The organism is Kitasatospora sp. NRRL B-11411 (genome assembly GCF_000721345.1).
Classification (GTDB): domain Bacteria; phylum Actinomycetota; class Actinomycetes; order Streptomycetales; family Streptomycetaceae; genus Kitasatospora; species Kitasatospora cineracea.
This window is the reverse complement of record NZ_JOGH01000005.1, coordinates 57,672-115,342: the sequence shown is the minus strand read 5'-3', so window position 1 is coordinate 115,342 and position 57,671 is coordinate 57,672. Positions and strand designations below refer to the sequence as shown.

Sequence of the window (57,671 nt, the reverse complement as noted above, 5' to 3'; positions counted from 1 at the left end):
AGGGCCTGGGCGATCTCGGGGTCGTCCTCGACGAGTTCCGGCGCCGGGCCGGGGCCGTGCACGCCGATCGGCGGGATGGCGACGGCGATCACCGCGTCGGTGTGCGGGTCGGCGAGCGCGGTGTCCAGGGCGACCCGGAAGTTCTCGCCGGTGGCGCCGGTGGTCAGGTCGACGGGGGTGCGGGGGCGCAGTCCGGCGCTCAGGCAGGTGTCGTAGGTGAGCAGGCCGAGCGAGTCGGAGTTGCCGACCACGGCGACCTTGTTGCCGCGGGGCAGCGGCTGTCCGGCGAGCAGTTCGCCGGTGTCGAAGAGCTCGGTGATGGTGTCCACCCGGATCACCCCGGCCTGCTGGAACAGGGCGTCCACGGTGCTGTCGCGCAGCCGGGTCGCGGCGGGCTGGACGGCGTGGCCGGGCGGCAGGCTGCCGGTGTGCCGGGCGCCCTTGAGCACCACCACGGGCTTGCCGGCGGCCAGTCGGCGGGCGATCCGGGTGAACTTGCGCGGGTTGCCGAAGGACTCGAAGTAGAGCAGCACCACCTCGGTGGCGGCGTCCTCCTCCCAGTACTGCAGCAGGTCGTTGCCGGAGACGTCGGCGCGGTTGCCGACCGAGGCGAACGAGGAGATGCCCATGCCGCGGCGGTGGGCGGCCTCCAGCAGGGCCACGCCGATCGCGCCGGACTGGCAGAACACGCCGAACGGCCCGCGGTCGGGCAGCGCGGGGGCCAGCGAGGCGTTCAGCCGGTGCTCGGGGTCGGTGTTGACCAGGCCGAACGCGTTCGGGCCGATCACCCGCATGCCGGCCGCCCGGGCCTGCCGCACCAGGGCCCGCTGCCGGTCCCGCCCGTCCGGGCCGGTCTCGGCGTACCCGGCGCTGACCACCACCAGGCCCTGCACGCCGTGCGCCCCGCACTCGGCGACCGCGCCGGGGACGGCGGGCTCGGGCACCGCGATCACCGCGAGGTCGACCGGACCGGGGACGTCCAGCACCGAGCGGTGCGTCGGCACGCCCTCCAGCACGGTGCCGGGCTCGGCGCCCCGGTTGACGGCGTACACCGGGCCGTCGAAGCCGGAGCGGACGTCGCGCAGCAGCGCCCGGCCGACCGACTGCGGGTTGCGCGAGACGCCGATCACCGCGATCGAACGGGGCGTCAGCAGCCGCTGCACGGAACGGGCTTCGGCCCGGTGCTCGCGGGCCCGCATCACGGCGAGCGAGGCGGCGGTCGGCTCCAGGTCGAACTCCAGGTGCACCACGCCGTCGGCGAAGCTGCGCCGCTGGGTGTAGCCGGCGTCGGTGAAGACCTTCACCATCTTGCGGTTCTCCGGCAGCACCTCGGCGGTGAACCGGCGGATGCCGCGCTCCTGGGCGACCGCCGCGATGTGCTCCAGCAGCGCGGAGGCGATGCCCCGGCCCTGGTGGGCGTCCTGGACCAGGAAGGCGACCTCGGCGTCGGTGCCGGTGGTGGACGGCATGCCGTCCTTGTCGGTCCGGTCGTAGCGGACGGTGGCGACGAAGCTGTCCCGCACCACCAGTGCCAGGCCGACCCGGTTCACGTAGTCGTGCCGGGTGAAGCGGCGGACGTCCTTGTCGGACAGGTGCGGGTACGGGGCGAAGAACCGGAAGTACTTCGACTGGTCCGAGACCTGCTCGTAGAACTCGACCAGCCGCTCGGCGTCGTCCGCGGTGATCGGGCGGATCCGGGCCGTCCCGCCGTCGCGCAGCAGGACGTCCGCCTCCCAGTGCTGGGGGTACCCGTTGTCGACCGGTGCGCGCTCGTGCTCCACGCCCGCCAGCGTAGTCGTCGGCGAGCCTGATGGCGCCCGGCCTGCCGGGCACGGCACGCTGGGCCTGCCGCCCCGCGGTTCCGCGGTTCTGCGGTCCGGTGGCCCGCGGTTCCGCGGTTCCGCCGTCCCGTACCGACGGGCCCGCCGTGTCCGGGCGTGCAACACTGGTCTAGACAACCCTGCACCACCCTGCACCACGTGAAAGGCACCTCTCATGGCTGAGCGCCGCGTCACCATCGGTTGGGCCGAGGGCCTGCACGCCCGTCCCGCCTCCATCTTCGTCAAGGCCGTCACCTCCACCGGCGTCCCGATGACCATCGCCAAGGAGGGCGGCAGCCCCGTCAACGCCGGCTCCATGCTCGGCCTGCTCGCCCTCGGCGCGGCCGGCGGCGACACCGTCGTGCTGGCCGCCGACGCGGACGGCGCCGACGCCGCCCTCGACCGCGTCGCCAAGCTGGTCCAGGAGGGCCTGGACGAGCTGCCCGCCGCGTAACGGCCCGGCGTTCAGGGGCGCGGGGAGCCCGGCGCTGCCGGCGGTGCGCGGCCGGGGCGCGCACCGGCTTCCGGTTCGGTTCCCCCGCACCCGGCCGCACGGACCCGCCGCTCCCCGAGCCCCTGGCGGCGCCCCCGCCCCCTCCTCTTCAGCTCTCGGCGAGCGCCCAGCCCTCCGCCTCGCGGCGGGCTCCCGGCAGCAGCAGGGGGACGGCGAGCAGCAGGGCCGCGCCCGCGAAGTAGGGGGCCCGGGGGCCCCACTGGTGGGCGAGGAGCCCGGCGAGGGCGGCGCCCGCCGCACCCGCGGCGCTGAAGACGAGCTGGTAGGCCATCGAGATCCGGCCCAACAGGCGGGACGGGACCTGGGACTGGCGGAGGGTCAGCCCGCCGATCGCCCAGGCGAAGTCGGTGGCGCCGTAGCCGGCGACGGCGAGGGCGGAGACCGCGGGGGTGGGGGCGAGCGCCATGAGCAGGGCGCAGACCCCCGAGCCGAGGACGCCCGCGACCATGGTGGCGCGGGCGCCCCAGCGGTGCAGCAGCCGCGGGGTGAGGGCGCTGCCGAGCAGGCCGCCGACGGCGAACACGGCGACCAGCAGGGCGAACCCGGTCGGGCCGAGGTGCTGGGCGCGGCCCGCGTAGAGGACCAGGACGGCGATCAGCCCGGAGGCGACCGCACCGGTGAGGCCGCGGGCGAGGCAGAGCCGGAACAGGACGGGGCGGTCGCGCAGCCAGCGCAGCGCCTCCGCGACCTGCTGCCCCAGTGGGGCCCGGGCGGGGAGCGGCCCCGCTCCGCCGGGACGGAAGTCGCCGCGCAGCAGGAGCACCAGGGCGGCCGCGACGGCGAAGGAGAGGCTGTCGACGGCGAGCGGGAGGACCGCGGCCAGCCCGAACAGGACCGCGCCGAGCGGGGTGCCGAGCAGGGTGTCGGCGATCAGGGCCCCGGCCTGCAAGCGGGAGTTGGCCCGGGCGCGCCCGGCGGGCGGGACGAGGGTGGGGACCATGCCCGACCAGCCCGCGCCGTAGACGACGTCCCCGGCGCCGAGCAGCAGGGCCGCCAGCACCAGCCAGCCGATCCGGACGGCGTCCGCGGCCACCGCGACGGCCAGGGCGCCGACCACGAGGGTGCGGGCGGCGTCCGACCAGAGGAGCATCCGGCGGCGGTCGGTCCGGTCGGCCCAGGCCCCGGCGGGGAGGGCGAGCAGCAGCGAGGGCAGCTGTCCGGCCAGCGCGACCAGGGCGATCAGTCGCGCGTCGTCGGTGAGCCCGACGGCGAGCAGCGGGAGGGCGACGAAGCGCATGCCGTCGCCGAGGCTGGATATGGTGACGGACGCCCAGAGGGTGGGAAAGCCGCGCAATAACATGAACGAGAATATCGTTCATGTTCTTGTGGCGCGTCAAGGGCCCTGCCCGCCCGGCGCCGTACGAGGAGAGTGAGCCAGCCGTGTCCCCCCTGGTCCGCGAGCCGCAGCAGCAGCGCAGCCGCGAGAAGTTCGCCCGCATCCTGGCCACCACGGCCCGGCTGCTGGAGACCGTGCCGTTCGAGCAGCTCAGCACCAAGCAGATCGCGGCCGAGGCCGGGATGTCGGTCGGGGCGCTGTACCGGTTCTTCCCGGACAAGGAGGCGGTGCTGGAGACGCTGGAGCACAGCTGGATGGAGGGCGACCTGCGGCTGCTGGAGGCCGCCACCGCCCCGGAGGCGGTGGCGGCCTGCGGGGCGTCCTCCGAGCGCTTCCTGGCCGGGGTGGTCGAGGCGTACGCGAACCGGCTGCGGGCGCTGCCCGGCTACCGGCAGTCGTGGTTCCACAGCCCGAAGATCCCCTCGCTGGTGGACCTGAGCGACGAGGTGGACGCGCTGATCGCCGCCCGGGTGCACCAGGTGCTGGTCGCCTCGTTCGGCCTGGCCGACACCGCCGGGACCCGCCGCCGGGCGGGCCTGGCGGTGACCGTGGGCATCCAGCTGCTCAGCGTGGCGTTCCGCGAGGACCCGGACGGCGATCCGGAGGTCCTCGCGGACGCGGCGCTGATGATGGACCGGTACTTCTTCGCCCCGGAGCGCGACCCGCGAGGGAGTTGACGGGGCGTCAGCCCTTCACGCAGATCACCTGCTTGAGGTGCGCCACCACCTCGACCAAGTCCCGCTGCTGCTCGATCACCTTCTCGATCGACTTGTACGCGCCGGGGATCTCGTCGACCACGCCGGAGTCCTTGCGGCACTCGACGCCCGCCGTCTGCGCGACCAGGTCCGCCGTGGTGAAGCGCTTCTTGGCGGCGTTCCGGCTCATCTTCCGGCCGGCGCCGTGCGAGGCCGAGTTGAACGAGGCGGTGTTCCCCAGGCCCTTCACGATGTACGAACCGGTGCCCATCGAGCCCGGGATGATCCCGTACTCGCCGGAGCCGGCCCGGATCGCGCCCTTGCGGGTGACCAGCAGGTCGACGCCGTCGTAGCGCTCCTCGGCCACGTAGTTGTGGTGGCAGGAGATCATCTCGCCGAACGTCGGCTTGGCCTTGGGCAGTTCGCGGCGGACCGCGCCCTGGAACAGGGCCATCATCAGCGCCCGGTTGTGCTTGGCGTACTCCTGCGCCCAGAAGAGGTCCGACCGGTAGGCGGCCATCTGCGGGGTGTCGGCGATGAAGACCGCGAGGTCACGGTCGATCAGGCCCTGGTTGTGCGGCAGCGCCTGGGCGATCGACATGTGGTGCTCGGCGAGCTCCTTGCCGATGTTGCGCGACCCGGAGTGCAGCATCAGCCAGACCGCGCCGTCGTCGTCCAGGCAGAGCTCGATGAAGTGGTTCCCGCCGCCGAGGGTGGCCATCTGCTGGGCGGCCCGCTCGCGCCGCCAGCGCACCTCGGGGGCGATGCCGTCGAAGCGCTGCCAGAAGTCGGCCCAGCCGGCGGTGGACTGCCCGTGCAGCTTGCCCGGGTCGACCGGGTCGCCGTGCAGGCCGCGGCCGACCGGGATGGCCTGCTCGATCCGGTGCCGCAGGTGCGACAGGTCGTCGGGGAGGTCCTTCGCGGTCAGCGAGGACTTCACGGCCGTCATCCCGCAGCCGATGTCGACGCCGACCGCGGCCGGGCAGACCGCGCCCTTCATCGCGATGACGGAGCCGACCGTCGCCCCCTTGCCCAGGTGGACGTCCGGCATCACGGCGAGGCCGTGCAGCCAGGGCAGCGTGCTGATGTTGCGCAGTTGCTCCATGGCCTGGCCCTCGACGGTGGCCGGGTCGGTCCACATCCGGATCGGGACGCGGACGCCGGGTACCTCGGTGTACGACATGGGGGTTCGACCTCCTGGGTCGGATGGGTTCATGGTGCCGCACGGAAGGGCCCGGTGCGGCGGCGGGGAAGATCGGGGGCGGCCCGGTGCTCCGGGGCCGCGGGCAGCGGACGGGCGCTGCGCGGGGAACTGCTCAGGCGGTGCGGAGGGAGCAACGGAAGGGCAGCCTCGGGGAGCGTCGTCGTGGCTCGACCCGCATGGTGACCGCCTCCTTCCGCACTGTGTCCGACCGCGCGGCTGTCGCCCGGTCGGGGATATCTACCCACGCCGCGCCGAGAGGGCGCAAGGCATTAAAAACGGGCGGGAAAGCCGAGGGCCCGGCGGGGCTGACGCCCCGTCGGACCCCCGTGCGCGGACGGCTAGTTGGCGAGGACCGTGACGTCCCCGATGCCGAGCGCCTTGACCGGCTCGGCGATCACCGAGGCGTCGCCGACCAGCACGGTGACCAGCCGGTCCGGCGGGAACGCGGCGACCACGGCGCGGGTGGCGGCCGCGGTGTCCAGCTCGGCCAGCTTCCGGTAGAAGTCCGCCTGGTAGGTGTCCGGCAGGTACTGCTCGACCTGGTCGGCCAGGGTCGCGGCGACCGAGCCGGCCGTCTCGAACTTCAGCGGGGCGACGCCGACCAGGAACTGCACGGCCTCCTCCCGCTCGGCGTCGGTCAGGCCCTCGGCGGCCAGCGTCCGCAGGATGGTCCAGGTGTCCTGCAGCGCGGGCGCGGTGGACTCGGTGTCCACCGAGCCGCTGATCGCCAGCAGCCCGCGGCCGGTGCCGTCGGCGGACGAGCGCAGCGCCTGGGCGAACGCCCGCACGCCGTAGGTGTAGCCCTTCTCCTCGCGCAGCACGCGGTCCAGCCGGGAGGTGAGGGTGCCGCCGAGGCAGTAGGTGCCGAGCACCTGCGCGGCCCACACCGGGTCGTGCCGGTCCGGGCCGATCCGGCCGATCAGCAGCTGGGTCTGGACCGAGCCGGGCCGGTCGACGATGACCACCCGCCCGGTGTCGTCGCCCGCCACCGGGCCGTGCACGGCCGGCTCCCGGGCCTCCGCGGTCCACCGGCCCAGGGTGGACTCCAGCAACCCGGCCAGCTCGACGCCGGTGAGGTCGCCGACCACCACGGCGGTGGCGGTGGACGGGCGCAGGTGGGCGTCGTAGAACGCCTTGACCGCGTCCCGGTCGATCCGCTTGACGGTGTCGGCGCTGCCGGACCGCGGCCGGGACAGCCGGTCGGCGGCCGGGAACAGCTCGGCGTACAGCGCCTTGGCGGCGCGCCGGGCCGGGTTGGCCTGCTCGTGGACGATCTCGTCGAGGCGGTTGGCGACCAGCCGCTCGATCTCGTCGGCGGGCAGCGCGGGGGCGCGCAGCGCGTCGCCGAGCAGGGTCAGGCCGCGCTCCAGCCGGGAGGCCGGGACCTCCAGCGAGACCCGGATCGCCGGGTGGTCGGCGTGCGCGTCCAGGGTGGCGCCGGCCCGCTCCAGCTCGCCCGCGAACTCCTCGGCGCTGAGCGTGTCGGTGCCCTCGGACAGTGCCCGGGACAGGATCGAGGCGACGCCGTCCAGGCCCTCCGGCTCGGCGGCCAGCGGCGCGTCCAGCACCACGTCCACGGCGACCAGTTGCTGGCCGGGGCGGTGGGAGTGCAGCACCGTCAGCCCGTTGGCCAGGGTGAGCCGCTCGGGTGCCGGGAACGCCCACGGGGTGGGGGTGCCGGGCTGCGGCTGCGGGTGGAACTCCATCGCGGGGGTGTAGTCGCTCACGCCGCCGCCTCCTCGTCGCTGTCGTTGCTGTCGTCGGCGTCGCCGCCGGTCGGCTCGTACACCAGCACGGCCCGGTTGTCGGGGCGCAGCCGGGCGGCGGCGACCGCCCGGACCTCCTCGGCGGTGACGTCGAGGACCTTCGGCAGGGCGCTGTTGACCAGCTTCGGGTCGCCGAACAGGACGGCGTAGCGGCAGAGTTCGTCGGCCCGGCCGGCCACCGTGGTGAGCCGGTCCAGCCACTCGCGCTCGATCTGCGCCTGGGCCCGTTCGAGTTCCTCGGCGGTGGGGCCCTCGGCGGCGAACCGGGCCAGCTCCTCGTCGACGGCCGCGTCGATCTGCTCCAGGGTGGCCTCGCCGCCCGCCTTGACGTCCAGCCAGCCGAGCGAGGGCGCGCCGGCCAGCCGCAGCAGGCCGAAGCCGGCCGCGACGGCGGTGCGGTCGCGGCGCACCAGCCGGTTGTAGAGGCGGGAGGACTCGCCGCTGCCCAGGATGGTGAGCGCCAGGTCGGCGGCGTCGGCCTCCCGGGTGCCGTCGTGCGGGAGCCGGTAGGCGGCCATCAGGGCGCGGGACGGCACGTCCTCGCGGACCAGCTCGCGCACCTCGGCGCCGAGGGTCTCCGGCAGGGCGCCGTCGCGCGGCGGCTGCTTGCCGTCGTGGGCCGGGATCGAGCCGAAGTACTTCTCCACCCAGGCGATGGTCTGCTCCGGGTCGAGGTCGCCGACGATCGCCAGCACCGCGTTGTTGGGCGCGTAGTAGGTGCGGAAGAACGACCGGGCGTCCTCCAGCGTGGCGGCGTCCAGGTCGGCCATCGAGCCGATCGGGGTGTGGTGGTAGGGGTGGCCGTCGGGGAAGGACAGCGCGGTGAGCTTCTCGAACGCGGTGCCGTAGGGCACGTTGTCGTAGCGCTGGCGGCGCTCGTTCTTCACCACGTCGCGCTGGTTCTCCATGGACGTCTCGTCCAGCGCGGCCAGCAGCGAGCCCATCCGGTCGGCCTCCAGCCAGAGCGCGAGCTCCAGTTGGTGGGCGGGCATGGTCTCGAAGTAGTTGGTGCGCTCGAAGCTGGTGGTGCCGTTGAGCGAGCCGCCGGCGCCCTGGACCAGTTCGAAGTGGCCGTTGTTGGAGACGTTCGCCGAGCCCTGGAACATCAGGTGCTCGAAGAGGTGGGCGAGGCCGGTGCGCCCCTTGACCTCGTGTCGGGAGCCCACGTCGTACCACAGGCACACCGCCGTGACCGGGGTGAGGTGGTCCTCGGAGAGCACCACCCGCAGGCCGTTGGCCAGGCGGTGTTCGGTGATGGCGAGGCCGCTTGCGGGCGCGGGGTTGGCCATGCGGGGTCCTTCCCGTCGTCGGTTCCGGAGTGTTCCGGGCCGGGGGCGTGTGACGTCCCCATTGTGGTGCAACGCCGGGTGCCGCCGTCAGGTGTCCGGGAGCGGGACGCGTTCGCCAGCGGCGGAAGCGGCCCGGGTGACGGGTGCTGTCCCACCGAGGGTCCACAATGGGGGGCGTTCGCGCCCGCGTCCGCCCACCCCCATGTCCCGCATGTACCGCAAGGGAGCCCCGCAGCGATGGCCCGCCGCAGTTCGCCCACCCCGCCGCCCGGTGACTTCGAGGAGCGGATCCTCGACGTCGATGTCGTGGACGAGATGCAGGGCTCGTTCCTGGAGTACGCCTACTCGGTGATCTACTCCCGGGCCCTGCCGGACGCCCGGGACGGCCTCAAGCCGGTGCACCGCCGGATCCTCTACCAGGCCAACGAGATGGGCCTGCGCCCGGAGCGCGGCCACGTCAAGTGCGCGCGCCTGGTCGGCGAGGTGATGGGCCGGCTGCACCCGCACGGCGACGCCTCGATCTACGACGCCGTGGTGCGCCTGGCGCAGCCGTTCTCGATGCGGCTGCCGCTGATCGACGGCCACGGCAACTTCGGCTCGCTCGGCAACGACGACCCGCCGGCCGCGATGCGCTACACCGAGTCGCGGCTGACCGCGGCCTCGATGTCGCTGGTGGAGTCGATCCACGAGGACACCGTCGACTTCGGCCCGAACTACGACGGCTCCGAGCAGGAGCCCCAGGTGCTCCCCTCGGCGTTCCCGAACCTGCTGGTCAACGGCGCCACCGGGATCGCGGTCGGCATGGCCACCAACATGCCGCCGCACAACCTGTCCGAGGTGGTCGCCGCCGCCCGGCACCTGATCAAGCACCCCTCCGCGGACCTCGACGCCCTGATGCGGTTCGTCCCCGGCCCCGACCTGCCCACCGGCGGCCGGATCGTCGGCCTCTCCGGCATCCGGGACGCGTACGAGTCCGGCCGCGGCACCTTCAAGATCCGCGCCACCACCTCGATCGAGAACGTCACCGCCCGCCGCAAGGGCATCGTGGTCACCGAACTGCCGTACTCGGTCGGCCCGGAGAAGGTGATCGGCAAGATCAAGGACCTGGTCAACGCGAAGAAGCTGCAGGGCATCGCCGACGTCAAGGACCTCACCGACCGCGAGCACGGCCTGCGCCTGGTCATCGAGGTGAAGAACGGCTTCGTCCCCGAGGCGCTGCTGGAGCAGCTGTACAAGCTGACGCCGATGGAGGAGACCTTCGGCATCAACAACGTCGCGCTGGTCGACGGGCAGCCGCTGACGCTGGGCCTCAAGGAGCTGCTGGAGGTCTACGTCGACCACCGCTTCACGGTGGTCAAGCGGCGCAGCGACTTCCGCCGCCGCAAGCGCCAGGACCGGCTGCACCTGGTCGAGGGCCTGCTGGTCGCGCTGGTCGACATCGACGAGGTGATCGCGATCATCCGCAGCAGCGACGACGCGGGCCAGGCCAAGGACCGGCTGATGGAGCGCTTCGGCATCTCCGAGATCCAGACCGCGTACATCCTGGACACCCCGCTGCGCCGGCTCACCCGCTTCGACCGGGTCGAGCTGGAGGCCGAGCAGGCCAAGCTGCTCAAGGAGATCGCCGAGCTGACCGAGATCCTGGAGTCCGACACCAAGCTGCGCTCCGTGGTCTCCTCCGAACTCGCGGCCGTCTCCAAGCAGTTCGGCACCGAGCGGCGCACCGTGCTGCTGGAGGCCGGCTCGGTGCCGTCCGCCGCGCTGTCGGTGCCGCTGGAGGTCGCCGACGACCCGTGCCGGGTGCTGCTCTCCTCCACCGGGCTGCTGGCCCGCACCTTCGACCTGGAGCCGGTCGGCGAGCAGGACGCGGCCCGCGCCAGGCACGACGTGCTGGCCTCCGCCGTCCCCGCCACCGCCCGCGGCGACGTCGGCCTGGTCACCACGGCCGGCCGGGTGCTGCGCCTGCCGGTGATCGACCTGCCCGCGCTGCCCCCCGGCACCTCGACGCTGTCCGGCGGCGCGGCGGTCTCCGAGTTCCTCCGGCTGGAGGCCGACGAGCGGCCGATCGCGCTGACCACCCTGGACGAGTCCTCCCCCGGCCTGGCGCTCGGCACCGTGCAGGGCACGGTCAAGCGGGTGGTGCCCGAATGGCCCGCCAACAAGGACGAGTTCGAGGTGATCGCGCTCAAGGACGGCGACGCCGTGGTCGGCGCGGTCGAACTGCGCACCGGCGAGGAGGACCTGGTCTTCATCACCTCCGACGCCCAGCTGCTGCGCTACCCGGCCGGCCAGGTCCGCCCGCAGGGCCGCCCGGCCGGCGGCATGGCCGGCATCAAGCTGGCCGACGGCGCGAAGGTGCTCTCCTTCGCCGCGGTCGACCCGGCGCAGGACGCGGTGGTGCTGTCGGTCGCGGCCGCCTCCGGCACGCTGGCCGGCGAGGAGCAGACCAGCTGGAAGCTCACCCCGTTCGACCAGTACCCGCGCAAGGGCCGGGCCACCGGCGGCGTCCGCTGCCAGCGCTTCCTGCGCGGCGAGGACGGCCTCGCCTTCGCCTGGGCCGGCCCGCTGCCCGCCCTCGGCGCGACCACCACCGGCCGGCCCGTCGCGCTCCCCGAGCGCGACCCGCGCCGCGACGGCTCCGGCACCCCCGTCCCGTCCCCGATCGGCGCGGTCGGCACCCGGATGTGACCCCCGCCCCGGGCCCCGCACGGGGCCCGGGGCCCGCCGTCTCCGCCCCGTCCCTGCCCGGGCGGCGGTTCGCACTAGGGTGGGGCGGGTGAGCACCTGTACGACGCTGTCGCACGAACTGGCCGAGCCGCTGGCCGCCACCGCGGCCACCGCCACTACCTGGCTGCTGATCGAGCAGTCCGGTCCGTGGGGGGCGCGGGCGGTGACCGAGAGCCACCTCGACGCCGGCCTCGGGGCCGCCCTGGAGGCCGCCGCGGACGGCACCGGCGTCCGGATCGCGCTGATCCGCCGCCCGGGCCGGCACGCCGACGGCGACGCCACGGCCCGGCACGAGGTGCTGCTCGCGCACACCTCGCCGGCCGACCCGTGGGTCCGCCGCGGGCACGTCGCCGACCCCGCCGAGCTGCTCGGCCTGGACTTCGCCGCGCTCGGCGCGGGCGACCACGGCTCCTTCGGCGCCCCGCACGTCGGCGGCCCGATCGCCCTGGTGTGCACCAACGGCCGCCGCGACCGCTGCTGCGCGCTGCTCGGCCGCCCGCTGGCCGCCGACCTGGCCGCGGCCGGCCACAGCGAGGTCTGGGAGGTCACCCACCTCGGCGGCCACCGCTTCTCGCCGACCGTGCTGGTGCTGCCGCACGGCTACGCGTACGGGCGGCTGACCGCCGAGTCCGCCAAGGAGGTGCTGGCCGCGACGGCGGCCGGCCACACCGTCCCGGCGCACTCCCGCGGCCGCTCCTACTGGCCGCGTCCGGCCCAGGCCGCCGAGCAGGCGGTCCGCGAGCTGTCCGGCGAGACGGCCGCCGACGCGCTGACCCTGCACCCGTCCCCCGGCGGCTCCCCCTGGACGGTCGAGGTGCGGCACGCCGACGGCCGCCGCTGGCGGGCCACCGTCACCGAGTCCCGCAGCGAGCCGCCGCGCCCGGAGAGCTGCGGCAAGAACCCGGGCACCCCGTCCCGGATGGACGTCGTCGCGCTGGAGGCCCTCTCCGCCTGACCGCGCGCGGAACGGCCGGGGCCGCGGCAGGAGGATCGACTCCCGCCGCGGCCCCGGCCGTTCCGCGGCCGCTAGGCGGCGCCCGCCCCGGTCAGGGCGCGCACCTCCAGTTCGGCGTAGCCGTCCTCGTCCGGCGGCTCCCGGTCCAGGACGGTGCCCAGCCAACCGGCCAGGAAGCCGAGCGGGATGGAGACCAGGCCCGGGTTCTCCAGCGGGAACCAGTGGAAGTCCAGACCGGGCAGCACGGAGGTCTTCGCGCCGGAGACGACCGGCGAGAACAGCACCAGCACCACCGCCGGGACGAGGCCGCCGTACACCGACCAGACCGCGCCGCGGGTGGTGAACCGCTTCCAGAACAGCGAGTACAGCAGGGTCGGCAGGTTGGCCGAGGCGGCCACCGCGAAGGCCAGGCCGACCAGGAAGGCGACGTTCAGCCGCTGCGCGAACAGGCTGAGCACGATGGCGAGTCCGCCGATCACGACGGCGGAGATCCGGGCCGCGATCACCTCCTCGCGCTCGGAGACCTGCCGCTCCTCGGGGCGGCGCCAGGCCCGCGCGTACAGGTCGTGGGCGAAGGCCGCCGAGGAGGCCAGGGTGAGGCCGGCCACCACGGCGAGGATGGTGGCGAAGGCGATCGCGGAGATCACCGCGAACAGCAGCAGGCCCCAGGTGGAGTCCGGCCCGCCGCCGAGGTCGAGGGCGAGCAGCGGGACGGCCGTGTTGCCGGCCGGGTTCGAGGCCCGGACGGCCTTGGCCCCGACCACCGCGCCGGCCCCGAGGCCGAGCACGATCGCCATCAGGTAGAAGCAGCCGATCAGCCCGATCGCCCACATCGTGGAGCGCCGGGCGGCCCGCGCCGTGGGCACGGTGTAGAAGCGGCTGAGGATGTGCGGCAGGCCCGCGGTGCCGAGCACCAGGGCGAGGCCGAGGCTGACGAAGTCGAGCCGGCTGATCGGGCTGGAGCCGTACCGCAGCCCGGGTTCCAGGTACTTGTCGCCGACGCCGCTGTGCTGCGCGGCGGCGTTCATCAGCGCGCCGAAGTCGCCGTGGAAGCGGGCCACCACCAGCACCGTGAGCAGCACCGAGCCGGCCACCAGCAGGAACGCCTTGACGATCTGGATCCAGGTGGTGGCGCGCATCCCGCCGACCGTCACGTAGACGATCATCAGGCCGCCGACCGCGACGATGGTCCAGCCCTTGGCGGCGCCGCTGTCGGTGCCGAGCAGCAGGGCGACCAGGCTGCCCGCGCCGACCATCTGCGCGATCAGGTACATCAGGGTGACGACCATGGACGCCAGTCCGGCCGCGGCGCGCACCGGCCGCTGGCGCATCCGCAGCGCCAGCACGTCGGCCAGGGTGTAGCGGCCGGCGTTGCGGACGAGTTCGGAGACCAGCATCAGCACGACCAGCCAGGCGACCAGGAAGCCGATGCTGTAGAGCACGCCGTCGTAGCCGTACAGCGCGATCAGGCCGGTGACGCCGAGGAAGGACGCGGCGGACAGGTAGTCGCCGGAGAGCGCGAAGCCGTTCTGCAGCGGCGAGAAGTCGCGTCCGCCGGCGTAGAAGTCCTCGGCGGCGTGGCCGCGGCGGCCGACCCAGACGGTGATGGTGAGGGTGACGGCGACGACGACGGCGAACAGGGCCACCGCCAGGCCGTGGCTGGGGTGTGGGGTCATCGCAGTTGGTCCTGGGTGTCCCAGCGCAGTTCGAGGGCTGCTCGGTCGCGCTTGGTGCGGGCGTTGCGGGCGTAGAGCCAGGTCAGCAGGAAGGTCGAGGCGAACTGGCCGAGGCCGAGCAGCCAGGCCAGGTTGAGCGGCCCGGCGACCCGCTCGCGCATCAGCTCCGGCGCGAACGCCTGGGCCGCGACGAACAGCAGGTACCAGGCCAGGAACCCGGCGCTGGCCGGGAAGACGAACGAGCGGTAGCCGCGCCTGATCTCCTGGAACGCGTCGCTGTCCTGGACGCTGCGGTAGACCTCCCGCCCGACCCGTTCCTCCGGCGGGGCCGGTTCCGCGGTCCGCCGCTGCCCCACCACCCGGGGCCGGGAGGCGGCCGCGGCCCACCAGTCGACTCTCTCCTGCTGCGCCACAGCCGACACCTCATCAATTCGGTCACTACGACCGAACCATGATGGAGCGTCACAAACCCCACCACGAAACCCGCGCAGATACGTTCACCCGAACCAGCTACCTGAACGTGGGTTTACGAACCGTCCGAAATTCCATGCTTGAAGGCGTACGCCACGGCCTGGGCCCGGTCCCGCACCGCCGTCTTGGCGAAAAGGTTGTTGATATGTGTTTTCACCGTTGCGGGGCTGACGAACAACCTTCCGGCGATCTCCGCGTTGGACAGACCGGCCGCGATCAGCGCCAGCACCTCGGCCTCCCGCTGGGTCAGCCCGTCCGGCAGCGCCGGGCGCCCGGGCACCGGTGCGGACCCGGCCGCCGGTGCGGGCGGAGCGGCGGCGGGTGCCGGCGGGGCCGCGACGGACGCCGGTGGCGCGGCGGGCCCCGGCCCGCCCGACAGCCGCTCCAGCAGCCGCAGTTGGACCTGCGGGGAGAGCCCGGCCGCGCCCGAGCGGACGTCCGCGACGGCGCGGGCGATCTCCTCCGCGCCGGCGTCCTTGGTGAGGAAGCCGCGCGCGCCGGCCTGCAGCGCGGAGAACAGCGAGTCGTCGTCGGCGTAGGTGGTGAGCACCACCACCTCGGTGCCGGGGTGCTCGGCCCGGATCCGCCGGGTCGCCTCCACCCCGTCGCAGCGCGGCATCCGCAGGTCCATCAGCACCACGTCGGGGGCGTGTTCGGCGACCAGCCGCAGCGCCTCCTCGCCGTCCGGCGCCGAGCCGACCACCGTGATGCCCGGCAGCAGGCCGAGCAGCATCACGATGCCCTCGCGCACCACGGTCTGGTCGTCGGCGACCACCACCCGGATCGGTCCGTCCGTCACGCCGGCACCCGCAGCAGCACGCGCCACCCTCCCTCCTCGGGGCCCGCCAGCAGTTCGCCGCCGAGCAGTTCCGCGCGTTCGCGCATCCCGAGCAGACCGTACCCGTTCCCGCTACCGCCCAGCACCGGGTGGGCCCCGCGCGGGGCACCGGAGTTGCGCACCACCAGCTCCACCTCGTCCTCCCGGTAGCCGAGCCGGACGTCCACCCGGCTGCCGGGCGCGTGCTTGCGGGCGTTGGTGAGCGCCTCCTGGGCGACCCGGCGCACCGCCAGCCCGGCCTCGGCGGGCAGCGGCCGGGGCACCCCGTCGACGGCCAGCCCGGCCCCGGCCCCGGCGGCCAGTTGGGCCACGAACTCGGCGACCGGCGCGAACTCGCCGCGCAGCGCGGACAGCGCCTGCCGGGTCTCGGCCAGCCCGTCCTGCGCCATCCGCCGGGCGGCGACCACCCGTTCGCGGACCTCGGCCCGCTCGGCCCCGGCGTCCAGCATCAGCCGGGCCGCCTCCAGGTGCACCAGCTGCGCGGACAGGCTGTGCGCCAGCACGTCGTGGATCTCCCGGGCGATCCTGGCCCGTTCGGCGAGCGCCGCGCTCTCGGCCTGCGCGACCTGCGCGGCCCGTTCCTGGGCGAGCAGGGCGCGCTGCGCGGAGCGGGCCTGGCCGTCCAGCCGCAGCAGGTAGCCGAGCAGGCCCATGCCGCCCGCGACGGCCATCATGGCCAGCAGCGAGTCGTCCGTGCCGAAGCCGTAACCGGCCAGCGCCGCACCGGCGGTGAGCAGTCCGGCGGCCAGCGGCAGCCGGACCACGGCGAGCACCGCGAGTCCGCACCAGATCACCGAGGCCAGCGTCCTGGCGCCGCCCTCGTCGGCCAGCGCGGCGTACCCCAGCAGCCCGGCGGCGCAGGCCAGCGTGGGCCACAGCCGCTGGGCCCGGCAGAAGTGGTGCCAGCCGGTGAACAGCACGGCGGCGGCGGCGATCCAGCCGATCGGGACCAGCACCAGCCAGCCCCGGTAGTGCAGTTCGCCGAAGGTCCCGAACACCACGGCGCCCAGCATGCAGAGCCGGCCGAAGAAGGAGATCGCCATCCGGGCCCGCGAGTCGCGCTCCCGGATCGGGACGTCCCGGTCGGGCCACCTGGTCCACCGGTCCAGCGTGCTCACCTGCGGGTCCTCTCTCGACGGCTCGACGGCGGTGCCGCCGACCCCCGTTGCGGGGGCCGGCGGCGGGGTGGTGACGGGGTGGTGACGGTCGGTCAGGCGGCCAGGCCGTGCAGCTTGCCGCCGCCCAGCTGCCGGGACCGCCACTGGACGGCCGCCGAGCGGACCAGCAGCAGCAGGCCCAGCGAGAGCAGCAGCACGCTGCTGGACTGGTGGACGTGCAGCGCGGCGCCCACCCCGTACCAGGCGGCCCGGATCAGGATCGCGCCGACCCAGGCGAACACCGTGACGGTGGTGCCCTTGCTCCACAGCGTGCCGTCCGTCTCGCGCCAGATCCGCACCGTCCAGCCCCAGGCGCAGCCCATCCCGGCGGTGGTGAGCATCGAGCCGGCCAGCAGGACGGCGGCGGCGACCCGGTGGTGCGGGTCGATCAGCACCGGGTCGCGCAGCGCGACGGCGGCGAGCACCAGCGGCAGCAGCCAGAAGCGGCGCTCGGTGTCCAGCCGGCGGGCCCGCAGCTGCCGGCCCACCACCAGGACGATCACGGCGGCGGCGATCAGGACGTCGGACAGGGCGGTCATTTCGGGTGCCTCCCGGGCGGGGTGGTTTCGACACCCTGAACGCTACGGACCGCGGGCCCGCCGGTCCTCGGAGCGGGGGTTGATCCACCGCGCGGAGGGCTCTCCACCCTGGGGTGGAGAGCCCTCCGCGGACCGGGGCCGCTCAGGCGTCGATCCGGGACCGGTCCAGGGTGGCCGCCGAGTCGACGATGAACTCCCGCCGCGGCGCGACGTCGTTGCCCATCAGCAGGTCGAAGGTCTTCTCCGCGGAGTCCAGGTCGCCCAGGTTGATCCGGCGCAGGATCCGGAACCGCGGGTCCATGGTGGTCTCGGCCAGCTGGTCGGCGTCCATCTCGCCGAGGCCCTTGTAGCGCTGGATCGGGTCCTTCCAGCGCAGCCCCTTGCCCTGGAACTGCAGCAGCGTGCGCCGCAGTTCGGCGTCGGAGTAGGTGTAGTGGTACTTCTCCTGGCCGCGCTTGGGGTTGGTCAGCTCGATCCGGTGCAGCGGCGGCACCGCGGCGAACACCCGGCCCTGCTCGACCATCGGCCGCATGTAGCGGTGGAACAGCGTCAGCAGCAGGGTGCGGATGTGCGAGCCGTCGACGTCGGCGTCGGCCATGAAGATGACCTTGCCGTAGCGGGCCTGGTCGATGTCGAACGTCCGGCCCGAGCCCGCTCCTATCACCTGGATGATCGAGGCGCACTCGGCGTTCTTGAGCATGTCGCTCACGGACGCCTTCTGGACGTTCAGGATCTTGCCGCGGATCGGCAGCAGCGCCTGGAACTCGGAGTTCCGGGCCAGCTTGGCGGTGCCGAGCGCGGAGTCGCCCTCGACGATGAACAGCTCGCTGCGGTCCACGTCGTCGCTGCGGCAGTCGGCCAGCTTGGCGGGCAGCGAGGAGGTCTCCAGCGCGGTCTTGCGGCGCTGCGCCTCCTTGTGCTGCCGGGCCGCGACCCGGGTCCGGGCGGCCGCGACGACCTTCTCCAGCACCGCCCGGGCCTGCAGCTTCTCGTCCTTCTTGGTGGAGGTCAGAAACGCCTTCAGCTCCTTGGCGACCACCGCGGCGACGATCCGGTTGGCCGCCGAGGTGCCGAGCACCTCCTTGGTCTGCCCCTCGAACTGCGGCTCGGCCAGCCGGACGGTGATGACCGCGGTCAGGCCCTCCTGGGCGTCGTCCTTGGTGATGTCGTCCTCGGCGACCCGCAGCAGCTTGGCGGCCCGCAGCGCCTCGTTGACGGTCTTGGCGAGCTGCCGCTCGAAGCCGGTGACGTGGGTGCCGCCCTTGGGGGTGGAGATGATGTTGACGAAGGAGCGCTGGGTGGTGTCGTAGCCGGCGCCCCAGCGCAGCGCGATGTCCACCCCGAGCTCGCGGGTGACCTCGGTGGGGGTCATGTGCCCGAGCTCGTCGAGCACCGGGACGGTCTCCTTGAAGGTGCCCTCGCCGCGCAGCCGCAGCACGTCGGAGATCGGGCGGTCGGGGGCCAGGAACTCGCAGAACTCGCTGATCCCGCCGTCGTACCGGAAGGTCTCCTCGGCGACCTGCTCGCTCTCGGTGAGCCGCTCGTCGCGCACCACGATGGTCAGGCCGGGGACCAGGAAGGCGGTCTGCCGGGCCCGGCTGTGCAGCGACTCCAGCGAGAGCCGGGCGTCCTTGAGGAAGATCTGCCGGTCCGCCCAGTAGCGGATCCGGGTGCCGGTGCGGGTCTTGGCGAACTTGCCCCGCTTGGTCATCCCGCTGCCGGGCTCGAACTTCGCGTCCGGCCCCTCCCCCGCGTAGGCGCCGGGGGTGCCGCGCCGGAAGCTGATCGCGTGGGTGGTGCCGGAGCGGTCCACCTCGACGTCCAGCCGGGCGGACAGCGCGTTGACCACCGAGGCGCCGACGCCGTGCAGACCGCCGGAGGCCGCGTACGAGCCGCCGCCGAACTTGCCGCCCGCGTGCAGCTTGGTCATCACCACCTCGACGCCGGACAGCCCGGTCTTGGGCTCCACGTCCACCGGGATGCCGCGGCCGTTGTCGCGCACCTCGACCGAGCCGTCCTGGTGCAGCAGCACCTCGATCCGGTCGCAGAAGCCGCCCAGCGCCTCGTCCACCGAGTTGTCGATGATCTCCCACAGGCAGTGCATCAGGCCGCGGCTGTCGGTCGACCCGATGTACATGCCCGGCCGCTTGCGGACCGCCTCCAGGCCCTCCAGGACGAGCAGATGCCGCGCGGTGTAGTCGGACCCGCCCTCACCGGTCACCAGAGAGGACGGGCCGGTCTTTTCTCCACTCACGCTCTGCACTCCTCCATGACGTTGACGGACACCCCCGCATGCTCTCAGCAACTGAGATCCGGGTCGCTGAGGTCCGCGCTCCTTGTACGCGCTGCGCGAACAAGGTTCCCGCCCCGGGGGCGGTTCCCAGCCTGCCATCTCCTGCCGACACCACGGGTCCTGGCGGATCCGGGCGGCCGGGGAGGGCGGCGGAGCTGCTGCGATGCGGTCCAACGGGTTCCGGGACGGGGCTTATGCTCCAACCCAGCGGAGGATTATGCTACGCGGACCTCGCACCCCGGCCCGATCGGGCGTTCGAGGTGATCTGCCGGTCACGGGAATCGGCACGCATGAACCGCCGTTGTCCGGGGCACGTCCTCAACAACAAGACGACGGCAGAATCCTCAAAGAGAAAAGCCACGAGCGGGAACGAATTCGACCTGGTTGGATGTTGATCCTGGTACACAGCTCGTCGAGCTAGAGAAGAGGCGACGTGACTACTGTTCTGACCCCTGCGAGCCCGCTCACCGCGGCAGACCGCTGCGACCGTTGCGGCGCTCAGGCTTACCTGCGCGTCGTCCTCTCCAGCGGCGGAGAGCTGCTGTTCTGCGCCCACCACGGGCGCAAGTTCGAGCCCGAACTCAAGAAGATCGCCGTGGAGATACACGACGAGAGCGACCGCCTCTCCGGCACGTCGGCGACGGCCGAGGAGGGGGAGCGCTGACGCTCCCGCTGCTCCACCGAGCTGCCTGAACGGCCGGGTGGCCCTCCCCCTCGGGGGCGGGCCACCCGGCCGTGGCGTTTCTTTCCGGCCACGGCCCGCGGTGCGGCGTGGCTCACAGCACGTTGTGCACGGCCTCCGAGACCGCCGCGATCCGGGTGTACACCCCGGGGTGGTCGGCCTCCGCGCAGCCCGCGCCCCAGGAGACCAGCCCGGCCAGCCGCCCGCCCACCAGCAGCGGCCCGCCGCTGTCGCCCTGGCAGGCGTCCTTGCCGCCCTGCGCCTCCCCCGCGCACACCATGCTGCGGGCGTCGTACGCGCTGTCCGAGCCGCCCGGGTAGGCGTGGCCGCAGGCCTCGTCCGAGATGACCGGCACGGTGACCTGCCGCAGCGTGTTCGAGTAGCTGCCGTTGCCCCGGGTGTCGCCCCAGCCGAACACGGTGGCCGGGGTGCCCGCCGCGTACGGCTCGGTCTCGCCCGGGTTCACCATCTCCAGCACCGGCCGGCCGTCCTGCGGCTCGGTCAGGGTGAGCACCGCCACGTCCCGGGTGTTCGCGGTGAAGCTGTAGCCCGGGTCGATCCACACCCCGCGCACCGCCACCTCCCGCCCCGCGGTGCCCCGCAGGTCGTCCCGGCCGACGATCACCCGCAGCCCGGGCCGGTCGGTGGGGCGGGCGGTGGTCTCGTCGTAGAAGCAGTGCGCCGCCGTGACCACCTTGGTCGGGCTGATCAGCGCCCCGCCGCAGAACTGCCCGGAGCGGGCCGAGCCGAACTGCTGCCGGCTGGCCAGCGCCACCATCCACGGGTGGTCCCCGGTGCTGGCACCGGTACCGCCGATGATCCGCCGCTGCGCGACGGCCGGCCCGGCCGCGCCCAGCGCGACCAGCGGGGCGGGCAGGGCGGCCAGGGCGACGAGCGCGACCGCCCGGCGGCGGAGCCGAGGCGCGAACGTGTCCAGGATGGGCACCGGTTCTCCAGGGGTTCGGCGGGGTGCGGGGTTCCGCGCACGGAGCGGGGCGCGGTGCGGGCCCGACCGGCGCGCGGACGGGCTGCCGCTCCGTCACGCGACAACCGGCCCAGCGTAGTCATCCGCTCACCCGCCGTGCCCGCACCTCAGCCCGCCGCCACCCCATCGGGCGACCCCCGGACACGCGAACGGGCCCCTCCGCCGGTGGCGGAGGGGCCCGTCCAGGTGACTCGGGCCGACCGGGGTCAGTCCAGGTAGTCGCGCAGCACCTGGGAGCGCGACGGGTGGCGCAGCTTCGACATGGTCTTCGACTCGATCTGGCGGATGCGCTCGCGCGTCACGCCGTAGACCTTGCCGATCTCGTCCAGCGTCTTCGGCTGGCCGTCGGTCAGGCCGAAGCGCATCGAGACCACGCCCGCCTCGCGCTCGGACAGGGTGTCCAGCACGGAGTGCAGCTGCTCCTGGAGCAGGGTGAAGGAGACCGCGTCGGCCGGGACGACCGCCTCGGAGTCCTCGATCAGGTCACCGAACTCGCTGTCGCCGTCCTCGCCGAGCGGGGTGTGCAGCGAGATCGGCTCGCGGCCGTACTTCTGGACCTCGATGACCTTCTCGGGGGTCATGTCGAGTTCCTTGGCCAGCTCCTCCGGGGTGGGCTCGCGGCCCAGGTCCTGGAGCATCTGGCGCTGCACGCGGGCGAGCTTGTTGATGACCTCGACCATGTGCACCGGGATGCGGATGGTGCGGGCCTGGTCGGCCATGGCGCGGGTGATCGCCTGCCGGATCCACCAGGTCGCGTAGGTCGAGAACTTGTAGCCCTTGGTGTAGTCGAACTTCTCGACCGCGCGGATCAGACCGAGGTTGCCCTCCTGGATCAGGTCCAGGAAGAGCATGCCGCGGCCGGTGTAGCGCTTGGCCAGCGAGACCACCAGGCGGAGGTTGGCCTCCAGCAGGTGGTTCTTGGCGCGGCGGCCGTCCTCGGCGATGATCTCCAGCTCGCGCTTGAGCTTCGGGGCGAGCTTGTCGGCCTGGCTCAGCTTGTCCTCGGCGAACAGGCCGGCCTCGATCCGCTTGGCGAGCTCGACCTCCTGCTCGGCGTTGAGCAGCGGGACCTTGCCGATCTGCTTGAGGTAGTCCTTGACCGGGTCGGCGGTGGCGCCGGCGACCGCGACCTGCTGGGCCGGGGCGTCGTCCTCGTCGTCGTCCGAGAGCACGAAGCCCTGGTCGGTCTCCTCCTCGGCCTCGCCCTCCTTGCCGTCGCCGGGCAGGGCCACGTCCTCGAGGAGCTCCTCCTCGCCGACCATGTCCTCGTCGCCCTTGGCTCCGGGCTTGCCGGCCGCGGCGGTCTTCTTGGCAGCGGTCTTCTTGGCGGGGGCGGCCTTCTTGGCCGCCGCCTTCTTCGCCGGGGCGGCGGCCTTCTTGACGGCGGCCTTGGCCTCGGCGACCTCGATGGTCTCGACGACGGTGACCTCGGTGCTGGTCACCGAGGCGGCCACCGACACCGACGGGGCGATGGTCGCCGCGGGGGCGATCCGCACCGGGGGCTTGGTCTGGGCGACCGGCGTGCGGGTGGTGACCGCCTTGGTCGCGGTGCGCTTGGTGGTGCTCTTGGCCGCGACGCTCTTGCGCTTGGCGCCGGCCGGCTCCGCCGCGCTGACCATCAGCTCCACCCCCTCCTCAATCAGCACCTGGTTGAGGCTGCGCATGACGTTCTTCCACTTGGTGACCGGGATCTGGTCCGCCTCGAACGCGTGGCGCACGTCGTCACCGGCGATCTGCCCCTGGGCCTTGCCCCGCTCGATGAGCGCCAGCAGTGCCGCGGACTCGGCGATCTCGGGGGGAAGGGAACGGGATGTGCTGGCCGACACGAACAACCTCTCGGACGATGAGTGGACACGAACCCGCACCGACCGGCCCGACTGCTCGGGCTCGGGCGGGTGGACGGTGACCGGGGTCTGCAGGACGGCAGCAGCGCCGCGGACCATCACAGCCGACTGGCTTGTGGTGATATTCCGGAGCTGCTTCCGCTCCGTACACATCGCTGCCGCCCCTCAAGTGTTACGCATGCCCGTCGTGGCGCCCGTCACACCACCCGAGCGCCGGTGCGGGCAGCCCCCGAGCGGCCTATCCGCGGGGCCGGACCGGGGTCCGCGGGGGCGCTCCGGCGGGCAGCCGGGGTGCGGGCCTGGTCCGGCGGGCGGGTCCGGCGGGTCCGGCGGACGGGCTCCGGTGTGCCGATGGCCCCTCGGCTGCGCGGGTGGGGCAGCAGAAGGGCCATCCGGTCGGAGCGGCGGGCGCGGTCCCGGCCGCTCAGTGCTCGCGCGGCGCGGGGACGGCGTGCTCGACGTCCGGGTGGACGGTGAGCAGCGCGCGGACGGCGGCCTCGGCGGCGGTGCCGTCGCCGGTGCCGAGCGCGTCCACCAGCCGGGCGTGCAGGCTGACCGCCGAGTCGGACGGGCGCTCGCAGGTGGTGCCGGAGCCGCCGGAGACCTGGAGCGCGCCGGCCACGATCCCGGACAGGTGCTCCAGCATCCGGTTCGCGGCCATCTGCAGCACCAGGCCGTGCAGTTCGGCGTCGGCCCGGGAGTAGCTGACCAGGTCGCCCTGGCCGCCGGCCTGGCCCATGATCTCGGTCAGCTCGACCAGCCGGTGCTGGACGTCCTCCCGGCCGTGGCCGGCCGCCAGGCGCGCGGCCAGCGGCTCGATCGCCCAGCGCAGCTCGAACAGCTCGCGGCGCTGCTCGTCGCGCTGCGGGCCGAAGGCGCGCCACTCGATGATGTCGGGGTCCAGCAGGTTCCAGTCGCTCACCGGGCGGACCCGGGTGCCGACGTTCGGCCGGGCCGAGACCAGGCCCTTGGCCTCCAGCACCCGGAGCGACTCGCGCACCACGGTGCGGGAGACCTCGAAGCGCTGGCCGATCTCCTCCGGCACCAGCGGGCGGTCGGCGCCCAGGTCGCCGGAGACGATCATCTGGCCGAGCTGCTGGACCAGCTGGCCGTGCAGGCCGCGGCCGCGGCTGCTGGTGGTCTTCCGACCGACCCGGGCGAGGTCGTTCTCCGCCCCCTCCCAACGGGGTGCGGGCGGGGTCGGGCGGTCGGCGTACGGGAAACGGTCCAACTCGGAGGCGGAGATCGACTCGGCCTGGCGAGCGGCGGTCACGGTGGGGTGCGCAAGGGTACTCACGCCATCCTTTGTCGGCGATCGGCGGATCCGCCTTGAGCATTCTCGTGAAAAGCACACGAAAGGGTGATCGGCCGTGTCTGGATAATTGACTTCTTATCAGTTGGAAATGCGCATACCGGTCATCAGTGGTTGTTTTCCCCCGTGGTTGCTCCCGCCCCGCCTGTCACACCGTCAGGGCGCTTCCCGCTGCCGTTCCCTTGTCGACCGCCGCCGTTTCCCGGGCGGAAGCTCCTGGTCACAGGCTCCGGCGGCGCAGCTGGACCAGCACCGCCGCCAGCACCAGCAGGGCGGCCGGGGCCAGCAGCGCGGCGGCCACCGTGCCGTCCAGCGCTCCGGCGGTCCGGTCGGCGGCGCTGCGGACCCAGTCCAGGCCGTACTGGAAGGGCAGCAACTCCCGTACCCAGATCGGCCAGTTGCGGCCCGTGCGGTGCAGCAGCAGGCCCGCGGTGGGCTCCAGCAGGGCGGGCAGCGCGCCGGTCAGCAGGACGCCGGCCAGGGCGCTGCGCACCAGCGAGGTGATCAGCAGACCGGCCCAGCCGCCGGCCACCGCCAGTGCCGCGTACGCCGCCAGCGGGCGGCCGATCCCGCCCGCCGCGAACGGGCCGGCCGGCAGGTCCGACAGGTCGAGCAGCGTCGACGCGTCCACTCCGGCGGGCAGCGCGAGCCTCACCGCGACGGCGTTCACGCCGAGGACGGCCACCGCCAGCAGGGCCGCCGCCGCGCCCACCACCAGCGACTTCGCCAGCAGCGCGCCCAGCCGGCGCCCCAGGGTCACCCGCGAGGCGGGCAGGCCCGGCCAGCGCGCCTCGTTGCCGTAGGCCAGCGCGCCGAGCACCGCCGCCGCGAGCGCGGTCAGCGGCAGCGGCAGGACCGGCACCACCGCCGCGACCGACCGCACGGCGTCCGGCACCGCCAACTCCCCGGCGGGCAGCCGGGTCGCCGAGAACGCCGCCAACGCCGCGTTCACCAGCAGCGCGCCCGCGACCACCACCCACGTGGAGCGCACCCCGCGCAGCCGACGCACCTCACTCGCCACCAACCGCACGGTCACTCACTCCCGTTCTCGTCGCCGACGGCGCCGCGTCGCGCCGCCCCTTGCGGATCCACCGCGCCCGCACCGCCCGGCCGGACCTCGTCCGCCGACCGCGACCGCTCCGCCGGTTCGGCCCGCCCGGCCGGCCGCAGTTCGGCGGTCGCCGCCGACCAGGGACGCCCCGGGAACGGCCGGACGGGGGCGGCGGGCCGCTGGCCGACTCCCCTGATCCGGGCGGGAGTCAGCAGCTCCGCGTCGGTCGGGTTGGCGGCCAACTGCTCGGTGTCGACCGCGGCGGTGTCGACCGCGGCGGGGCCGGGCTCCGGCTCCACCGCTGCTGGCACCGCCGCTGCCGTTGCTGGTGCCGCTGTCGCTGCCGGTCGGCCGAGCGCGGAGGCGCCGCGGGGCGTCCGCCGGGTCAGGTCGACGGGGAACGCCGGCGGTACTGGTGCGGTTTGGGCGGGGGCGGTCGGCGCGGGCACGGACACCGCCGGGGCCGGCGGCTCCGCCCGGGTGCGGGGCCCGGCCTGGGCCGGGGCCGGGGGATTCGGTGCGAGGGCGGCGGCGGCCCAGCGGCCGGCCTGCAGGCCCCGGTGGTCGAGCGGGCGCTCGGGCTCCGGCCCGGCGGGGCGGCCGACGGTCACGGGGCGCTGCTCGCCGGAACGCTGCTCACCGGGGGCGGCCGCGCCGGGGTGGTCGGCTCCGGGGTGGGCCGCGCCGGGGCCGTCCGCACCGTCCGCGCGGAGGCCGGACGCCCCGGCGGGCTGTGCGGTGCGGCCGGACTGCGACTGCGGTTGCTGCTGCGGGTTCTGACGGGGCGTCCGGATCGACACCTGGCCGGCGCGGCCCGAACTGCCGGGCAGGGCGGCGGGGTAGGAGACCGGGCGCTCCGCCACCCGGTCGGCCAGCTCGTGCAGCAGGATGCCGTTGCGGTAGGCGAGTTCGCCGACCTCGGTGCGGTCGATGCCGCTCACCGCGAGACCGGCGCCGCCGTCCCGCCGGACCTGGCCGCCCTGGGCGACCAGCAGGTCCGCGAGGCGGGCCATCTGCGGGCCCCGGACCAGGACTTCGGGGTGCAGCCTGGTACGGCGGAACTCCACCACCGGCTGGTCGGCGGCCAGCCGGCCCGCGTCCAGGGTGACCACCCGGTCGGCGAGCGCGGCGGCCTCCGCCGGGGAGCGGGTGGTGGTCAGCACGGTGCCGCCCGAGAGCGCGAAGGAGCGCAGGAAGGCGCCGAACCACTCCTCGTTGCTCGGGGACAGGCCCTCGGTGGGGGCGTCCAGCAGCAGCGTCGAGGGGGTTCCGAGCAGGGCGGCGGCCAGCGCGAGGCGGCGGTGCATGCCGGGCGAGAAGGTGCCGATCCGGTGGTCGGCGACGGCGGCAAGCCGGGTCTGCTCCAGCAGGTCGTCGGCCCGGCGCGCGGGAACGCCGACCGCACCGGCCAGCATCCGCAGGTGGGCCCGGGCCCGCTGCCCCGGATGCCCGGCCTCCGGGCGGCCCGTGGCCAGCAGGACCCCGATCTCCCGCTCCGGGCGCCGGATCCGCCGGTACGTCCGGCCGTCGAACAGGGTGAGGCCGTGCCCCCGCTCCAGTTCGACCATCAGCCGGAGCGCGGTCGACTTGCCCGCGCCCTCGTCGCCGAGCAGCGCGGTGACCATCCCGGGACGGGCGTCGAAGGTCAGGTCCAGCACCGCGGGGGGACGCCCCCGCCGGTACGCCTTGGTCAGTCCGGTGATCTGGATCATCGCCGCCCGCTCCCTCGCCTGCCGACGGACCGGGGATGTCCACCTGGCCCGAGCCTGCACAGTAGGGCGCGGAAGCGGGGAAACCGGGCATTCCGGATGGGTCGTGAGCGGTGTTAGCACCGACCTCACCCGTACAGGCGACAGCCCTCCCGCCGCGCTGACGCCTTCCTCACGGACCGTCACCACCCGTCGGCAGCAACGGCCTTGGTGTCGGAACCGGCCGTCCTGCCGCGGTTCCGGCGCGGAGCCAGCGGGCGGCTGGCTCCGGGGTCAGGACTCGGGGCGCAGCATCGGGGGGTTGAGGACGGTGGCGCCGCCCGCGGTGAACAGCTGGGCGGGGCGGCCGCCCTGACGGGTCGTGGTGCCGCCGGAGGGCAGCAGGAAGCCCGGGGTGCCGGTGACCTTGCGGTGGAAGTTGCGCGGGTCGAGCACCACGCCCCAGACCGCCTCGTAGACCCGGCGCAGCTCGCCGACGGTGAACTCCGGGGGGCAGAAGGCGGTGGCCAGCGAGGAGTACTCGATCTTGGAGCGGGCGCGCTCCACCCCGGCCGCCAGGATCTGCCCGTGGTCGAACGCGAGCAGCACGCCGTCGTTGCGCTCCTCGCCGAGCAGTTCGCTCACCGGCGCCCACCGGGCGCTGCTGGCGTCGCCGCCCGCGCGGGGCGACGGCAGGTCCGGGGCGAGGACCAGGTAGGCGACGCTCACCACCCGCATCCGGGGGTCCCGCTGCGGGTGCCCGTAGGTGGCGAGCTGCTCCAGGTGCGCGCCCGCGGGGGCCTGTCCGGCCGGGAGGCTGCCCGGCAGCGACTGCGCCCGCAGCCCGGTCTCCTCCGCCAGTTCGCGGGACGCCGCCTCGGCCAGGCCCTCGTCCAGCCGGACGAAGCCGCCGGGCAGTGCCCAGTAGCCCTGGAACGGTGCCTCGCCGCGCTTCACCAGCAGGGCGCACAGCTCGTGGTCGCGCACCGTCAGCACCACCAGGTCAACCGTGACTGCGAACGGGGGGAAGGCCGACGGGTCATAGCGCGACATGCCGCCGATCTTAGTCGTCTCTCTGACGATAAACACAGACCACGGTGCCTTTCCCCTCTCTCCGGGCCGCCCCGGACCGTCCTTCCCAAGCCGTCCGCCCCGGCGGGGCCGCGTTCAGCCGGCGGCGAGTTGCAGGAACGACGGCGCCTCCTCCACGACCGCGACGCCGATCCGGCTGACCCGGACCGAGAACGGCTCGCCGGCCACCCGCAGGCCGGTCAGTTCCAGTGCGCCCAGCGGGGCGGTGCTCGCCGGGCGGGTGGCCACCCGGCCTGACGGGACGTCGGGGCGGACGCCCGCCAGCGAGAGGACCAGGTGCACGGCGGCGGCCGCGGAGACCCCGGCCGGGCGGCAGGCCGCCGGGTGCGGGACGGGCGGGCAGTCGGCGACCTTCTGCTCGCCGGCGTACATCTCCGGCAGGCGGCCCTCGAAGTGCGCGGACGCCTCCAGCAGGCCCTCCAGCAGTATTTCGGCCTCCCGCTCGAACCCGGCGTCCACCAGGCCGCTCACCGCGAGCGCGGTCTCCTGGACCCGCACCGCACCGCTGCGGTGGCCGAGCGGGTTGAAGCGGGAGGACTTCGCGCTCAGGGTGCGCAGGCCCCAGCCGCAGTCGAGCTCCGGCGTCACCAGGCGCTGGGCGAGCACTCTGGTCTGCTCCCGGTCGAGCAGGCCCTCGTGCAGTTCGCCCTCGGCGGCCAGGCCCAGGTCGAAGAGGTGCACCAGGGTGGAGGCGACGGCGGGCACCGGCCGGTCCGGTGCCAGCAGGGCGGCGGCCGGACGGCCGCCGGACAGGTCGTCGATCCAGAACTGTTCGCGGAACCGTTCCCGCAACTCGGCGGCCCAGGACCGCCACTGTGCCCCGCCGGGCCGGTCGAAGGCGTCGAGCAGGTCGGCGCCCTGGAGGGCCGCCCGGTGGGCCTGGGCCTGGACCTCGCAGCGGGCCGGGCCGGGGCGCGCGGCGCGCTCCTCCGCCGGCCGGCCGAAGTCGGCGACGAACCCGACCGGGCCCTCCGGCCCCTCCACCAGTGCGGACCGCAGCGCGCCGAGGGCCCGCTCCGCCGCGGGCAGCAGTTCGGCGACCTCGGCCCGGGGCATGCCCCAGCGCCAGGCCTCCGCCAGCACCGTGACGAACAGCAGGGTGGCCTCCGTCGCGGTGCAGCTGGCCGGGAGTTCGGGCCCGCCGTGCCGCAGCGGGCCGGGGATCACCCCGTCCATCGTCTGCGCCGCCGGACCGGCCTCGCCTGCGGACGGGTTCGGCCCGCCCGCCGGACCGGTGGCGCTCCCCGGCACCGGACCGGCCGCGCCGGTTCCGGCACTCTCCGGGGCTGACGCCCCGTCACCCGGCGTGGCGTCGGTGGGCCGGGGCGCGGGAGCCGGGGCGGGAGCGGCGGGCGGGGCCGCCTGGTGCTGGCGGCGGGCGACGGCCCGCAGGGTGCCGGCGGCGAGCCGGGTGCCGAGCGGCAGGGTCATCCTGGCGGCCCAGAGCGCGTCGGCGGCGGTGAGGCCGAAGCGCCAGGGTGCGCCCGAGGCGGTGTAGAGGTCGGTGGGGCGGTCCGCGTCGGCGAGCAGCAGGCCGCCCAGCGAATCCAGGGCGCGGGAGACCAGGCGAGCGGCCCGGCGGTCGTCGGCCCGGACCTCGGGCTCGGACCAGGGCAGCGGCACCCCGGGGCCGCGCCCGGTCGGCGGCCGCCCCGTCGACGGGGTCTCCAGTTCGGCGCGGAGCTCGACCGACCAGCGGGCGCCGGGCTGGATCTCCAAGTCCCAGCGCAGCACGCCCGCTCCGGCCAGCACCGCGTGCGGCGAGGGCCGGGCGCTGACGGTCGCCGCCCGGCCCTGGCCGACCCAGCGCAGGCCGGACGACTGGACCTGGCCCGGCAGGTCGGCCGAGCGGCGGCCCGCCGCGATGTCGGTGAGCAGGCCGAGGTCGGTGCCGAGCGCGATCTCCAGCGGGAGCCTGGCCGGCCGGGCGCCCGTATTGCGGACCGTCACGGTCTCCGCGCCGTCGGCGTGCCGCAGCCGCTCGACCGTCAGCGCCGGGTCCGGGTCGAGGTCTCCCGGCACCCGGACCGAGCCGACGAACCGGGCCGCCGCCGCGGACGTCAGGGTGCCCTGGAGCGGGAGCGGCTCCATGCCGCCTAGCCGCAGCTCCATCCGGGCCAGGGTGCGCACCCCGTGCCGGAAGAAGCCGTGCATGCCCTGGCCCCGCAGCTGGCCGTCCGGCCCGGAGGAGGCCATGCCGGGGGCGTTGACGCACAGCACGTCGTGCGCGGCGGAGGGCTGCGGCCGGGGCGGCGCCGCCTGGCCGGGCGGCCGGGCCGGACCGGCCGCGGGCACGCCCGCCACCTGCTCGGACCGGCCCGCGGGCGCCCCGCTCGGCGCCCCCGGCTGATCGGCGCGCGGGCCCGGCCCGCCCCGCCCGGCCGCCGGGTGCCCCGGCCCCTGCCGCGTCACGGTGCCGTACGGCGGGGTGCCGCCCCCGTACGGCGCACCGCCGGCGGGGGTGCCGTACGGCGGTGTGGCGGCCGGGGGCGCGTACGGGTGGGCCGCCGGGTGGGCGGCGCCCGACGGCATGCCGTGCGGCGGCGTGCCGTAAGCGGGGGTGCCGTGGGCCGGAGTGCCGTGGGTCGGAGTGCCGTACGCGGGAACGCCGTACGCGGGAGTGCCGTACGCGGCGGCGCCGTGGGCCGGAACTCCGTGGGCCGGGGTGCCGGGAACCGCCGGGCCCGCTCCGGGCGTTCCTGGAGCAGAGCCGTTGGGCGTGCCGTGGGGAGGCGTGGCCTGACGGGGTGTCGGAGGGCCGACCGGCCGGGCCGGTGGCGCGGCGGCGGCACCGGACGTCGGCGGGTTGACGGGCGGCAGCGGTTGGGGCGCTGCGTGGGGTGGCCTTGAGTCGGTCACCGGGCTCTCCTCCCCCCGACCGGCCGAGGGCTGCGGGCTCGGTCGGCCGCGAGCGTGCTCGATCGCGGACTGTGCTGCTCTGCCGCCGGAACACGCGGCTCCGACTCGGATCTGACCGGACCGCCGGTGCTCCGCCCCGGCCGGGGTGGTGTCCCGGACCGGACGCCAGGGCCGTCCGGGGGCCGGCCGCGCCGGGTCGAACGACGCGTGACCGGTGCCCGACACGGTCGGCCCGGCCGCAGTCGGCCCGGCGGTGCCGGTTCGGGTGGTGACGTTCTGCAGATTGAACGCACCACACCTGCCCCAGGTCACGCCCGTCCGGCGGGCGTCCGGTCGGAGGCGGCCGCGAGCCGTGGGTGGTTCGGCGCTCCGCGACCGGCACCCGGGGCGCCCGCTGTGTCGTGGTGCCGTTCGAGGGTCTCCGCACGTGGCGGCCGCCCCCCGGCGGCTCCTGTCCGCCGTCAGGATACGGTGCGAGGACGGCGACGGACGCACCGGTGACCCCGGCGTTCGGCGCCGCGACCAGCCTGTGACCAGCTCGCACCTAGGAGTTGCATGTCCTCCCGCAGCCGCATCCCCGGAATCGTCACCACCGACCACGTCTTCCGGGTGCCGCTGGACCACGGTGCCCCCGGTGGCGAGTCGATCGAGGTCTACGCCCGCGAGGTGGTGGCCGCCGGACGCGAGCACGACGAGCTGCCGTGGCTGGTGTACCTGCAGGGCGGCCCCGGTGGGAAGGCGAACCGCCCGATGGGCCGGGACGGCTGGCTGGACCGGGCGCTCGACGACTACCGGGTGCTGCTGCTGGACCAGCGCGGCACCGGCCGCTCCACCCCCGCCAACCGGCAGACCCTGACCCGGCGCGGCAACGCCCGGCAACAAGCCGAGTACCTGGCGCACTTCCGGGCCGACTCGATCGTCCGGGACGCCGAGCTGATCCGCCGTCAGCTGCTTGGCGAGGACGGCGAGTGGAGCCTGCTGGGGCAGAGCTTCGGCGGCTTCTGCACCCTGACCTACCTCTCGCTGGCCCCGGAGCACCTGCGCGAGGCCTTCGTCACCGGCGGCCTGGCCGGCCTGCGCCGCTCGGCGGACGAGGTCTACCGCGCGGCCTACCCGCGCGTCGCCCGCAAGAACGCCGGCCACTACGCCCGCTTCCCCCAGGACGTGGCGGCGGTACGGCGAATCGCGGCGCACCTGGTCGAGCGGCCCGCGGCCCTGCCGGGCGGCGGCACGCTGACCGTGCAGGCGTTCCAGGCGCTGGGCATCCTGCTGGGCGGCGGCTCCGGCTCCTACGTCCTGCACTACCTGCTGGAGGAGGCCTGGGTGGAGGGCGCGGACGGACCCGAGCTCTCCGACACCTTCCTGGCCGGGGCGCAGTCGCACCTGTCCTTCGCCCAGAACCCGCTGTACGCCGTCCTGCACGAGTCGATCTACGGGCAGCGCTCGGTCGACGCCGGGGCCACCGACTGGTCGGCGGAACGGGTGCGCAAGGAGTTCCCCGAGTTCGACGCCGAGGCGGCGCTGGCCGGGGACGGGCCGGTGTTGCTGACCGGCGAGATGATCCACCCCTGGATGTTCGAGACCGACCCGGCGCTGCGGCCGCTGCGCGAGACGGCGCAGCTGCTGGCGGAGCGCACCGACTGGCCCGACCTGTACGACCTGCCGCGCCTGGCGTCGAACCAGGTACCGGTGTACGCGGCGGTGTACCACGACGACATGTACGTGGACACGGCGCACTCGCTGGAGACCGCGGACGCGGTGGCCGGCACCCGGGTCTGGATCACCAACGAGTGGGAGCACGACGGTGTGCGGACCAGTGGCCGGACGGTGCTGGACCGGCTGATCCGGATGGCGCGCGGCGAGGTATAGCCGACCGTCCCGCAGCCGCGGGTCGAGGGTTCGCATGTCAGTCTCCGATCGTGTGTCGGCCCCGGCGCGCCCGGACCTGCCGGATGCGGATGCCCGTCGGCACGAACCGGTGGGGGCGCGGACGCCGCCCCGGATCGGGCCGGCAGGCCACTGTCGGGGGCCCGTCGGCGGGGGTGGACGGAGCAGGCGGGTCGGTCGGACGGCCGTCGCCCGGCTCGTCGGCCTCCGCCGGCCCGGGCCCGTCCGGTGCCTCTCCCGGCTCCGGCAGCGGAGCCGGTTCCGCCCTCGGCCCGGGCACGGGGGTGGGGGCGGGCCCAGGTGCAGGGCGCTCCGGAGCGGGGCCGGTTCCGGTGGGCGGCAGGACCGGCCCGGAGTCCGGATCCCGGTGCCCGAAGCCCTCGCCCGGACCGTCCGGGGCGGTTCCTCCGGTGTCGGCACCAGCCGCGGCCGGCGGCGGGGGTGCCGCCGGGCGCGGGGCGGGTGCGTCCCGCAGGCGGGCGGTGCGTTCGCGGCGGACCACCCGGAGCAGGGACTCCGGCGCGATGCCGGAGTTCAGTGATTCGTAGAGGAGTTGGGCCAGGGTGTAGCCGGGGTCCAGCTCCAGTGCCCTGGCCAGCACGATCCGGGCCGTGGCCGAGTCTCCCGCCAGCCAGGACGTCCAGGCCAGCAGGGTCATCGGCGGAGCGGCGAGGTGTTCGAACGGGTCGACGCAGCGTTGGACCAGGAACCGCCACAGCCGCTGGGCGGTGCCGAGCTCGTCCGGTTCGGCGTACTCGGCGGCGCGGTCCCGGCCGAGTTTGTCCTGCATGCCGATCAGCAGCCTGGCGGTCCGCGCAGCGTCCAACTCGCGCGCCCCGGACTGGAATTCGGCCATCGCCTCGGCGATCAGCCCGGCGGTGCGCCCGACCGCCGCGGTCCGGCCGCCGGGGCCGGCCAGTTCGCGGATGAAGGGCGGCCCGGCGTCCTCCAGGGCGCGGCGCTGCACCTCGGAGAGCGGGGGGCCGACCGGGGCCAGCCCGGCCACGATCGCCTTGCGGCTGCCCCGCGGGGCGAGCCCCGCGTAGGTGGCCGCCACGGCGAGCGGGCTGGGGTGGCGGGCCTCCCGGACCGGAGTGCCGCCCGGCGGGCAGCAGTCGGCTCCGGTGCACAGGAAGGACCACCAGCGGCCGGCGGAGACGCACAGCGACTCCTTGACGGCCACCTGCTCGCCGCGGAAGGCCCGGGCGAGCGCGTCGGCCAGCGGGCGGAGCCGCTCCAGCACGGCGTGCCCGCCCTCGGGCGCGCGGGCACCCGGGTCGGGATCCCGGCACAGGTACAGCAGGACTTGGACGGGGCGGCGGTCGCGCTGTTCGGACAGCTCGACCAGGAGCCGGGCGGCCTCCGCGGCGGTCCGCTCCCAGTGGGCCGGGTCGTCCGGGATGTCGATCCGGATCACGCCGCCCTGGTCGAGCCCGCTGCCCTGCAGGCCCACCGCGACGATGCTGTCGTCGGGGAAGAAGCCCAGCAGGTAGGGGAGCATCTCCGCCATGTCGGCGGGGCCGCGCAGCCGGACCGGGAGGTGGCCGGGGCGCGGGGCGGGGGTGGTGGTGCGGTCGTCTGCGGTCATGGCGGAAAGCTTGGACCCGATCGCACCCGGTTGCGGATAATTCGCCCGACCCTGTGGATAAGTCGGGGGGTTCAGCATCTCCTCCCCCGAATGGACCGGATTTCTGGGCGATAACAGCGATTTGACGACCTATCAACCGATGAACGCCACCCTGTCCACAGCCTGTCATTCGCGGTCCGTCCGTGCCGCACGGTATCCATGACCCCATGCAGACGCGCGAGCTCCACCCGACCACCCCCGCCGACCGCGCCGCCGTCCGGGCCGCCGCGGAAGCCGTGCTGCGCGACCTCGCCGGCCCCGGCGCGGCCCTGCGCGAGGACCAGTGGAAGGCCATCGAGGCGCTGGTGGTGGACAGCCGCCGCGCCCTGGTCGTGCAGCGCACCGGCTGGGGCAAGTCCGCCGTCTACTTCATCGCCACGGCGCTGCTGCGCGCCCGCGGCGCCGGACCGACGGTGATCGTCTCCCCGCTGCTCGCCCTGATGCGCAACCAGGTCGACTCGGCCGCCCGGGCCGGCATCCGCGCCCGGACGATCAACTCGGCCAACCCGGAGGAGTGGTCGGAGATCCAGCAGGAGGTCGCCGACGGCCTGGTCGACGTCCTCCTGGTCAGCCCGGAGCGGTTGAACAACCCGGACTTCCGCGACCACGTGCTGCCCAAGCTCGCCGCCTCCACCGGCCTGCTGGTGGTGGACGAGGCGCACTGCATCTCCGACTGGGGCCACGACTTCCGGCCCGACTACCGGCGGCTGCGCACCATGCTGGCCGAGCTCTCCCCCGGCGTCCCGGTGCTGGCGACCACGGCGACCGCGAACGCCCGGGTCACCGCGGACGTCGCGGAGCAGCTCGGCACCGGCGCGGGCGACGAGCAGGCCCTGGTGCTGCGCGGGCCGCTGGACCGGGAGAGCCTCAGCCTGGCGGTGCTGCCGCTGCCCGACCCGGCGCACCGGCTGGCCTGGCTCGCCGACCACCTGCCCGACCTCCCGGGCTCCGGCATCGTGTACACCCTCACGGTGGCCGCCGCCGAGGAGGTCACCGAGTTCCTGCGCGGGCGCGGGTACCAGGTCGCCTCCTACTCGGGGCGGACCGAGGACGCCGAGCGCCGCGAGGCCGAGTCGGCGCTGCTGGCCAACCGGGTCAAGGCGCTGGTCGCCACCTCCGCGCTCGGCATGGGCTTCGACAAGCCGGACCTCGGCTTCGTGGTGCACCTCGGCTCGCCGAGCTCCCCGATCGCCTACTACCAGCAGGTCGGCCGGGCCGGCCGCGGGGTGGACCGGGCCGAGGTGCTGCTGCTCCCCGGCCGGGAGGACGAGGCGATCTGGCGGTACTTCGCCTCGGTCGGCTTCCCCGCCGAGGAGCAGGTCCGCCGCACCCTGGACGCGCTGTCCGAGGCGGGCCGCCCGCTCTCCACCGCCGCCCTGGAGACCTCGGTCGACCTCCGCCGCACCAGGCTGGAGACCATGCTCAAGGTGCTCGACGTGGACGGCGCGGTCCGCCGGGTGCGCGGCGGCTGGGAGGCCACCGGCGAGCCGTGGCAGTACGACGCCGCGCGGTACGCCAAGGTCGCCCGGGCCCGGGAGGCCGAGCAGCAGGCGATGCGGGAGTACGTGGCCACCGAGGGCTGCCGGATGGAGTTCCTGCGCCGCCAGCTCGACGACCCCGAGGCGGCCCCGTGCGGCCGGTGCGACCGCTGCACCCCGCCCCGGCACTCCGCCGAGGTCTCCGCCGGGGCGCTGGACGCGGCCCGGGCCGCCCTCGGCCGCCCCGGCGTCTCCTTCGAGACCCGGCGGATGTGGCCCACCGGCATGGAGTCCCTGGGCATCCCGCTCAAGGGCCGGATCCCCGCCGCCCAGCAGGCCGAGCCGGGGCGCGCCCTGGGCCGGCTGTCCGACATCGGCTGGGGCGGCCGGCTGCGCTCGCTGCTAGACGAACGCTCCCCGGACGGGCCGCTGCCGCGCGAGGTGCTGGACGCGATGGTCGGGGTGGTGGCGGACTGGGCCCGCGGCCCCGGCGGCTGGGCCGGGCCGGCCGGGGCGGACGGCCAGCGGCTCGACCGCCCGGTCGGGGTCGTCGCGCTCGACTCCGCCACCCGCCCCCGGCTGCTCTCCGACCTGGCCGGCGGCCTGGCCTCGATCGGGCGGATGCCACTGCTCGGCCGGGTCGAGTACGCGACCGGGGAACCGCCGCACGGCCCGCGCAGCAACAGCGCCCAGCGGCTGCGCTCGGTCGCCGGGGCGCTCACCCTCTCCCCCGGCCTGGCCGACGCGCTGGCCGCCGCGCCCGGACCGGTCCTGCTGGTCGACGACCTGGTGGATTCGGGCTGGACGCTGACGGTCGCCGCCCGCCTGCTCCGCCAGGCCGGCGCCACCGCGGTGCTCCCGCTCGTCCTCGCCGTCCGGGGGTGAGGCCCCGCCCCGGAAGCACCGGCCCCGTGAGCGCCGACCCCGGAGGTACCAGCCCCGAGGATGCCGACCCTGGCGGTATCCGCCCCTGAGCCACCGTCCTCGGAGCCACCGTCCTCGGAGCCACCGCCCCCTGAGCAGCCGCCCCCGCCATCCGGGCCGCGCGCCAGAAGGCGTACACCGGAACGTTTCAGGCCGTACACCCGGTGCTCACCGGACCGTCAGTCGAATGGCCCTGTGGGGAGCGTGGAACATATCCGGCAGAAGCGCGGTTTTCGGGCCGCGTTCGTCATTTCATCATTGCCGCTCGGAGTGCTCTCGTCCGAGAATTGGAAGGTATCCAGTGCCCGGTCCGTCGGACCCGGCCTTCGGCGTACGCTCGCGCGCTCCAGGGGGCGCGGGCTCGGGAAGGAGGATCGTGATCAACGGCACCGACCGAGGCCCTTCCCGCCACGACAGCCACCGGACCGTCACCCTGCCGGAGTGGGAGAGCTACGGCGTGCCGCTGCTGCGGGCACCCCGGGAGTTCGTCACCGAGCTCCACCGGCGGCACCTCCCGCAGCCGGGAACCACGGTGGTCGCGGTGCTGAACGCCGAGAACCGGGTGGTGGCCTCCGCCTCGTTCGGGGTCAGGCCGCAGTTCGACGACGGGTGGGACCACCGCAACGCGCTGCTCGGCCACCTGCGCCGGGTCACCCCGCACGACCTGAAGCGGTCCCACCCCAGCCGCACCGCCGTGCTGCTGCGCTGCCGCGAGGGCGGCCCGGACTGGACCGAGCAGGACGGCGCTTGGATGTGGGCGCTGCGCGCCGCCGCCGAACTGCACGGACTGCGCTGCGGCCCGTACCTGACGCTCACGCCGGCCGGCTGGCAGTCGCTCGGCGACGGCCGGCGCGGGCGCAACCCGCACTCCGGTTCGTGGGAGCTCGGCCCGGTCCACACCGTCACCGAACTGCCGCCGCGCCTGCCGCGCGGGGTGCCGGCCGCGGCGGCCGAACCGCCGCTCCCCCAGCAGCCCGCGGTCGCCCCGGTCACCTCGCTGAGCGCGATCCGCGCGCTGGAGGGCGTCCACGACGGCCGGAGCGTGCGCCGCACCGCCGCCCGCTGAAGCGGACGGCGCGCACCGGGCGCGGGGAACCCGGACGACGCCGCGGGAAAGCGGACGCGCCCGTCCGACCGGGCCCGCCCGCCGTGCCGGAAGGCACCGCGGACGGGCCCGGCCGGGCGGGCGACAGCGAAGGGACGGGCGTCGGCAGGAGGGGTGCTCAGGCGAACAGCGGGGCGACGGTGTCCGTCTCGCCGCAGACCACCAGGAGCTTCGCGGCCCGCTCCAGCGCCTTGCGCGCCGCAGCGACCACCCGCTCCGAGCGGCCCTCGTTCACCACCAGGACCACCACGTCCCGGCGGAGCGGGCGCGTCGCGGCGGCGTCGGCGTAGAACACGTCGCCGCCGTCGGTGAGCTGCGCCCAGTAGCGCTCCTCACCGAAGCTGAGCTCGTGCTCCTGCCAGGGGTGCGCCTCGCCGACCGTGAGGACCAGCACGTCGCCGGGGCGGCGGCCGGACTCCAGCAGGGCGTCGACGGCCTCGTCGGCACGGTCGATCGCCTCGGCTGCGGCGGCGGGCAGGAGTTGGACGTCCGGTCGGCCGGGGCGCGGCGCGGGGGCGGACTTGGGGCGGGCCGGGGGCCGCGGTCCGGGAACCGGACGGTCGGCACGGGGCGGGGCGGGACGCGGCGGACCGGGGCGGGGGCCCGGGACCGGAGCGGCGACGGCGGTGGAGGAAGGCATACGGGGGGCAGGTGCGTCCGACTTGTGGGGAAGGGGAACGCCGGGGCCCGGGATCGTCTCGTGAATCTCCGGCTCCTCGGGGAAGACAGGCATACCCGGATTCCTATCAAATGCCGGTCGGATGCGCACGGGCACCCCACCACTTGGAAGTCTGGCGCGCCGTACGGGCCCCCGCGGCGACGCTGGGGTGACCGGTGGGTGAATCCTGACGAACCGTCAGGATTCCGGCGGCGCCGACGGTGCCGACGGTGTTCAGGCGGTGCCGGCGGTGTTCAGGCGGTGTTCAGAAGCCCAGGGAGAGTTGCTCGCCGGTGTCGACCGGGACGCGCGAGCGCTTGAGGTGGCTCCAGCGCGGCAGCGCGTCCAGGTAGGACCAGGAGAGCCGGTGGTGCTCGGTGGGGCCGAGTTCCTCCAGGGCGGCGCGGTGCGTGGGCGAGGGGTAGCCGGCGTTCTCCCCGAAGGCGAACTCCGGGTGGTCCGAGCCGAGTTCGGCCATCAGCGCGTCCCGCCGGACCTTCGCCAGCACCGAGGCGGCGGAGACGCAGACGCAGGACTGGTCGCCCTTGATCACGGTGCGGACCTTCCAGGGGCCGCCCAGGTAGTCGTGCTTGCCGTCCAGGATCACCGCGTCGGGCCGCACCGGGAGCGCCTCCAGGGCGCGGACGGCGGCCAGCCGGAGCGCGGCGGTCATGCCGAGGTCGTCGCACTCCCGGGCGGAGGCGGCGCCGATCGCGTGCGCCGTCACCCACTCCGCCAGGACCGGGGCGAGCGCGGTCCGGCGACGCTCGGTGAGCAGTTTGGAGTCGGTCAGCCCCTCGGGCGGGCGGCGCAGTCCGGTGACGGCCGCGCCGACCATGACCGGCCCGGCCCAGGCGCCCCGGCCGACCTCGTCCAGCCCGACCACCAGGCGGGCCCCGGCCTGGTGCAGGGAGCGCTCGACCGCGTGCGTCGGGGGGTCGTAGGGCATCGGTGGTTCCGTTCACTGGAGCAGGGTGGGGCAGCGTGGGGCGGCCGGGAGGGCGTGGACGGCCGCTCCCGGTTCCCCTTCAGCGTACGCCGCCGCCCGTCCGGACCGCCGGGGCGGCCCGGGCCGCGCGACCGCGAGCCGGGCCGCCCCGGCGGCGCCCGCTCGGCGGCCGGGGGGCATGAGGCAACCGGCGTACCGGCAGGGCAGGGTGACGATCCGTCAGGGAGAGGGGCGCCACCCCGCCCGCGGGCTCAGTAGGTGCCGTACAGCGAGTACACCAGGTTGTCCTTCACGGCGGTGCCGAAGGCGGCCGGGAAGGTCCCGAACGGGACGGAGGCGCTGCTGTAGACGCCCGAGCCGGCCGGGCCCGAGCTGTAGTGCATGTTGTTGACGGTGGAGCTGGTGCCGTTGGAGTTGTAGACCAGCCAGTAGGTGGTGTTGGGGGCCAGCGTGTAGGTGATCGGCGCACTGCTCCAGGCGTTGGCGTTCAGCGTGCCGGCCGAGCTGGTGGCCAGCAGGGCGTCGGGCGAGCCGGCGTTGTCGCTGTAGACGGCGATCTGGAACTGGTTGTTGGGTGCCGCGCTGGCCTGCCCGGTGTGCACGTTGAGCGAGGTCAGCGCGATGGCGGTGGCCCCGGTGGTGATCTTGGAGCCGTTGAGGTGGTTGGAGTCGGTGTCGTCGAGCTGGGTGCCGACCGCGTTGTTGCCGATGGTCTGCGGCGGCGCCCCGGCGGTGGTGAAGGCGGCGGTGTAGGCCGCGGCCTGGGTGTTGCCGGCCAGGTCCTTCACGTTGGCGACGCTCAGCGTGTAGCCGGTGCTGAGCGAGAGCGCGGCGGTCGGGGTGAAGGTGACGGTGTTGGTGGCCGCGTCCAGGGCGACGGTGCCGGGCACCGCGGTGGCGCCGGCGGTGGTCTTCAGGGTGACGTTGGTGCCGTTGACGGTGCTCGCCTGGACGGGCTCGCTGAACGAGGCCTTCACCGGGGCGGTGGCCGCGACGCCGGTGGCGCCGTTGGCGGGCACCGAGCCGGTGACGGTCGGCGGGGTGGTGTCCGTGCCGTACGTCGCGGTGTAGGAGCCGACGTTGCCGTCGAAGAAGGCGTAGGCGATGCCGTGGATGGTCTCGATGCGGTAGTTGACGGCGGTGGCGCCCTGCTTGATGCCGGTCAGCGTGCCGACCGAGGAGGTGAGCGGGACCATGGCGCGCAGGCCGTTGGCGCCGCCGGTGATGCTGAAGCTCAGCGCGTTGCTGGTCCAGGCCATGCCGGAGAACGCGGAGCCGTTGCGGGCGTCCAGCCAGTTCAGCAGCTGGCGGCCGGAGACCACCGGGGTGCCGTGCGCCTTGGCCGAGGCGATGACCTGGTCGGAGGCGGTGGAGGCGGCGTAGTCGGTGTGGATGTTGGCGGTCAGGACGGTGTAGTAGCCCTTGGCGTTGTAGGCGTTGTCCAGCAGCGTGTTGACGGTGGAGGGCATGGACTGCCCGGACTCGTCGGTGAGCTGGGTGGTGGCCTGGTACTCGTTGATGGTGCTGCCGTCACTGTCCGCGTACTTCATCGGCAGGCCGGTGCCGTTGAAGTAGCCGGGCCGGTCCTGCACGAAGCTGGCCGGGTAGTAGTAGTAGTCGGTGTCCAGCCGGATGCCGTTGGCGAGCTTGGTCTTGGCCTGGGTCGCCCAGTCGTCCCACTCGACGCAGTGGGTGCGGGTGCTGTCCGGGTTGGGCAGCGAGGGGTACTTGGCCTTCCAGGCGCCGATCTGGGTGGTGTAGATGTTCTGCAGGTCGGCGGGGGTGCCCCAGGGGGTGCAGTTGGTGGTGACGTGCGTGCCGATCTCGAAGCCCTGGTCGGAGTAGGCCTTGGCCTGGGCGTCGGTCATCGGGTCGTCGGTGTAGACGTAGGACGAGGCGCGCACGCACTCCCAGTTGGCGACGTTGCAGCCGGCCGGGCTCTGCGCGACGTAGCCGTCGAAGCGGCCCGTGGTGCCGCCGATGCCGTGGTCGTCGCCGGTCATCACCACGACGGCCTTGACGTCCCGCGGGAAGTACCAGAACTTCGGCAGCGGCTTCTTGGCCGCGTCCATGGTGGTGATCAGGTTGGCGAGCAGGCGCTGCTGCTCGTCGGCGATCGGGATCTGCGCCTTGTCGAGGTTGTTCCAGTTGAGCTGTCCGCCGGTGCCGAAGAACATCTCGCTGGCCTCGATGCCGTCGACGTTGTCGCGCTGCTGGCCGCCCCAGGCGATGTTGCCCTGGCGGGTCTGCACGACGGACTTGGCGAGGTCGAAGGTGAACGCGGCGGCCTGGCCGGCGCCGACGGTGCGCAGCGTGACGGCCGGGTTGGCGGTGGCCACCGCGGTGTCGCTGTACAGGGTGGCGACGGCGGTGGCGCCGTTGAGCGCGTACTTGTCGGCGGTGCCGTGGAAGCCCATGGTGTCGGAGGTCAGTCCGGCGCCGGGCGCCGCGGTGGTGTCGATCTTCAGGTAGCTGTCGGCGAGCGTGTCGGTGCTCGCGGTGAGGCCGAGCAGCCCGGCGAGCTGCTTGTCGGGCCGCATCGCCACCAGCCGTCCGCCGCCGTTCACCCAGGTGCTGAACATGGTGCTCTGGGCGGCCGTCAGCTGGTTCTCCGCCAGCAGCACCACGTCGTACGAGTTGAGGGTGGCGGCGGTGACGGTGCTCAGGTCGGCGGTCTTGTAGTAGTTCAGGCCCTCGGCCTTGAGGATCTCGCCGTAGTACGTGGTGTACGGGTTCGCCGAGTTGGTGACCAGCAGGATCGGGCCCTCGTTGCCGGGGCCGCTGCCGGGGGTGCCGGTGCCGCCGCCGGAGGGCGTGTAGGTGGCGTAGATGGAGTAGTTGAGCGAGCCGGTGGAGACGGCGCCGAAGCTGCTGGGCCAGGTGCCGAAGGCGGCGCCGCCGGTGGAGTAGCCGCTCTGGCCGCCGGTGGAGTAGTTCAGGTTGTTGACCGCGGCGGAGACGCCGTTGGAGTTGTACGCCAGCCAGTACGGCGTGTTCGGGGCGAGCGTCGCGGTGACCGGCAGGGTGTTCCAGGCGTGCGCGGTGAGCGTGCCGGAGGCGGAGGAGCCGAGCAGCGGGCCGGGCTTGCCGGCCACGTCGCCGTAGACCGCGACCTGGTACTGGTCGTTGGGCGTGGCGCCGACGGCGCCGACGTACACGCTGACGCTGTTGACGGTGCCGCCACTGGCACCGGTCACGAAGCGCGAGGTGTTGATGTAGTTGGAGTCTCCGGAGTCGGTGGCGGTGCCGACGGTGTTGTTGCCGAGGACGGCGGTGGTGTCCGCGTGTGCCGCGGGCGCCACCATCAGTCCGCTCGCCGCGAGCAGGCCCACGATCAGCCCGGCGATTCGTTTTCTGATCCTCACGCCAACCCCCCAAGGTCGGATGACCGGATGAACGGCAGAAGTGCCGTCCTCCGTCCTACCGGCTCCGCATCCGCCTCGTCCGCAGAACCCTCACATCACAGCCACGAGTTCCGGCCAACTAGGAGCGGGACGCTCCGCATCCGATCGGTCTGTCTGCACACGTTCAACGGCGGTGGCGGGAGGGGCGCGGGGGACGGGAGGGGCGCGGGGCGGCAGCGGGGCCGCCGAGAGGAACGCCGGAGGGCCCCCGGCGTGCCGGGGGCCCTCCACATGCGTTCAACACTTGTCCGCAATCGGCGGCTCAGCCCTTGACCGACCCCGCCAGCAGGCCGCGGACGAAGTACCGCTGGAGGGCGAAGAACACCGCCAGCGGGACGATCATCGACAGGAAGGCGCCCGCGCTGAGCAGCTCCCAGTGGCTGCTGTCCGACCCGGACAGCTGGGCCAGCCGGGAGGTGATCGGCGCCACGGTCGGGTTGCCGCCGGCGAAGGTGAGCGCCACCAGCAGGTCGTTCCACACCCACAGGAACTGGAAGATGGCGAACGAGGCCAGCGCCGGGGCGCTCAGCGGCAGCACGATCGACCGGAAGATCTTGAAGTGCGAGGCCCCGTCCACCACCGCCGCCTCCATCAGGTCGCGCGGCAGCTGGGCGATGAAGTTGTGCAGCAGGAAGATCGCCAGCGGCAGCGCGAACATGGTGTGCGTCAGCCAGACCGGCAGGTAGCTGTCCTTCAGGCCGAGCGCCGGGATCACCGTCACCGACCCGAGGTGCGCGCCGCCGGAGAACAGCCGCAGCAGCGGGATCAGCGACATCTGCAGCGGCACCACCTGGAGCGCGAAGACCACGAAGAAGAGCGTGTCGCTGCCCTTGAACCGCACCCAGGCCAGCACGTACGCCGCCATCGCGGCCAGCACCAGCGGGAAGATCGTCGCTGGGATGGCGATCGCCACCGAGTTGACCAGGTACGGCATCAGGCCGCCGGAGGTGCCGAACGAGTTCTCGAACAGCACCGAGCGGTAGTTCTCCAGCCCCAGGTCGGGGTGGACGAACGCCTCCCACCAGCCGGAGGAGACCACGTCCTGCTTGGGCCGCAGCGAGGTGACCAGCAGGCCGACGGTCGGGATCGTCCACAGCACCGTGACGGCGACCACCAGGGCGCTGGCCAGCGGGGAGCTGAACGCCCGGCGGACCGCCTTGGCCGGCGGCAGGTCCGGGCGGGCCGCCTTGCCGGGCCGGGGGCCGGCGTCCTTGTCGAGGGTGGGCTCGGCGCTCATCGGGTCGCACGCTCCTTGCGCAGCAGGGCGATGTTGTAGACCACCAGGGGGGCCACCGCGAGGAAGAGGATCACCGCGAGGGCGCTGCCGCGGCCGTAGTTGTACTGCTCGAAGCTCTGCGAGTACATCTCGTTGGCCAGCACCTGGGTGCCGAAGTTGCCGCCGGTCATGGTGCGGACGATGTCGAACGCCTTCAGCGTGATGATCATGATGGTGGTGAGCACCACCACCAGGGTGGTGCGGATCATCGGCACCGTGACGTGCAGGAACAGTCGCACGCCGGTGGCGCCGTCGAGCCGGGCGGCCTCGGTGATCTCGTCCGGGATGGCCTTGATCGCGGCGGACAGCACCACCATGGCGAAGCCGGTCTGCACCCAGACCATGGCCGACATCAGCAGGAAGTTGTTCAGCGGCTGGCTCAGGATCCAGTTCGGCGGATCGTCCCAGCCGACCGCGACGGCGAGTTGACTGAGCAGGCCGACCTGGTTCTGCCCGGTGCCGCGCGACTCGTACAGCAGCTTGAAGATCAGCGAGGCGGCCACCAGCGAGACCGCCATCGGCATGAAGATCAGCGACTTGTAGACCGCCTGGCCGCGCATCCGGTCGACCAGCAGGGCCAGCAGCAGGCCGAGCCCGGTGGCCGCGATCGGGGCGACCACCAGCCAGAGCAGGGTGTTCAGCAGCACGTCGTGGATCTGCGAACTGGTCGCCGCCCAGCCGTAGTTCTTCCCGCCGACGAACTTGGCGGAGTCGGCGTCGTAGAAGCTCAGGTAGACGGTGCGCAGCAGCGGCACCACCAGGCCGATGATCAGCAGCAGGGCCGCCGGGCCGAGCATCAGGGCGACGGCCAGCGGTCGGGAGAAGCGTCCGGTGGCGCGGCCGGCCGCGAAGAACACGGCGAGCAGCACGCCGAGGAAGCCCAGGACGGCGCCCGCGGTGTTGCCGAACTTGATCGCCGCGTCCTGCCACAGCGAGTCGGCGAGGTGGAGCGCCGGCCCGGCGAGCCGGGGATCGGTGGGCATGCGGAGGATCCTTCCTCGGGGCACGGGAAGGGCAGCGCGGGTGGGCCCGCGCTGCCCGTTGGCGTCCGGTTACTGCGGCCAGGCGGCGTCGATGTCGGCGGCCGTCTTCTGGATCGACTGGCCCTCGGCGAACCAGGCGGTCAGCGCCTTCCACTCGGCGCCCGAGCCGACGGCGGCGGGCATCAGGTCGGAGGCGTCGAACCGGAAGGTGGCCGAGGGGTCGGTCAGCGACTCGGCGGAGAGCTTGTCGATCGGGTCGGTGTACAGGCTCTTGTCCACGCCCTGGTTGGCGGAGACCCAGCCCGGGGAGACCTTGACCCGGCTGCCGGCCCACTCGGAGGTGGACAGGTAGTTCTGCACGGCCTGCACCTCGGGCCGGTCGGAGAACGCGGCCAGGAACTCGCCGCCGCCCTCGACCGGGTTGGTGACCTGCGGGTTCACCGCGGGCAGGTGGAAGGCGAAGACGTCGCCGTCCGGCCCGATGCTGGTGCCCTTGGGCCACTGGGCGCGGTAGAAGGACGCCTGCTGGAGCATCGCGCACTTGTTGCTGAGGATCGGGGTGCCGGCGTCCTGGAAGGTGGTGGTGGCGATCGTCTTGACGTCGCCGAAGCCGGCGTTCACCCAGGCCGGGTTCTGCATCCAGTCGGCGACGGTCTTCATCGCGGTGGTGATCTTCTCGTCGGAGAACTTCACCTTGTGGCTGATCCACTGGTCGTAGACGTCGCCGCCGTAGGAGCCGAGGACGACCTCCTCCAGCCAGTCGGTGGCCGGCCAGCCGGTGGCGGTGCCGGAGCCGATGCCGCCGCACCAGGGCTTCGTCTCGCCGCCGGCCCGGGCGATCTTGTCGCTGAGCGCGATCAGGTCCTGCCAGGTCTTCGGGACTTCGTACCCGGCGGCCTTGAACGCCTTGGGCGAGTACCAGACCAGCGACTTCATGTTGGCGCTCATCGGCGCCGCGTAGAAGGTGCCGTTGACCGACCCGTACTCCTTCCAGACCGGCGACCACTTGTTCTCGTTGTCGACGGTCTGCTGCGGCGGCTTGACCACCTTGCCGGACTTCACCATCTGGGCGAGCAGGCCCGGCTGCGGGATGATCGCCAGGTCGGGGGCGTTGCCGCCGGCCACCCGGACCGGGAGCTGGGACTCGAAGTCGTTGGAGCCCTCGTAGACGATCTTGATGCCGGTGCAGTTGCTGAACTCGGCCCAGGACTTCTCGAGCGAGTCCGACTCCGGCGAGAGGATCGAGGCGTACATCGACACCTTGGTGCCGGAGTGGCCCGCGTACGCCTGGTACTTGGCGCAGTCACCGGTCAGCGCGGCGGCGGAACCGCCCCCGCCACCGCCGCCGGAGGAGCTGTTCGAGCAGGCGGCTGTCAGGGCCAGTGCCAGAACGGCCGGTACGGCGAGCAGCCGACGGCGTCCAGTGGTCACGGGGGTGGTCAATGCGGTCCTCCTTGCCAGGGCATGGACATGCCAGCCGTAAGACAGAACAACACTGCGCTGTACCGGAGATGTGGATCTGTACCCAGCGATCGCTGGCTCAAAGACGTTAACCCACCGGTACCCCCGAGCCAAGGAGCGCGTTCGACCTTCATCGGCCAGCGCCCCAGTTGTGACCACCCCGTGTTATGAGGCCTCCCGCAGCCCGCCCACCAGCGACGCCTCGGTCCGCCGCTCCAGTTCGGCCAGGTCGACGCCCTGGTCGCGCAGCACCCGGACGGCCACCCCGCCGCCCTCCCGGAGCAGGCCGAGCAGCAGGTGGCCGGTCTCGATCCGGCGGGCCCGCCGCCCGGTGGCCGCGCGCAGCGTCAGCACCATCGCCCGCCGGCCGCGGTCGGTGAACCGGGGCCCGCCCCACCGGGGGCGGCGGGCCGGGAGCGGGGCGTCCAGCGCGCCCGCGCCGAAGGTGTGCTCGACGGCCGCGCGGACCGCGTCGAGGTCGATGCCGATCGCGGCCAGCGCGGCGGCGTCGCGCTCCGGCTCGGGGCCGCCCAGCGCGCGGAGCACCGCGCGCCGCCCGCCGGCCAGGTCGAGGCCGAAGCCGCCGAGCACCCGGGCGGCCGGGTCCTGCGGCTGGGCGAGCAGGCCGAGCAGCAGGTGCTCGGTGCCCAGGTGGTCGTGGCGCATCCGCCGCGCCTCGGTGCCGGCCAGCGCGACCGCCCGGCGGGCCTCCTCCGCGAACCGTTCGAACATGTCAGTCCCCTCCCCGTCCGGCCGCCCGTCGGGCGTGCTTCTTGTGCACGGCCTGCCGGGTGACCCCCAGGCAGACCGCGATCTCGTGCCAGGACCAGCCCTTGTTCCGGGCGTTGCCGACCTGCAGGTCCTCCAGCCGGTCGGCCAGGTCGCGCAGGGCCCGGACGGCGCGCAGGCCGGTGGCCGGGTCGCCGCTGCTCGCGTCGGCCGCGAGCCGTGTCGTCTCGCTCATGGTGTCAACATAGGTTGACACGCCGGCTCGCGTCAACCATGGTTGACACCCGGGGAGGGTCAGGACGGACGGCGCTCCGCCAGGAACTCAGCGAAGGTGATCCGGCCCGCCGCACGCCCCGGCGCCAGGTTCCCGCCCGCCCGCAGCGCCCTCACCGCCCGGCCCGGCACCGGCGCCCGCAACACCGGCCGCCGCCGGCCCCGGGCCCGCAGGAACTCCGCCGCCAGCGCCTCCACCGCCCGCACCTCCGGCCCGCCGAAGTCGGCCGCCCGCCCCGCCGGAGCCCCCTCGGCCAGCTGCGCCAACCGCTCCGCGACGTCCCGCACGTCCACCGGCTGGAACGCCACCCCGCGCGGCACCACCAGCACCGGGGCCTTCGACAGGCCCTCCAGCACCCGCAGCAGCAGGTCGTGGAACTGGGTGGCCCGCAGCACCGTCCACCCCAGGCCGGACTCCGCCACCAGCCGCTCGCACTCCGCCTTCGTCCGGTAGTAGCCGAGCGGCACCCGGTCCACCCCGACGATCGACACGTACAGCAGGTGCGAGACCCCGGCGCCGCCCGCCGCCTCCACCAGCCGCCGGGTGGCCGCGACGTCCCGCTTCCCGTTGGTGGTCGCGCAGTGCACCACCGTCCCCGCACCGGACAGCGCCGCCTCCAGGCCGCGGCCGGTCACCAGGTCGCCCACCGCCCAGCCGTGCTCCCCCGGCGTGTGCGCCTGCCGGCTCAGCACCCGCACCGGACAGCCCCGCGCCAGCAGCCGGCGCACCACCACGCGCCCCAGGGTCCCCGTCCCGCCCGTCACGAGTATCGGCCGCATCGCGTCACCCCTCTGCTCCGCCACTCCCCCAGCCTGCCCGCCACCGGCGCCACCGGCAGCCCGGCCCGCGCGGCCGGGGGAAGGGCGGCTCAGTACTCGCGGTCCGCGGCCAGCTCCTCCCAGGGCAGCCCGGCCAGCCCCGGCACGCTCTCCACCAGCCCGGACAGCTCCGGGCCCGGCTGGTACCAGGCCACCACCAGCTGCGAGAAGTCGGCGTCCGCCCGGCCGACGACCGGGTGGCTGCTGAACAGGCCGACGCACCGCACCGCGGGCAGCCACTCCTCCGGCCCCAGCCCTCCCCGGATCCCGTCCTCCGGGTGCTCCCGCACCGGCTCCACCAGGTGCACCGGCAGCGACGGGTACTGCCGCGCGGCGGCGTCCCGCAGGTGCTTGACGCTCCGGTCGTTGACCCGGCGGCACGGGTAGCCCTCCAGCATGCCCCCGTACGTGGCGGACATCCGCACCTCGTCGAGGCGGATCGAACGGCCGGAGGACAGCAGCACTTCGGTCAGCAGCATGCCCGGAGGGTACCGGCCCGCGTCACAGCTCCTCCGGCCACGTGCGGCCGAGCGCCTCCGCGTACGGGGCGGAGCTGCCGCAGACCCGTGCCCAGGTGCGCGGGTCGGTAGTGGCGACGCGCTCGACCAGGGCTGCGGCCAGGGCATCCGGCTCACCGGCCGGGAGGGGGAGTTCGGCGAGGAACTGCAGCCAGGGCTCGTCGCCGCGGTCCCCGGGCCGGGCCGGGTACCAGAACACGAGGTCCACCCGGTCGGGGTGCCCCGGGCCGGTCCACACGGCGTCCAGCTCGCACTGCCAGGCGGCCAGCAGCTCCGGGCGCCGGACTAGCGCGTCCTCCAGCAGGCGTCCGACGGAGCGCGCGGGCCAGCTCTCGACTCCGCGGCCCGCGCGCTCGACCTCCGCGAGGTACCGCCCGGCGTCGAACCGGTACGCGGGCAGGTCCAGACCCGGGAGGTCGGGGTTGCGCCAGCCGTCCCAGACCACGGCGCCGCCCTCCTGGCGCACCGTCACGTACAGCGCGCCGCAGCACTCTTCGCTGCACCCGGCCCGGGCCAGCTGGACCTCCCGGGGGACGGGGCCGGGCAGCAGCGGGCTGTACGGCCCGAGCAGCACCCTGGCGCTGTGCGCCGGGAGCCGGGGGAAGCCGGTGGCCAGCACGTCCCGCCCGTCGACGACCGGCCGGAGCTGGTCCCGCCCCGGGTCGCGCAGCGCCTCGACCCGCAGTTCCAGCCGGCTGTCCGTGCTCTTGTCCATCCGGGCATTGTGCGGCCCGGGCACCGGGCGGGGTACGGGTTTTCAGCCCTCTCCTCAGCCCTTCGACCGGTCCCGGCACCATCCCGACCAACCCGGACGGCGACGTCCCGCAGGTACGCAACACTCCGGTCATTGCTCCGCCGGTCACGATCCCGTCGAGCTCGTACCGCGTCCAACCCTTCTCGAAGAACGCACGCGAGAAAATCACGACACCGAACGCACTGCGGGCAAGCCCTTGATCGGTCCTGCGTCGGAGGCTGTCCCCGATCTTCAACTCCAGAACATCCAGCCACACCGACACGCCGGCGTCCTGCAAGCATCGAGCCGGCGGGGTCGCCACATCCGCCTTGTCCTCGCTCGCATGAGAGATGAACACCTCCCGCACCGACTCGTCCATGACTTCTGTGGGCAGTGGTTCATGTCTGAATCTGCGCGAGCGGCCCCTGCTGAATCGGCGGGAGCGCAGGGAGCGGTGGCCGTTCCATACGGACCGAGGAACGAACATTTCCTCTGAGACCGGCCATGTCGACGGTTACGTACCACTGTCCGTCACTCGGGATAGCCAGCCGCACCGGAGACCGAGTCGCCAAGCCTCCGAAGTACTTGTGGCGACCACCGCTTTTGTAGGAGCGGTAGTTACTCGGGTCCATGAGACGGACATTCGCCGCGCTACCGGACAGGTTGATCACTGCGACGGCGCCCTTGGGTTGCCGTCCCAGGTCGTGAACTACGAAGTTCATGGTTGCCCTCTGCACATGCACAGGGGACCTCTGGGTGTTGCGCCAGATGCAACGTCGTTGCGTGCGCTCAGACAACCGGTGCATCCCCGGGCCGGCCGCTGCGGGGAGGGGCGCCAGCGCAAGACTGACGCCCCTCTGATCAGGCATGACTTACTTCATCTGCCTGTCGCAAATGTTGCAGCGGATGCGATTCCGACCGGGGTCAGCTGCAGCCGCTGGTGGAGCCGCAGCCCTCGCAGAGGTAGCAGCTGCCGGCGCGGCGCATCTTGGTGCCGCAGGAGAAGCAGAGCGGGGCGTCGGCGTTCAGGCCGAGGCGGATCTCGGCGAGTTCGGTCGAGTTGTGGGCGGCCGGGGCGGCCTTGGGCTGCTCGACGACCGGGAGGGCGACGTGCGGCTTCTCCGGGGCGAGCGGGGCGGACTGGGCCAGCGACTCGATGTCGAGGTCGTCCTCGGTCGGCTCGTAGGAGCCGGTCTCCAGGTGCCGGGTGCGCTCCTCGACGGAGTGGATGCCCAGCGCGGAGCGGGTCTCGAAGGGCAGGAAGTCGAGGGCCAGGCGGCGGAAGATGTAGTCCACGATGGACTGCGCCATCCGCACGTCGGGGTCGTCGGTCAGGCCGGCCGGCTCGAAGCGCATGTTGGTGAACTTGGCGACGTACGTCTCCAGCGGGACGCCGTACTGCAGGCCGACCGAGACGGCGATGGAGAAGGCGTCCATCATGCCCGCGAGGGTCGAGCCCTGCTTGGACATCTTGAGGAAGACCTCGCCGAGGCCGTCGTCCGGGTAGGAGTTGGCGGTCATGTAGCCCTCGGCGCCGCCGACCGTGAAGGAGGTGGTGATGCCGGGGCGGCCCTTGGGCAGGCGCTTGCGGGTCGGCCGGTACTCGACGACCTTCTCCACCGCGGGGGCCGGGGCGGGGGCCGAAGCGGCCGCCGGGGTCTTGGTCTTGGCCGAGAGCGGCTGGCCGACCTTGCAGTTGTCGCGGTAGATCGCCAGCGCCTTGACGCCGAGCTTCCACGCCTCGAAGTAGATCTCCTCGACGTCCTCGACGGTGGCGTTCTCCGGCATGTTGACGGTCTTGGAGATGGCGCCGGAGATCCACGGCTGGATCGCGGCCATCATCCGGACGTGGCCCATCGGGGAGATCGACCGCTCGCCCATCGCGCAGTCGAACACCTCGTAGTGGGCGGTCTTCAGGCCGGGCGCGTCGATGACGTTCCCGTGCTCGGCGATGTGCGCGACGATCGCCTCGACCTGCTCGTCCTGGTAGCCCAGGCGCCCCAGGGCGCGCGGGACGGTGCCGTTGACGATCTGCATCGAGCCGCCGCCGACCAGCTTCTTGAACTTGACCAGGGCCAGGTCGGGTTCGACGCCGGTGGTGTCGCAGTCCATCATCAGGCCGATGGTGCCGGTCGGGGCCAGCACCGAGGCCTGCGCGTTGCGGAAACCGTTCTGCCCGCCGAGCCGGACCACGTCCGCCCAGGTGTCGTTGGCGACCGCCCAGACCGGGGTGTCCAGGTCGTCCAGCGGGGCGACGGCGGCCGAGGCGTCGGCGTGCTGCTGCATGACCCGGCGGTGCGGGGCGGCGTTGCGGGCGTAGCCGTCGTACGGGCCGACCACGCCGGCGAGTTCGGCGGAGCGGCGGTAGGCGGTGCCGGTCATCAGCGAGGTGATCGCGCCGGCCAGGGCGCGGCCGCCGGCGGAGTCGTAGGCGTGGCCGGTGGCCATCAGCAGGGCGCCGAGGTTGGCGTAGCCGATGCCGAGCTGGCGGTAGGCGCGGGTGGTCTCGCCGATCTTCTCGGTCGGGAAGTCGGCGAAGCAGATCGAGATGTCCATCGCGGTGATGACCAGCTCGACCACCTTGGCGAAGGTCCGCGCGTCGAAGGAGTCGTCGTCGCGGAGGAACTTCATCAGGTTCAGCGAGGCGAGGTTGCAGCTGGAGTTGTCCAGGTGCATGTACTCGGAGCACGGGTTGGAGGCGTTGATCCGGCCGGACTCGGGGCAGGTGTGCCAGTGGTTGATCACCGAGTCGTACTGGATGCCCGGGTCGGCGCAGGCCCACGCGGCCTCGGCCATCTTGCGGAACAGGCCCTTGGCGTCGACGGTCTCGATGACCTCGCCGGTCTTGCGGCCGCGCAGGCCGAAGGAGGTGCCGTTCTCCACCGCGGTCATGAACTCGTCGTTCACGCGGACCGAGTTGTTGGCGTTCTGGTACTGGACGGAGGTGATGTCGTCGCCGCCCAGGTCCATGTCGAACCCGGCGTCGCGCAGCGCGCGGATCTTCTCCTCCTCCTTCACCTTGGTCTCGATGAAGGCCTCGACGTCCGGGTGGTCGACGTCCAGCACGACCATCTTGGCGGCCCGGCGGGTCGCGCCGCCGGACTTGATGGTGCCGGCCGAGGCGTCGGCGCCGCGCATGAAGGAGACCGGGCCGGAGGCGTTGCCGCCGGAGGAGAGCAGTTCCTTGGAGGAGCGGATCCGGGAGAGGTTCAGGCCGGCGCCGGAGCCGCCCTTGAAGATCATGCCCTCTTCCTTGTACCAGTCGAGGATCGACTCCATGGAGTCGTCGACGGACAGGATGAAGCAGGCCGAGACCTGCTGGGGCTGCTGGGTGCCGACGTTGAACCAGACCGGCGAGTTGAAGCTGAACACCTGGTGGAGGAGGGCGTGGGTCAGCTCGTGCTCGAACACCTCGGCGTCGTCCGGGGACGCGAAGTAGCCGTGCTTCTCGCCGGCGGCGCGGTAGGTCAGCACCACCCGGTCGATGATCTGCTTCAGGCTCCACTCGCGCTGCGGGGTGCCGACCGCGCCGCGGAAGTACTTGCTGGTGACGATGTTGACCGCGTTGACCGACCAGAAGTCGGGGAACTCGACGCCGCGCTGCTCGAAGTTGATCGAGCCGTCGCGCCAGTTGGTCATCACGACGTCACGGCGCTGCCAGGTGACGGCGTCGTACGGGTGGACCCCGGGGGTGGTGTAGATGCGCTCCAGCCGCAGCCCGGCCTTGGGGGCCTTGGCTCCCTTCGCGGCCTTGTCCGACTTCGACCCTCGTGCGGACCCGCTCGTGGTGTCTGTCACTGCTCCTGCTCCTCCTCCTGGGCAAACGCCCGAAGTGCCCGAAAAAGTCCGGGCACGACTGGTTCGTTCCGTCCGCACGCGGGCAGGGGGGAACCCCGCCACGGCGCACGGCACTACCGGCACGGCCGGTGACTACTGCTGGCTGCTGCTGACTGCTGGAAAACGCGAAAACGTGGAAATGCGGAAACGGGAAAAACGGGGGGTGACCGGTGCGGGCCGTTAGGGCACGGGCACCGGCTCGGGGACCGCGGGCCGGCCGGAACGCAGCTCCGCGATCGCGGCCTCGAAGTCCTCGAGGTTGTCGAACGCGCGGTAGACGGAGGCGAACCGCAGGTACGCCACCACGTCCAGTTCCTTCAGGGGCCCGAGTATGGCCAATCCGACGTCGTGCGTCGAGAGTTCGGCGCTGCCGCTGGCCCGGACGCACTCCTCGACCCGCTGGCCGAGCTGGGCCAGCGCGTCCTCGGTGACCGGGCGGCCCTGGCAGGCCTTGCGGACGCCGGAGATGACCTTCTCGCGGGAGAAGGGCTCGGTGACGCCGCTGCGCTTGATCACCATCAGGGTGGCGGTCTCGACGGTGGTGAACCGCCGGCCGCAGTCGGGGCACTGCCGGCGGCGGCGGATCGAGCACCCGTCGTCGCTGGCCCGACTGTCCACGACTCTGCTGTCCTGATGCCGGCAGAAGGGGCAGTGCACCTGGAACTCCCTCCCTGCAACCCGACGGCGAACAACTCGCAACACTCTACCCGAACACAACACCTGTGCCCGATCGAGGAGACTAGCCACTAGATCTAGTGGCTGGCACGCCGCCACGCCGAGTGAACCCGCCGGTTCCGGAGACAGGCCGCGGGGCCGCGCCATAGACTGTTCGAGTCGAACATGCAATCGACTTACACCCGGAGGCTTGATCAAGTCAGCCAACCTCGAATAAGTTCACTCGAACGTGTGTTTGGCGCAACCTTTCGATAGAGGGGCCAGTTGAGCTGGGCAGATGGAGCACCAGCCCGACGAGAGGGTCCGCCGCGATGTCCACCCCCAGCGCCACCGGCGTCATGCACACCGCCGAAGCCAAGACCGCCATCCCGGTGCAGGAGCGTTCCGCGCGCACCGCTGACCAGGAGAGCATGGACCAGGCCATGAGCCGTAGTCAGCCGATCGAGGAGTCCCCGCTCGGTGCGCCCGTTCCCGTCGTCCGCTCCCTCCCCGGCCGCCCGCCCGGCATCCGCACCGACGAGGCCGGCCTGACCGAGCGTCAGCGCCGGGTCATCGAAGTGATCAGGGACTCCGTCCAGCGCCGCGGCTACCCGCCGTCCATGCGCGAGATCGGCCAGGCCGTCGGCCTGTCCTCCACCTCCTCGGTCGCGCACCAGCTGATGGCGCTGGAGCGCAAGGGCTTCCTGCGGCGCGACCCGCACCGTCCGCGCGCCTACGAGGTCCGCGGCGTCGAGGTGGCCCGCCCGGCCGCGGCGGAGACCTCCGGCCGGCCGTCCACCTCCTACGTGCCGCTGGTCGGCCGGATCGCGGCCGGCGGCCCGATCCTGGCCGAGCAGACCGTCGAGGACGTGTTCCCGCTGCCCCGCCAACTGGTCGGCGAGGGCGAGCTGTTCGCGCTGACGGTGAAGGGCGACTCGATGGTCGACGCGGCGATCTGCGACGGCGACTGGGTGACGGTCCGCAAGCAGCCGGTGGCCGAGAACGGGGACATCGTCGCGGCGATGATCGACGGCGAGGCGACGGTGAAGCGGCTCAAGCGCGAGGACGGCAAGATCTGGCTGATGCCGCACAACGCGGCGTACGAGCCGATCCCGGGCGACAACGCGACGATCCTCGGCAAGGTGGTGGCGGTGCTGCGCCGCCTCTGAACGCGGCAGCAACGCGAAGGGGCCGGTCCCGCTCTGCGGGACCGGCCCCTTCGCGTGCGCTCAGCGCTGCTTGACCGGCGGGGCCGCGGCGTCGATCGCGGCCAGCGAGCGGCGGACCTGGTTGCGGTCGGTGGTGTACCAGAAGTCCGGCATGGAGGAGCGGAAGAAGCCGCCGTAGCGGGCGGTGGCCAGCCGCGGGTCGAGGACCGCGACGATGCCCTTGTCGTCGGCGGCCCGGACCAGCCGGCCCGCGCCCTGCGCCATCAGCAGCGCGGCGTGCGTCGCCGCGACGGCCATGAAGCCGTTGCCGCCGTGCGCCTCGACGTCCTTCTGCCGGGCGCTCATCAGCGGGTCGTCGGGCCGCGGGAAGGGGATGCGGTCCATCACGACGAGCTGGCAGGCGGAACCGGGCACGTCGACGCCCTGCCAGAGCGACAGGGTGCCGAACAGGCAGGTCTCGGCGTCGGCGGCGAACGCCTTGATGAGCTCACCGAGGGTGTCCTCGCCCTGGAGCAGGATCGGCACGTCGAGGCGTTCGCGGAGCTGCTCGGCGGCGGTCTGGGCGGCCCGCATCGAGGAGAACAGGCCGAGCGTGCGGCCGCCGGCCGCGCCGATCAGCTCGGTGAGCTCGTCCAGCATCTCGGGCCGGTCGGGCTCCCGGCCGGGCGGCGGGAGGTGCTTGGCGACGTAGAGGATGCCCTGCTTGGGGTAGGTGAACGGGGAGCCGACGTCCAGGCCGCGCCAGTACGGCGGGGCGTCCTCGCCCGTCTCGGCGGCGGGCCCGTCGGGGGTGCGGTGGTCGGGGAGCCTGGTCTCGCCGGGCAGGCCGAGCGAGGCGGCGACGCCGTTGAAGTCCCCGCCGAGCTTGAGGGTGGCCGAGGTGAGGACGACCGAGCGGTCCTTGTAGAGGTTCTCCCGGAGCAGGCCGGAGACCGACAGCGGGGCGACCCGCAGCGAGGCGGTGCCCAGGCCGTAGCGGTCGGAGCGCTCGATCCAGATCACGTCGTACTCGGAGCCGGTGAGCAGCCGGTCCGCGGTCTCGTGCAGCGTCTCGGCGGAGGCCATCGCCTGCTTGCGGACGGCGTCCTCGTCGGTGAGGCCCTTGTCGCGGGTCTCGCCGAGCGAGGTGATCACCTGGCGGCAGGCGTCCCGGATGCCGGCCACCGCGTAGCCGAGGTACTCGGGGAGCTCGTCGACCTGGCCGGGCTGGGCGGTCTCCATCAGGCCGTGGAAGTTCTCGGCGGCGGCCTGGAGGGCGTCCACCGCCTTCTCGTTGGCGAGCTTGGCGGCGCGCTTGACCGCCCGGTTGACCGCGCCGACGGTGAGCTCGGCGGTGGCCGCGCCGGTGACCCGGTTCACCAGCTCGTGCGCCTCGTCGATGATCAGCAGGCCGTGCTCGGGCAGCACGGGGGCGCCCTCGATCGCGTCGATCGCCAGCATGGCGTGGTTGGTGACCACCACGTCGGCCAGCTTGGCGCGCTCGCGGGCCTGCTCGGCGAAGCACTCCTCGCCGTAGGCGCAGCGGGAGGCGCCCAGGCACTCCTTGGAGGTGACGGCGAGCTGGGCCCAGGCCTTGTCGGAGACGCCGGGGGTGAGGTCGTCGCGGTCGCCCGTCTCGGTCTCCTCGGCCCACTCGCGCAGCCGGAGCACGTCCTGGCCGAGCTTGCCGGTGGGGCCGCCGAGCGCGTCGACCGGGTCGAACAGGCCCTCGCCCTCGTCGCTCGGGGTGCCCTCGTTGGCGCGGTGCAGGCACAGGTAGTTGGAGCGGCCCTTGAGCATGGCGAACAGCGGGCGGCGGCGCAGCACCGGGTGCAGGGCCTCGACGGTGCGCGGCAGGTCCCGTTCGACCAGCTGGCGCTGCAGGGCGAGCGTCGCGGTGGCGACGACCACCCGGTCGCCGTGGGCGAGGGCGGGCACCAGGTAGGCGAGGGACTTTCCGGTGCCGGTGCCGGCCTGGACGAGCAGGTGCTCGCCCTCGTCGACGGCGGCGGAGACGGCTTCGGCCATCCGGACCTGCCCGGGCCGCTCCGTGCCGCCGACGGCGGCGACGGCGGCGTGCAGCAGCTCGGGGAGGCGGGAGGCGGGGACCGGCGCGGGGGGCTCGGCCGTCTCCGGGCCGCCGGGCAGGGGTTCGATGGTGTCGTTCGTCATGACGCCCCCCAGCCTACGGGGCCGGACTGACAACCCGGACCCGCTGGGCGGGGAGGTGGGCGGTGCTGTGCAGCGGGTTGTCGACCTGGCCGTGCACGGCGGCGTGCGGGCGGTCGGGGCGGTCCCGGTAGCCGTCGAGCAGCAGGCGGTTGCGGTTCAGGCAGAGCCGGTCGATCCGGGGCTTGAACAGGTCGAACAGCCGGTGCCGGTCGGCGAGTTCGGGGAATCGGCGCTGGCAGTCGA

General features: G+C 73.7%; 44 protein-coding genes and 1 pseudogene (2 of these 45 cut by a window edge). 9 read left to right on the top strand and 36 right to left on the bottom strand.

Going from position 1 to position 57,671, the window contains the following annotated elements; genetic code table 11:
• On the bottom strand, nucleotides 1-1,781 hold the 5' portion of the coding sequence (locus tag IH44_RS0104310) for a GNAT family N-acetyltransferase (protein WP_030458039.1). Its footprint begins 994 nt before the window's first position; only the first 1,781 of its 2,775 coding nucleotides appear in the window; the start codon lies at nucleotides 1,779-1,781; its stop codon lies beyond the left edge, outside the window.
• A gap of 214 nt (nucleotides 1,782-1,995) precedes the next feature.
• Here IH44_RS0104310 and IH44_RS0104305 point away from each other — a divergent pair, with 214 nt between their 5' ends.
• Nucleotides 1,996-2,274 (top strand): HPr family phosphocarrier protein, encoded by a 279-nt coding sequence (locus tag IH44_RS0104305; RefSeq protein WP_030458038.1) that lies wholly within the window; start codon nucleotides 1,996-1,998, stop codon nucleotides 2,272-2,274.
• 148 nt (nucleotides 2,275-2,422) lie between these two features.
• On the opposite strand, the gene IH44_RS0104300 is transcribed toward IH44_RS0104305, so the two are convergent.
• Nucleotides 2,423-3,634 carry an MFS transporter gene (locus IH44_RS0104300; RefSeq protein WP_081966716.1) on the bottom strand — a complete coding sequence of 404 codons (1,212 nt, stop codon included), beginning with the start codon at nucleotides 3,632-3,634 and terminating at the stop codon, nucleotides 2,423-2,425.
• Between the two features lie 80 nt (nucleotides 3,635-3,714).
• Between IH44_RS0104300 and IH44_RS0104295 the strand changes: the two genes are divergently transcribed.
• Nucleotides 3,715-4,347: a TetR/AcrR family transcriptional regulator gene (locus tag IH44_RS0104295; RefSeq protein WP_051816539.1), complete on the top strand. Its 633-nt coding sequence runs from the start codon at nucleotides 3,715-3,717 to the stop codon at nucleotides 4,345-4,347.
• A gap of 7 nt (nucleotides 4,348-4,354) precedes the next feature.
• Here IH44_RS0104295 and IH44_RS0104290 read toward each other — a convergent pair whose 3' ends face one another.
• The 3 genes from IH44_RS0104290 to IH44_RS0104280 all read right to left on the bottom strand — a co-directional run bounded on the left by IH44_RS0104290 (nucleotide 4,355) and on the right by IH44_RS0104280 (nucleotide 8,624).
• The gene (locus IH44_RS0104290) at nucleotides 4,355-5,548 is read right to left on the bottom strand and encodes an RtcB family protein (RefSeq protein WP_030458035.1); all 1,194 of its coding nucleotides are present in this window, start codon (nucleotides 5,546-5,548) and stop codon (nucleotides 4,355-4,357) included.
• Between the two features lie 359 nt (nucleotides 5,549-5,907).
• Nucleotides 5,908-7,275, bottom strand: coding sequence for a pitrilysin family protein (locus tag IH44_RS0104285; RefSeq protein WP_030458034.1), 1,368 nt, complete (start codon nucleotides 7,273-7,275; stop codon nucleotides 5,908-5,910).
• A gap of 17 nt (nucleotides 7,276-7,292) precedes the next feature.
• The gene (locus IH44_RS0104280; protein WP_030458033.1) at nucleotides 7,293-8,624 is read right to left on the bottom strand and encodes a pitrilysin family protein; all 1,332 of its coding nucleotides are present in this window, start codon (nucleotides 8,622-8,624) and stop codon (nucleotides 7,293-7,295) included.
• A gap of 237 nt (nucleotides 8,625-8,861) precedes the next feature.
• On the opposite strand from IH44_RS0104280, the gene IH44_RS0104275 reads away from it, so the two are divergent.
• Nucleotides 8,862-11,312, top strand: a complete 2,451-nt coding sequence (locus tag IH44_RS0104275) for a DNA topoisomerase (ATP-hydrolyzing) subunit A (protein WP_030458032.1) — start codon at nucleotides 8,862-8,864, stop codon at nucleotides 11,310-11,312.
• A gap of 88 nt (nucleotides 11,313-11,400) precedes the next feature.
• Nucleotides 11,401-12,306, top strand: coding sequence for a sucrase ferredoxin (locus IH44_RS0104270; RefSeq protein ID WP_030458031.1), 906 nt, complete (start codon nucleotides 11,401-11,403; stop codon nucleotides 12,304-12,306).
• 71 nt (nucleotides 12,307-12,377) lie between these two features.
• Here the strand turns inward: IH44_RS0104270 and IH44_RS0104265 are convergent, their stop codons facing one another.
• The 6 genes from IH44_RS0104265 to IH44_RS0104240 form a co-directional block, all read right to left on the bottom strand.
• Nucleotides 12,378-13,982, bottom strand: a complete 1,605-nt coding sequence (locus IH44_RS0104265) for a cation acetate symporter (protein ID WP_030458030.1) — start codon at nucleotides 13,980-13,982, stop codon at nucleotides 12,378-12,380.
• Nucleotides 13,979-14,395: a DUF485 domain-containing protein gene (locus tag IH44_RS0104260; RefSeq protein ID WP_030458029.1), complete on the bottom strand. Its 417-nt coding sequence runs from the start codon at nucleotides 14,393-14,395 to the stop codon at nucleotides 13,979-13,981. Before IH44_RS0104260 ends, IH44_RS0104265 begins: the two co-directional genes overlap by 4 nt.
• Nucleotides 14,396-14,508: 113 nt before the next feature.
• Complete coding sequence (locus IH44_RS0104255; RefSeq protein WP_030458028.1) at nucleotides 14,509-15,252, bottom strand: response regulator transcription factor; 744 nt, start codon at nucleotides 15,250-15,252, stop codon at nucleotides 14,509-14,511.
• Nucleotides 15,249-16,409, bottom strand: a complete 1,161-nt coding sequence (locus IH44_RS0104250; RefSeq protein WP_030458027.1) for a sensor histidine kinase — start codon at nucleotides 16,407-16,409, stop codon at nucleotides 15,249-15,251. The genes IH44_RS0104255 and IH44_RS0104250 overlap by 4 nt, the downstream gene beginning before the upstream one ends.
• Before the next feature lie 92 nt (nucleotides 16,410-16,501).
• On the bottom strand, nucleotides 16,502-16,987 hold the full coding sequence (locus tag IH44_RS0104245; protein ID WP_035953863.1) for a CcdC protein domain-containing protein: 486 nt from the start codon (nucleotides 16,985-16,987) through the stop codon (nucleotides 16,502-16,504).
• A 142-nt stretch (nucleotides 16,988-17,129) separates the two neighbouring features.
• The gene (locus IH44_RS0104240) at nucleotides 17,130-19,241 is read right to left on the bottom strand and encodes a type IIA DNA topoisomerase subunit B (protein WP_030458025.1); all 2,112 of its coding nucleotides are present in this window, start codon (nucleotides 19,239-19,241) and stop codon (nucleotides 17,130-17,132) included.
• Nucleotides 19,242-19,713: 472 nt separating this feature from the next.
• Between IH44_RS0104240 and IH44_RS0104235 the strand changes: the two genes are divergently transcribed.
• The gene (locus tag IH44_RS0104235) at nucleotides 19,714-19,944 is read left to right on the top strand and encodes a hypothetical protein (RefSeq protein ID WP_030458024.1); all 231 of its coding nucleotides are present in this window, start codon (nucleotides 19,714-19,716) and stop codon (nucleotides 19,942-19,944) included.
• A 112-nt stretch (nucleotides 19,945-20,056) separates the two neighbouring features.
• Here the strand turns inward: IH44_RS0104235 and IH44_RS0104230 are convergent, their stop codons facing one another.
• The 7 genes from IH44_RS0104230 to IH44_RS49325 all read right to left on the bottom strand — a co-directional run bounded on the left by IH44_RS0104230 (nucleotide 20,057) and on the right by IH44_RS49325 (nucleotide 30,466).
• On the bottom strand, nucleotides 20,057-20,908 hold the full coding sequence (locus tag IH44_RS0104230; RefSeq protein WP_081966714.1) for a trypsin-like serine protease: 852 nt from the start codon (nucleotides 20,906-20,908) through the stop codon (nucleotides 20,057-20,059).
• Nucleotides 20,909-21,153: 245 nt separating this feature from the next.
• Nucleotides 21,154-22,773 (bottom strand): RNA polymerase sigma factor, encoded by a 1,620-nt coding sequence (locus IH44_RS0104225; RefSeq protein WP_030458022.1) that lies wholly within the window; start codon nucleotides 22,771-22,773, stop codon nucleotides 21,154-21,156.
• 442 nt (nucleotides 22,774-23,215) lie between these two features.
• Complete coding sequence (locus IH44_RS0104220) at nucleotides 23,216-24,088, bottom strand: FadR/GntR family transcriptional regulator (RefSeq protein WP_030458021.1); 873 nt, start codon at nucleotides 24,086-24,088, stop codon at nucleotides 23,216-23,218.
• A 235-nt stretch (nucleotides 24,089-24,323) separates the two neighbouring features.
• Nucleotides 24,324-25,124, bottom strand: coding sequence for a hypothetical protein (locus IH44_RS0104215; protein WP_157852096.1), 801 nt, complete (start codon nucleotides 25,122-25,124; stop codon nucleotides 24,324-24,326).
• A gap of 11 nt (nucleotides 25,125-25,135) precedes the next feature.
• Nucleotides 25,136-26,866, bottom strand: a complete 1,731-nt coding sequence (locus tag IH44_RS0104210; protein WP_051816538.1) for an ATP-binding cassette domain-containing protein — start codon at nucleotides 26,864-26,866, stop codon at nucleotides 25,136-25,138.
• Nucleotides 26,867-27,136: 270 nt separating this feature from the next.
• A complete protein-coding gene (locus tag IH44_RS0104205) occupies nucleotides 27,137-27,895 on the bottom strand; it encodes an NUDIX domain-containing protein (protein ID WP_030458018.1) in 759 nt (252 codons plus the stop codon).
• Between the two features lie 114 nt (nucleotides 27,896-28,009).
• Nucleotides 28,010-30,466: a glycogen debranching N-terminal domain-containing protein gene (locus tag IH44_RS49325; RefSeq protein WP_304414186.1), complete on the bottom strand. Its 2,457-nt coding sequence runs from the start codon at nucleotides 30,464-30,466 to the stop codon at nucleotides 28,010-28,012.
• 882 nt (nucleotides 30,467-31,348) lie between these two features.
• On the opposite strand from IH44_RS49325, the gene IH44_RS0104195 reads away from it, so the two are divergent.
• Nucleotides 31,349-32,662: an alpha/beta fold hydrolase gene (locus IH44_RS0104195; RefSeq protein WP_030458016.1), complete on the top strand. Its 1,314-nt coding sequence runs from the start codon at nucleotides 31,349-31,351 to the stop codon at nucleotides 32,660-32,662.
• A 37-nt stretch (nucleotides 32,663-32,699) separates the two neighbouring features.
• On the opposite strand, the gene IH44_RS0104190 is transcribed toward IH44_RS0104195, so the two are convergent.
• Nucleotides 32,700-34,268, bottom strand: coding sequence for a DUF4192 domain-containing protein (locus IH44_RS0104190; protein WP_051816537.1), 1,569 nt, complete (start codon nucleotides 34,266-34,268; stop codon nucleotides 32,700-32,702).
• A 206-nt stretch (nucleotides 34,269-34,474) separates the two neighbouring features.
• On the opposite strand from IH44_RS0104190, the gene IH44_RS0104185 reads away from it, so the two are divergent.
• Both IH44_RS0104185 and IH44_RS0104180 read left to right on the top strand, forming a co-directional pair.
• Complete coding sequence (locus IH44_RS0104185; RefSeq protein ID WP_030458014.1) at nucleotides 34,475-36,670, top strand: RecQ family ATP-dependent DNA helicase; 2,196 nt, start codon at nucleotides 34,475-34,477, stop codon at nucleotides 36,668-36,670.
• A 418-nt stretch (nucleotides 36,671-37,088) separates the two neighbouring features.
• Entirely contained in the window at nucleotides 37,089-37,775 is a 687-nt protein-coding gene (locus IH44_RS0104180) for a hypothetical protein (RefSeq protein WP_232794818.1), read from the top strand.
• Between the two features lie 157 nt (nucleotides 37,776-37,932).
• On the opposite strand, the gene IH44_RS46205 is transcribed toward IH44_RS0104180, so the two are convergent.
• The 15 genes and pseudogenes from IH44_RS46205 to nrdR all read right to left on the bottom strand — a co-directional run bounded on the left by IH44_RS46205 (nucleotide 37,933) and on the right by nrdR (nucleotide 54,111).
• Entirely contained in the window at nucleotides 37,933-38,454 is a 522-nt protein-coding gene (locus tag IH44_RS46205; RefSeq protein ID WP_157852094.1) for a hypothetical protein, read from the bottom strand.
• Nucleotides 38,455-38,737: 283 nt separating this feature from the next.
• Nucleotides 38,738-39,421, bottom strand: coding sequence for a ribonuclease HII (locus tag IH44_RS0104170; RefSeq protein ID WP_030458011.1), 684 nt, complete (start codon nucleotides 39,419-39,421; stop codon nucleotides 38,738-38,740).
• A gap of 251 nt (nucleotides 39,422-39,672) precedes the next feature.
• The gene (locus IH44_RS49320; protein WP_157852092.1) at nucleotides 39,673-42,786 is read right to left on the bottom strand and encodes an Ig-like domain-containing protein; all 3,114 of its coding nucleotides are present in this window, start codon (nucleotides 42,784-42,786) and stop codon (nucleotides 39,673-39,675) included.
• A gap of 301 nt (nucleotides 42,787-43,087) precedes the next feature.
• Complete coding sequence (locus tag IH44_RS0104160) at nucleotides 43,088-44,062, bottom strand: carbohydrate ABC transporter permease (protein ID WP_051816535.1); 975 nt, start codon at nucleotides 44,060-44,062, stop codon at nucleotides 43,088-43,090.
• Complete coding sequence (locus tag IH44_RS0104155) at nucleotides 44,059-45,084, bottom strand: carbohydrate ABC transporter permease (protein WP_030458008.1); 1,026 nt, start codon at nucleotides 45,082-45,084, stop codon at nucleotides 44,059-44,061. The genes IH44_RS0104160 and IH44_RS0104155 overlap by 4 nt, the downstream gene beginning before the upstream one ends.
• Before the next feature lie 69 nt (nucleotides 45,085-45,153).
• Nucleotides 45,154-46,527 (bottom strand): ABC transporter substrate-binding protein, encoded by a 1,374-nt coding sequence (locus tag IH44_RS0104150; RefSeq protein ID WP_030458007.1) that lies wholly within the window; start codon nucleotides 46,525-46,527, stop codon nucleotides 45,154-45,156.
• Nucleotides 46,528-46,710: 183 nt separating this feature from the next.
• Nucleotides 46,711-47,277 (bottom strand): Clp protease N-terminal domain-containing protein, encoded by a 567-nt coding sequence (locus tag IH44_RS0104145; protein ID WP_030458006.1) that lies wholly within the window; start codon nucleotides 47,275-47,277, stop codon nucleotides 46,711-46,713.
• 1 nt (nucleotide 47,278) lies between these two features.
• Entirely contained in the window at nucleotides 47,279-47,509 is a 231-nt protein-coding gene (locus tag IH44_RS0104140; RefSeq protein ID WP_030458005.1) for a hypothetical protein, read from the bottom strand.
• 59 nt (nucleotides 47,510-47,568) lie between these two features.
• Entirely contained in the window at nucleotides 47,569-48,327 is a 759-nt protein-coding gene (locus IH44_RS0104135; protein ID WP_030458004.1) for an SDR family oxidoreductase, read from the bottom strand.
• A gap of 89 nt (nucleotides 48,328-48,416) precedes the next feature.
• A complete protein-coding gene (locus IH44_RS0104130) occupies nucleotides 48,417-48,845 on the bottom strand; it encodes a hypothetical protein (protein WP_030458003.1) in 429 nt (142 codons plus the stop codon).
• A gap of 22 nt (nucleotides 48,846-48,867) precedes the next feature.
• Nucleotides 48,868-49,599, bottom strand: a complete 732-nt coding sequence (locus IH44_RS46200) for a hypothetical protein (RefSeq protein ID WP_051816534.1) — start codon at nucleotides 49,597-49,599, stop codon at nucleotides 48,868-48,870.
• A gap of 163 nt (nucleotides 49,600-49,762) precedes the next feature.
• Nucleotides 49,763-49,996 (bottom strand): annotated as a pseudogene (locus tag IH44_RS49620) (toll/interleukin-1 receptor domain-containing protein); the annotation flags it as partial.
• 19 nt (nucleotides 49,997-50,015) lie between these two features.
• The gene (locus IH44_RS49615; RefSeq protein WP_157852090.1) at nucleotides 50,016-50,339 is read right to left on the bottom strand and encodes a DUF1883 domain-containing protein; all 324 of its coding nucleotides are present in this window, start codon (nucleotides 50,337-50,339) and stop codon (nucleotides 50,016-50,018) included.
• Nucleotides 50,340-50,541: 202 nt separating this feature from the next.
• A complete protein-coding gene (locus IH44_RS0104120) occupies nucleotides 50,542-53,415 on the bottom strand; it encodes a vitamin B12-dependent ribonucleotide reductase (protein ID WP_030458001.1) in 2,874 nt (957 codons plus the stop codon).
• 219 nt (nucleotides 53,416-53,634) lie between these two features.
• Entirely contained in the window at nucleotides 53,635-54,111 is a 477-nt protein-coding gene (nrdR, locus tag IH44_RS0104115; protein ID WP_030458000.1) for a transcriptional regulator NrdR, read from the bottom strand.
• A 440-nt stretch (nucleotides 54,112-54,551) separates the two neighbouring features.
• On the opposite strand from nrdR, the gene lexA reads away from it, so the two are divergent.
• Nucleotides 54,552-55,277, top strand: a complete 726-nt coding sequence (gene lexA, locus IH44_RS0104110) for a transcriptional repressor LexA (RefSeq protein WP_232794816.1) — start codon at nucleotides 54,552-54,554, stop codon at nucleotides 55,275-55,277.
• Nucleotides 55,278-55,337: 60 nt separating this feature from the next.
• On the opposite strand, the gene IH44_RS0104105 is transcribed toward lexA, so the two are convergent.
• Both IH44_RS0104105 and IH44_RS0104100 read right to left on the bottom strand, forming a co-directional pair.
• Nucleotides 55,338-57,428 carry an ATP-dependent DNA helicase gene (locus tag IH44_RS0104105; RefSeq protein ID WP_232794812.1) on the bottom strand — a complete coding sequence of 697 codons (2,091 nt, stop codon included), beginning with the start codon at nucleotides 57,426-57,428 and terminating at the stop codon, nucleotides 55,338-55,340.
• Between the two features lie 13 nt (nucleotides 57,429-57,441).
• On the bottom strand, nucleotides 57,442-57,671 hold the 3' end of the coding sequence (locus IH44_RS0104100; RefSeq protein ID WP_369794892.1) for an IucA/IucC family siderophore biosynthesis protein. The gene runs 1,549 nt beyond the window's last position; 230 of the gene's 1,779 nt are visible here — the last part of the coding sequence; its start codon lies beyond the right edge, outside the window; the stop codon is at nucleotides 57,442-57,444.

What these genes read in the sequence shown, in the direction of transcription:
- IH44_RS0104305 (WP_030458038.1), top strand. Translation starts at nt 1,996, where the DNA reads ATGGCTGAGCGCCGCGTCACCATCGGTTGGGCCGAGGGCCTGCACGCC.
- IH44_RS0104300 (WP_081966716.1), bottom strand. Translation starts at nt 3,634, where the DNA reads ATGTTATTGCGCGGCTTTCCCACCCTCTGGGCGTCCGTCACCATATCC.
- IH44_RS0104290 (WP_030458035.1), bottom strand. Translation starts at nt 5,548, where the DNA reads ATGTCGTACACCGAGGTACCCGGCGTCCGCGTCCCGATCCGGATGTGG.
- IH44_RS0104285 (WP_030458034.1), bottom strand. Translation starts at nt 7,275, where the DNA reads ATGGAGTTCCACCCGCAGCCGCAGCCCGGCACCCCCACCCCGTGGGCG.
- IH44_RS0104280 (WP_030458033.1), bottom strand. Translation starts at nt 8,624, where the DNA reads ATGGCCAACCCCGCGCCCGCAAGCGGCCTCGCCATCACCGAACACCGC.
- IH44_RS0104275 (WP_030458032.1), top strand. Translation starts at nt 8,862, where the DNA reads ATGGCCCGCCGCAGTTCGCCCACCCCGCCGCCCGGTGACTTCGAGGAG.
- IH44_RS0104265 (WP_030458030.1), bottom strand. Translation starts at nt 13,982, where the DNA reads ATGACCCCACACCCCAGCCACGGCCTGGCGGTGGCCCTGTTCGCCGTC.
- IH44_RS0104245 (WP_035953863.1), bottom strand. Translation starts at nt 16,987, where the DNA reads ATGACCGCCCTGTCCGACGTCCTGATCGCCGCCGCCGTGATCGTCCTG.
- IH44_RS0104210 (WP_051816538.1), bottom strand. Translation starts at nt 26,866, where the DNA reads ATGATCCAGATCACCGGACTGACCAAGGCGTACCGGCGGGGGCGTCCC.
- IH44_RS0104205 (WP_030458018.1), bottom strand. Translation starts at nt 27,895, where the DNA reads ATGTCGCGCTATGACCCGTCGGCCTTCCCCCCGTTCGCAGTCACGGTT.
- IH44_RS49325 (WP_304414186.1), bottom strand. Translation starts at nt 30,466, where the DNA reads ATGCCGTCGGGCGCCGCCCACCCGGCGGCCCACCCGTACGCGCCCCCG.
- IH44_RS0104195 (WP_030458016.1), top strand. Translation starts at nt 31,349, where the DNA reads ATGTCCTCCCGCAGCCGCATCCCCGGAATCGTCACCACCGACCACGTC.
- IH44_RS0104190 (WP_051816537.1), bottom strand. Translation starts at nt 34,268, where the DNA reads ATGACCGCAGACGACCGCACCACCACCCCCGCCCCGCGCCCCGGCCAC.
- IH44_RS0104185 (WP_030458014.1), top strand. Translation starts at nt 34,475, where the DNA reads ATGCAGACGCGCGAGCTCCACCCGACCACCCCCGCCGACCGCGCCGCC.
- IH44_RS46205 (WP_157852094.1), bottom strand. Translation starts at nt 38,454, where the DNA reads ATGCCTTCCTCCACCGCCGTCGCCGCTCCGGTCCCGGGCCCCCGCCCC.
- IH44_RS0104170 (WP_030458011.1), bottom strand. Translation starts at nt 39,421, where the DNA reads ATGCCCTACGACCCCCCGACGCACGCGGTCGAGCGCTCCCTGCACCAG.
- IH44_RS0104160 (WP_051816535.1), bottom strand. Translation starts at nt 44,062, where the DNA reads ATGAGCGCCGAGCCCACCCTCGACAAGGACGCCGGCCCCCGGCCCGGC.
- IH44_RS0104155 (WP_030458008.1), bottom strand. Translation starts at nt 45,084, where the DNA reads ATGCCCACCGATCCCCGGCTCGCCGGGCCGGCGCTCCACCTCGCCGAC.
- IH44_RS0104145 (WP_030458006.1), bottom strand. Translation starts at nt 47,277, where the DNA reads ATGTTCGAACGGTTCGCGGAGGAGGCCCGCCGGGCGGTCGCGCTGGCC.
- IH44_RS0104140 (WP_030458005.1), bottom strand. Translation starts at nt 47,509, where the DNA reads ATGAGCGAGACGACACGGCTCGCGGCCGACGCGAGCAGCGGCGACCCG.
- IH44_RS0104135 (WP_030458004.1), bottom strand. Translation starts at nt 48,327, where the DNA reads ATGCGGCCGATACTCGTGACGGGCGGGACGGGGACCCTGGGGCGCGTG.
- IH44_RS0104130 (WP_030458003.1), bottom strand. Translation starts at nt 48,845, where the DNA reads ATGCTGCTGACCGAAGTGCTGCTGTCCTCCGGCCGTTCGATCCGCCTC.
- IH44_RS46200 (WP_051816534.1), bottom strand. Translation starts at nt 49,599, where the DNA reads ATGGACAAGAGCACGGACAGCCGGCTGGAACTGCGGGTCGAGGCGCTG.
- IH44_RS49615 (WP_157852090.1), bottom strand. Translation starts at nt 50,339, where the DNA reads ATGAACTTCGTAGTTCACGACCTGGGACGGCAACCCAAGGGCGCCGTC.
- lexA (WP_232794816.1), top strand. Translation starts at nt 54,552, where the DNA reads ATGAGCCGTAGTCAGCCGATCGAGGAGTCCCCGCTCGGTGCGCCCGTT.
- IH44_RS0104105 (WP_232794812.1), bottom strand. Translation starts at nt 57,428, where the DNA reads ATGACGAACGACACCATCGAACCCCTGCCCGGCGGCCCGGAGACGGCC.